The organism is Pseudomonas sp. LB3P93 (assembly GCF_054898025.1).
In genome coordinates, this window is the sequence record NZ_CM142713.1 from 4,815,716 (window position 1) to 4,871,549 (window position 55,834).

At 60.8% G+C, this 55,834-nt stretch carries 53 protein-coding genes and 1 pseudogene (2 of these 54 cut by a window edge); 21 read left to right on the forward strand and 33 right to left on the reverse strand.

All coding sequences use genetic code 11. The annotated features are described in order from the left end of the window. The 3 genes and pseudogenes from ACYZT8_RS21875 to ACYZT8_RS21885 form a co-directional block, all read right to left on the reverse strand. Positions 1–931 (reverse strand): annotated as a pseudogene (locus ACYZT8_RS21875) (HAMP domain-containing protein) (its annotated part extends 125 nt beyond the left edge of the window); the annotation flags it as partial. A gap of 108 nt (positions 932–1,039) precedes the next feature. Next, positions 1,040–2,431: an aminotransferase-like domain-containing protein gene (locus tag ACYZT8_RS21880; RefSeq protein WP_461975857.1), complete on the reverse strand. Its 1,392-nt coding sequence runs from the start codon at positions 2,429–2,431 to the stop codon at positions 1,040–1,042. 186 nt (positions 2,432–2,617) lie between these two features. Continuing rightward, on the reverse strand, positions 2,618–3,379 hold the full coding sequence (locus ACYZT8_RS21885) for an SDR family oxidoreductase (protein WP_461975859.1): 762 nt from the start codon (positions 3,377–3,379) through the stop codon (positions 2,618–2,620). A 235-nt stretch (positions 3,380–3,614) separates the two neighbouring features. Here ACYZT8_RS21885 and ACYZT8_RS21890 point away from each other — a divergent pair, with 235 nt between their 5' ends. Beyond that, on the forward strand, positions 3,615–4,619 hold the full coding sequence (locus tag ACYZT8_RS21890) for an NADP-dependent oxidoreductase (RefSeq protein WP_461975861.1): 1,005 nt from the start codon (positions 3,615–3,617) through the stop codon (positions 4,617–4,619). A gap of 87 nt (positions 4,620–4,706) precedes the next feature. Here the strand turns inward: ACYZT8_RS21890 and pyrF are convergent, their stop codons facing one another. Further along, positions 4,707–5,405: an orotidine-5'-phosphate decarboxylase gene (gene pyrF / locus ACYZT8_RS21895; protein WP_027924005.1), complete on the reverse strand. Its 699-nt coding sequence runs from the start codon at positions 5,403–5,405 to the stop codon at positions 4,707–4,709. A gap of 293 nt (positions 5,406–5,698) precedes the next feature. Between pyrF and ACYZT8_RS21900 the strand changes: the two genes are divergently transcribed. From ACYZT8_RS21900 to xopAW, 3 genes are all read left to right on the forward strand, one after another. After that, positions 5,699–6,457 carry a response regulator gene (locus ACYZT8_RS21900; protein ID WP_090186861.1) on the forward strand — a complete coding sequence of 253 codons (759 nt, stop codon included), beginning with the start codon at positions 5,699–5,701 and terminating at the stop codon, positions 6,455–6,457. Continuing rightward, positions 6,457–7,506, forward strand: coding sequence for a sensor histidine kinase (locus ACYZT8_RS21905; protein ID WP_461975864.1), 1,050 nt, complete (start codon positions 6,457–6,459; stop codon positions 7,504–7,506). Before ACYZT8_RS21900 ends, ACYZT8_RS21905 begins: the two co-directional genes overlap by 1 nt. A gap of 142 nt (positions 7,507–7,648) precedes the next feature. After that, positions 7,649–8,491: a XopAW family type III secretion system calcium-binding effector gene (xopAW, locus tag ACYZT8_RS21910; RefSeq protein WP_461975866.1), complete on the forward strand. Its 843-nt coding sequence runs from the start codon at positions 7,649–7,651 to the stop codon at positions 8,489–8,491. A gap of 123 nt (positions 8,492–8,614) precedes the next feature. Here xopAW and ACYZT8_RS21915 read toward each other — a convergent pair whose 3' ends face one another. From ACYZT8_RS21915 to ACYZT8_RS21960, 10 genes are all read right to left on the reverse strand, one after another. Beyond that, positions 8,615–9,670: an AI-2E family transporter gene (locus ACYZT8_RS21915; RefSeq protein ID WP_461975868.1), complete on the reverse strand. Its 1,056-nt coding sequence runs from the start codon at positions 9,668–9,670 to the stop codon at positions 8,615–8,617. Between the two features lie 68 nt (positions 9,671–9,738). Then, a complete protein-coding gene (locus ACYZT8_RS21920) occupies positions 9,739–10,545 on the reverse strand; it encodes a DUF4892 domain-containing protein (protein ID WP_461975870.1) in 807 nt (268 codons plus the stop codon). Between the two features lie 8 nt (positions 10,546–10,553). Then, positions 10,554–11,213: a glutathione S-transferase family protein gene (locus ACYZT8_RS21925; protein WP_461975872.1), complete on the reverse strand. Its 660-nt coding sequence runs from the start codon at positions 11,211–11,213 to the stop codon at positions 10,554–10,556. 50 nt (positions 11,214–11,263) lie between these two features. After that, positions 11,264–12,118, reverse strand: a complete 855-nt coding sequence (locus tag ACYZT8_RS21930; protein WP_461975874.1) for an alpha/beta hydrolase — start codon at positions 12,116–12,118, stop codon at positions 11,264–11,266. Continuing rightward, the gene (locus ACYZT8_RS21935) at positions 12,115–12,921 is read right to left on the reverse strand and encodes an alpha/beta fold hydrolase (protein WP_461975876.1); all 807 of its coding nucleotides are present in this window, start codon (positions 12,919–12,921) and stop codon (positions 12,115–12,117) included. Before ACYZT8_RS21935 ends, ACYZT8_RS21930 begins: the two co-directional genes overlap by 4 nt. Positions 12,922–13,216: 295 nt before the next feature. Continuing rightward, a complete protein-coding gene (locus tag ACYZT8_RS21940) occupies positions 13,217–13,660 on the reverse strand; it encodes a hotdog fold thioesterase (RefSeq protein WP_461975878.1) in 444 nt (147 codons plus the stop codon). A gap of 32 nt (positions 13,661–13,692) precedes the next feature. Further along, positions 13,693–15,360, reverse strand: a complete 1,668-nt coding sequence (locus ACYZT8_RS21945) for an AMP-binding protein (protein WP_461975880.1) — start codon at positions 15,358–15,360, stop codon at positions 13,693–13,695. 208 nt (positions 15,361–15,568) lie between these two features. Beyond that, positions 15,569–16,021, reverse strand: a complete 453-nt coding sequence (gene sixA, locus ACYZT8_RS21950) for a phosphohistidine phosphatase SixA (RefSeq protein WP_461975882.1) — start codon at positions 16,019–16,021, stop codon at positions 15,569–15,571. Further along, positions 16,018–16,362, reverse strand: a complete 345-nt coding sequence (locus ACYZT8_RS21955) for a DUF4389 domain-containing protein (protein WP_109633920.1) — start codon at positions 16,360–16,362, stop codon at positions 16,018–16,020. The genes sixA and ACYZT8_RS21955 overlap by 4 nt, the downstream gene beginning before the upstream one ends. A 23-nt stretch (positions 16,363–16,385) precedes the next feature. Beyond that, positions 16,386–17,411, reverse strand: coding sequence for an NAD(P)H-dependent glycerol-3-phosphate dehydrogenase (locus ACYZT8_RS21960; protein WP_403106015.1), 1,026 nt, complete (start codon positions 17,409–17,411; stop codon positions 16,386–16,388). A gap of 196 nt (positions 17,412–17,607) precedes the next feature. Between ACYZT8_RS21960 and ACYZT8_RS21965 the strand changes: the two genes are divergently transcribed. From ACYZT8_RS21965 to ACYZT8_RS21990, 6 genes are all read left to right on the forward strand, one after another. Then, positions 17,608–19,731, forward strand: coding sequence for a TonB-dependent receptor plug domain-containing protein (locus tag ACYZT8_RS21965; protein WP_461975885.1), 2,124 nt, complete (start codon positions 17,608–17,610; stop codon positions 19,729–19,731). Next, on the forward strand, positions 19,732–20,664 hold the full coding sequence (locus tag ACYZT8_RS21970; RefSeq protein WP_461975886.1) for an ABC transporter substrate-binding protein: 933 nt from the start codon (positions 19,732–19,734) through the stop codon (positions 20,662–20,664). It begins immediately after the preceding gene. Beyond that, positions 20,661–22,562 carry an ATP-binding protein gene (locus ACYZT8_RS21975; protein WP_461975888.1) on the forward strand — a complete coding sequence of 634 codons (1,902 nt, stop codon included), beginning with the start codon at positions 20,661–20,663 and terminating at the stop codon, positions 22,560–22,562. The genes ACYZT8_RS21970 and ACYZT8_RS21975 overlap by 4 nt, the downstream gene beginning before the upstream one ends. 248 nt (positions 22,563–22,810) lie before the next feature. Beyond that, complete coding sequence (fabA, locus tag ACYZT8_RS21980) at positions 22,811–23,326, forward strand: 3-hydroxyacyl-[acyl-carrier-protein] dehydratase FabA (RefSeq protein WP_008148022.1); 516 nt, start codon at positions 22,811–22,813, stop codon at positions 23,324–23,326. An 11-nt stretch (positions 23,327–23,337) separates the two neighbouring features. Then, positions 23,338–24,558: a beta-ketoacyl-ACP synthase I gene (gene fabB, locus ACYZT8_RS21985; protein ID WP_461975890.1), complete on the forward strand. Its 1,221-nt coding sequence runs from the start codon at positions 23,338–23,340 to the stop codon at positions 24,556–24,558. A 444-nt stretch (positions 24,559–25,002) separates the two neighbouring features. Beyond that, positions 25,003–25,191 (forward strand): hypothetical protein, encoded by a 189-nt coding sequence (locus ACYZT8_RS21990; RefSeq protein ID WP_461975892.1) that lies wholly within the window; start codon positions 25,003–25,005, stop codon positions 25,189–25,191. Positions 25,192–25,261: 70 nt separating this feature from the next. Here the strand turns inward: ACYZT8_RS21990 and ACYZT8_RS21995 are convergent, their stop codons facing one another. The 7 genes from ACYZT8_RS21995 to ACYZT8_RS22025 all read right to left on the reverse strand — a co-directional run bounded on the left by ACYZT8_RS21995 (position 25,262) and on the right by ACYZT8_RS22025 (position 33,791). Then, positions 25,262–25,804 (reverse strand): DUF2058 domain-containing protein, encoded by a 543-nt coding sequence (locus ACYZT8_RS21995; protein ID WP_461975894.1) that lies wholly within the window; start codon positions 25,802–25,804, stop codon positions 25,262–25,264. A gap of 28 nt (positions 25,805–25,832) precedes the next feature. Next, complete coding sequence (mazG, locus tag ACYZT8_RS22000; protein ID WP_461975896.1) at positions 25,833–26,666, reverse strand: nucleoside triphosphate pyrophosphohydrolase; 834 nt, start codon at positions 26,664–26,666, stop codon at positions 25,833–25,835. 138 nt (positions 26,667–26,804) lie between these two features. Next, positions 26,805–29,048, reverse strand: a complete 2,244-nt coding sequence (relA, locus tag ACYZT8_RS22005; RefSeq protein WP_461975898.1) for a GTP diphosphokinase — start codon at positions 29,046–29,048, stop codon at positions 26,805–26,807. Between the two features lie 121 nt (positions 29,049–29,169). Continuing rightward, positions 29,170–30,522, reverse strand: a complete 1,353-nt coding sequence (rlmD, locus tag ACYZT8_RS22010; RefSeq protein WP_461975900.1) for a 23S rRNA (uracil(1939)-C(5))-methyltransferase RlmD — start codon at positions 30,520–30,522, stop codon at positions 29,170–29,172. Beyond that, entirely contained in the window at positions 30,522–31,424 is a 903-nt protein-coding gene (cysM, locus tag ACYZT8_RS22015) for a cysteine synthase CysM (protein ID WP_461955230.1), read from the reverse strand. The genes rlmD and cysM overlap by 1 nt, the downstream gene beginning before the upstream one ends. 233 nt (positions 31,425–31,657) lie before the next feature. Continuing rightward, positions 31,658–33,082 (reverse strand): histidine kinase sensor domain-containing protein, encoded by a 1,425-nt coding sequence (locus ACYZT8_RS22020; protein ID WP_461975902.1) that lies wholly within the window; start codon positions 33,080–33,082, stop codon positions 31,658–31,660. Then, positions 33,069–33,791 carry a response regulator transcription factor gene (locus tag ACYZT8_RS22025; RefSeq protein WP_461975904.1) on the reverse strand — a complete coding sequence of 241 codons (723 nt, stop codon included), beginning with the start codon at positions 33,789–33,791 and terminating at the stop codon, positions 33,069–33,071. Before ACYZT8_RS22025 ends, ACYZT8_RS22020 begins: the two co-directional genes overlap by 14 nt. 214 nt (positions 33,792–34,005) lie before the next feature. Between ACYZT8_RS22025 and ACYZT8_RS22030 the strand changes: the two genes are divergently transcribed. Then, positions 34,006–36,759, forward strand: a complete 2,754-nt coding sequence (locus ACYZT8_RS22030) for a response regulator (protein WP_461975906.1) — start codon at positions 34,006–34,008, stop codon at positions 36,757–36,759. 206 nt (positions 36,760–36,965) lie between these two features. Then, positions 36,966–37,955 (forward strand): 2-hydroxyacid dehydrogenase, encoded by a 990-nt coding sequence (locus tag ACYZT8_RS22035; RefSeq protein ID WP_461975908.1) that lies wholly within the window; start codon positions 36,966–36,968, stop codon positions 37,953–37,955. Positions 37,956–37,960: 5 nt separating this feature from the next. Here ACYZT8_RS22035 and ACYZT8_RS22040 read toward each other — a convergent pair whose 3' ends face one another. After that, positions 37,961–38,362 carry a hypothetical protein gene (locus ACYZT8_RS22040; RefSeq protein ID WP_461975910.1) on the reverse strand — a complete coding sequence of 134 codons (402 nt, stop codon included), beginning with the start codon at positions 38,360–38,362 and terminating at the stop codon, positions 37,961–37,963. A gap of 134 nt (positions 38,363–38,496) precedes the next feature. Between ACYZT8_RS22040 and ACYZT8_RS22045 the strand changes: the two genes are divergently transcribed. Continuing rightward, the gene (locus tag ACYZT8_RS22045) at positions 38,497–38,931 is read left to right on the forward strand and encodes a hypothetical protein (RefSeq protein WP_461975912.1); all 435 of its coding nucleotides are present in this window, start codon (positions 38,497–38,499) and stop codon (positions 38,929–38,931) included. Then, the gene (locus ACYZT8_RS22050; RefSeq protein ID WP_461975914.1) at positions 38,931–39,335 is read left to right on the forward strand and encodes an META domain-containing protein; all 405 of its coding nucleotides are present in this window, start codon (positions 38,931–38,933) and stop codon (positions 39,333–39,335) included. The genes ACYZT8_RS22045 and ACYZT8_RS22050 overlap by 1 nt, the downstream gene beginning before the upstream one ends. 176 nt (positions 39,336–39,511) lie before the next feature. Here the strand turns inward: ACYZT8_RS22050 and ACYZT8_RS22055 are convergent, their stop codons facing one another. Further along, a complete protein-coding gene (locus ACYZT8_RS22055) occupies positions 39,512–39,979 on the reverse strand; it encodes a TlpA disulfide reductase family protein (RefSeq protein WP_461975916.1) in 468 nt (155 codons plus the stop codon). A 115-nt stretch (positions 39,980–40,094) separates the two neighbouring features. On the opposite strand from ACYZT8_RS22055, the gene arsC reads away from it, so the two are divergent. The 3 genes from arsC to ACYZT8_RS22070 are packed head-to-tail and all read left to right on the forward strand — an operon-like array spanning position 40,095 to position 41,468. Further along, positions 40,095–40,448 (forward strand): arsenate reductase (glutaredoxin), encoded by a 354-nt coding sequence (gene arsC / locus ACYZT8_RS22060; protein WP_461975918.1) that lies wholly within the window; start codon positions 40,095–40,097, stop codon positions 40,446–40,448. Further along, positions 40,445–41,041 carry an NAD(P)H:quinone oxidoreductase gene (wrbA, locus tag ACYZT8_RS22065; RefSeq protein WP_109633953.1) on the forward strand — a complete coding sequence of 199 codons (597 nt, stop codon included), beginning with the start codon at positions 40,445–40,447 and terminating at the stop codon, positions 41,039–41,041. Before arsC ends, wrbA begins: the two co-directional genes overlap by 4 nt. A gap of 1 nt (position 41,042) precedes the next feature. Beyond that, complete coding sequence (locus tag ACYZT8_RS22070; RefSeq protein ID WP_461975920.1) at positions 41,043–41,468, forward strand: DUF2069 domain-containing protein; 426 nt, start codon at positions 41,043–41,045, stop codon at positions 41,466–41,468. A 115-nt stretch (positions 41,469–41,583) separates the two neighbouring features. Here ACYZT8_RS22070 and ACYZT8_RS22075 read toward each other — a convergent pair whose 3' ends face one another. Together ACYZT8_RS22075 and ttcA are read right to left on the reverse strand one after the other, a co-directional pair. Further along, complete coding sequence (locus ACYZT8_RS22075; protein ID WP_461975922.1) at positions 41,584–42,258, reverse strand: DNA-3-methyladenine glycosylase I; 675 nt, start codon at positions 42,256–42,258, stop codon at positions 41,584–41,586. A gap of 131 nt (positions 42,259–42,389) precedes the next feature. Then, entirely contained in the window at positions 42,390–43,214 is an 825-nt protein-coding gene (gene ttcA / locus ACYZT8_RS22080) for a tRNA 2-thiocytidine(32) synthetase TtcA (RefSeq protein WP_403105963.1), read from the reverse strand. 439 nt (positions 43,215–43,653) lie between these two features. Here ttcA and ACYZT8_RS22085 point away from each other — a divergent pair, with 439 nt between their 5' ends. Both ACYZT8_RS22085 and ACYZT8_RS22090 read left to right on the forward strand, forming a co-directional pair. Continuing rightward, entirely contained in the window at positions 43,654–44,256 is a 603-nt protein-coding gene (locus ACYZT8_RS22085) for a Yip1 family protein (protein WP_010457124.1), read from the forward strand. A 150-nt stretch (positions 44,257–44,406) separates the two neighbouring features. Continuing rightward, the gene (locus ACYZT8_RS22090; RefSeq protein WP_010457127.1) at positions 44,407–44,901 is read left to right on the forward strand and encodes a SprT family zinc-dependent metalloprotease; all 495 of its coding nucleotides are present in this window, start codon (positions 44,407–44,409) and stop codon (positions 44,899–44,901) included. Positions 44,902–45,010: 109 nt separating this feature from the next. Here ACYZT8_RS22090 and ACYZT8_RS22095 read toward each other — a convergent pair whose 3' ends face one another. Together ACYZT8_RS22095 and ACYZT8_RS22100 are read right to left on the reverse strand one after the other, a co-directional pair. Continuing rightward, the gene (locus ACYZT8_RS22095; protein WP_461975925.1) at positions 45,011–46,192 is read right to left on the reverse strand and encodes a CaiB/BaiF CoA transferase family protein; all 1,182 of its coding nucleotides are present in this window, start codon (positions 46,190–46,192) and stop codon (positions 45,011–45,013) included. A 144-nt stretch (positions 46,193–46,336) separates the two neighbouring features. After that, a complete protein-coding gene (locus tag ACYZT8_RS22100; protein WP_074879147.1) occupies positions 46,337–47,671 on the reverse strand; it encodes a dicarboxylate/amino acid:cation symporter in 1,335 nt (444 codons plus the stop codon). Between the two features lie 339 nt (positions 47,672–48,010). On the opposite strand from ACYZT8_RS22100, the gene ACYZT8_RS22105 reads away from it, so the two are divergent. Next, positions 48,011–49,009 (forward strand): AraC family transcriptional regulator, encoded by a 999-nt coding sequence (locus ACYZT8_RS22105; protein WP_461975927.1) that lies wholly within the window; start codon positions 48,011–48,013, stop codon positions 49,007–49,009. A 145-nt stretch (positions 49,010–49,154) separates the two neighbouring features. On the opposite strand, the gene ACYZT8_RS22110 is transcribed toward ACYZT8_RS22105, so the two are convergent. From ACYZT8_RS22110 to ACYZT8_RS22125, 4 genes are all read right to left on the reverse strand, one after another. After that, positions 49,155–49,514, reverse strand: a complete 360-nt coding sequence (locus ACYZT8_RS22110; protein ID WP_461975929.1) for a DUF6124 family protein — start codon at positions 49,512–49,514, stop codon at positions 49,155–49,157. 502 nt (positions 49,515–50,016) lie between these two features. After that, positions 50,017–51,363, reverse strand: a complete 1,347-nt coding sequence (locus ACYZT8_RS22115) for an ATP-binding protein (RefSeq protein WP_461975931.1) — start codon at positions 51,361–51,363, stop codon at positions 50,017–50,019. Continuing rightward, entirely contained in the window at positions 51,360–52,037 is a 678-nt protein-coding gene (locus ACYZT8_RS22120) for a response regulator (RefSeq protein WP_461975933.1), read from the reverse strand. Before ACYZT8_RS22120 ends, ACYZT8_RS22115 begins: the two co-directional genes overlap by 4 nt. A 164-nt stretch (positions 52,038–52,201) precedes the next feature. Further along, positions 52,202–52,804, reverse strand: a complete 603-nt coding sequence (locus tag ACYZT8_RS22125) for a hypothetical protein (RefSeq protein WP_461975935.1) — start codon at positions 52,802–52,804, stop codon at positions 52,202–52,204. 280 nt (positions 52,805–53,084) lie between these two features. Here ACYZT8_RS22125 and ACYZT8_RS22130 point away from each other — a divergent pair, with 280 nt between their 5' ends. Next, positions 53,085–53,810, forward strand: a complete 726-nt coding sequence (locus tag ACYZT8_RS22130) for a 4'-phosphopantetheinyl transferase family protein (protein ID WP_461975937.1) — start codon at positions 53,085–53,087, stop codon at positions 53,808–53,810. A 125-nt stretch (positions 53,811–53,935) separates the two neighbouring features. On the opposite strand, the gene ACYZT8_RS22135 is transcribed toward ACYZT8_RS22130, so the two are convergent. Together ACYZT8_RS22135 and ACYZT8_RS22140 are read right to left on the reverse strand one after the other, a co-directional pair. Beyond that, positions 53,936–55,546 carry an ATP-binding protein gene (locus ACYZT8_RS22135; RefSeq protein ID WP_461975939.1) on the reverse strand — a complete coding sequence of 537 codons (1,611 nt, stop codon included), beginning with the start codon at positions 55,544–55,546 and terminating at the stop codon, positions 53,936–53,938. Then, positions 55,543–55,834 carry the 3' end of a response regulator gene (locus tag ACYZT8_RS22140; RefSeq protein WP_461975941.1) on the reverse strand. Its footprint extends 422 nt past the window's final position, so 292 of the gene's 714 nt are visible here — the last part of the coding sequence; its start codon lies beyond the right edge, outside the window; it ends in the stop codon at positions 55,543–55,545. Before ACYZT8_RS22140 ends, ACYZT8_RS22135 begins: the two co-directional genes overlap by 4 nt.

A 55,834-nucleotide genomic window follows, 5' to 3' on the forward strand; every position in this document is an offset into this window, starting at 1 on the left:
GCGCCGAGGAGCCGATGATCAGCATCGAGTTCTTTTTCAGTTCGGCCTGCATCGACTGGTCTTCGGCGACATAGGCCTGATCGACCCGCTCCACCACCTGCGCGGCGCGCTGGTGCAATTGCTCATAGACGGTTTTTTCCTGGGCCAACAGGCCGGTGTACTCGGTCAGTTTCTCGCTGAAACTGTTGATGTGACCCGCCACTTCATTGAGGACCGTCTGATAGCCCTCATCCTTGACCGTGGTTTTTAACTGCTCCGCCTGAATCTGCGCCTGTTCGGCCTGCTCGATTTTGCCCTGGCCTGCGCTGTCGTCGCCTTTGCGGCTCTGGTCCAGACGCACACGCGCCTCGTTCATGGCCTGCAGCATCAGCCGCGACACCTGGCTGACCTGATTGGCCTGCTCGATGAACTGCCCACCGTCCTTGCCCTCGGACTCTTTCAAGGTATAGGCGCCGTCATCGGCAAGCCCTGCTTGCAGGACATCAAGGTTATTGGCCACGCTGGACACCGACCAACTGGCCATTTCCAGGGCCAGGTCCTTGGCCTGACTCAGCGAAACGAATTCGTCGAAGGCCTTGCGATAGGCCCCCAGGGACTGCTCAACGTCATTCATCACCGGTACGTTGGCCGCTGACGCAGCCTTGAGCTGCGTCGCCAAAACGATCAGGTCATCAACGCCCTGGCGCAGGGCATCGGCGGTTTTCGGATTGCCGTGCAAGGCGTATTCCTGTTCAAGCAGTCGCACCTTGAGCAAACCGCTGTTGAGCGACGACATCTGCTTGAGCCCGTCGAAGCGATGGCTGATGGTTTGCAGGGACCAAACGCCGATGGCTGCCACCAGGGCCGTCAGCAGCAGCACCAATACAAACCCGACACCCATTTTTTTTGCCATACCGAGGTTGGCAAAACGTCCTTGCACGGCCGAAATCATTGCACTTAGTCCCCTGACATAGTCTGTTGACGCAGATTCGCAACGGGCATACGCCAGCACAAGTCTCTGGCGTCTGAATAATGGCAAAAAGCTACGCCCGCGTCGTTTTCAGAACGCTTTAGGTCGATTCGCAGCCGTCGCCTGAAAAAATGCGCGGGCACGAGGATCGCAGGCATAAGCCACGTTGATGCGCTGCCAGTCACTCACCTGGCCATCAGGACTGAATGCCGTAGCCGAAGACAGCAGCACACCGAAGCGCCGGGCCTGTTTGCGCACCTGAGCGTAGTCGGACATCCTCGACCGCGCCCAGATAAACAGGCCGCCGGCCGGCTTGCCGAAAACCTCCCACTCGGCGTCTTCGAGCACTTGCAGGGCGGCCTCTCTGTCCGTGTTCAAACGCTGGCGCTGACGCTGGACCAGTTTGCGGTATGCGCCGCTGGCCAACAGACACGTCAGCACCGATTCGCAGAACCGTGAGGCGCCCATGCTGCTGACCATCTTGACCTCGGCCAGTTGAGCAACAATCTCGTCACTGGCCACAACAAACCCGACCCGCAATGAACTGCTGAGGGTTTTCGAGTAGCTGCCGACGTAAATCACATTGTCATTGATACCCAACGCGGCGAGGCGGGTGCCGGGGCCGCTGTGCAAATCCGCATAGACGTCATCTTCAATCACCAGCACGCCATGGGTTTTGGTCAGTTGCATAACCTGCTGCGCCACCACAGACGTCAGGCAACTGCCCGTCGGGTTGTGATAGAAGCTGTTGATAAATAGCGCTCGGGGCCTGTGCTTGAGCAACAGCGCTTCAAGCTGCGCCGTGTCCGGCCCACGCGGGGTACGCGGCACCTCGATCATCGTCACGCCGTGCAGCCTGAGCAGGTCGAACAACAATGGATACCCCGGGCTTTCCACCACCACGCAATCACCCGGCTTGAGCAAGGTACGCACGATCAGGTCGAGCCCATGGCTGGCACCGGCGGTAGTCAGAATCCGGTTTTCGTCCACCTCGATACTGAGCTGGTTGAGGCGTTTGAGGATCTGCAGACGCAAGGCTGGCAGCCCCCATGACGTGCTGTAGTTGAACAACCCGGCCATGTCGGTACGGCTGACTTGTCGGATCGCGTAGCTCAGGTCGTCCGTTTCGCGCCAGCTTTCGGGCAGTCCGCCACAGCCTAATAAAAGCTCGCCCGAGAGGCCGCCCTGCTTCACTTCCGCACCTTCGAACCAGAGGCATTCCTGTTGCCCCTGAGCGGTCAGCGCCGGCGTGGCGACAGTGAAACCGGCGCCATGACGCGAAGCCAGCACGCCTTGAGTCACCAGGCGCTCACAGGCTTCAACGACGCTGGACTGACTGAGCAGATTGACCCGCGCGATTTGCCGCGCAGAAGGTAAACGCGTCCCTGGCAGCACCTCGCTCTGACGAAGCCAGACGGCCAACGCGTCGACGATTTGCTGTACGACCGGCACCAATGCCTGTCGATCGATTCTCAATTCCATGAGCAAGCAAACTCCTGTCCATTTGCGGGGAGCAGTTAATCACAGGTGCGCTTGAACGGATGTGCGACAACGCCGCCAAAACCCTCGGTTCTAACCATTTGAAACACACTTGTCCGTCCCTTCCACGGCGCCATGAAAAAGCCCGCACGAATGCGGGCTCTTTCCTACACGACGAACCTTGATTGTTCAGAACGCGGTGACACCACCGTCCACCGCCAGCGAGTGGCCGGTAGTAAACGCTGCGCCATCGCTGCACAGGTACAGCACCGCGCTGGCGATTTCCTCGACCTTGCCGATCCGCCCGACCGGGTGCATGGCGTTGGCGAACTCGCCCTTCTTCGGGTCCGCTTCATAGGCACGACGGAACATGTCGGTGTCGATCACCGCCGGGCACACCGCGTTGACGCGAATCTTTTTCTTGGCGTATTCGATGGCAGCCGACTTGGTCAGGCCGATCACCGCATGTTTCGACGCCGCGTAAATGCTCATCTTCGGCGCAGCACCGAGGCCCGCTACCGAAGCGGTGTTGACGATCGCACCGCCGCCCTGGGCCAGCAGCAATGGCAGCTGGTACTTCATGCACAACCAGACGCCTTTGACGTTGACGCCCATGATCGCGTCGAACTCATCGATCGTGCCGTCAGCCAGTTTGCCTTTCTCGATCTCGATGCCAGCATTGTTGAAGGCATAGTCCAGACGGCCGTAGGTATTCACCACCTCGTCCATCAGATTTTTCACATCGCTTTCCAGCGTGACGTTGCAGCGCACGAAGGTCGCTTCGCCGCCCGCCGTACGAATCAGTGCCACGGTGCCTTCGCCCCCGGCCGTGTCCATGTCGGCCACCACCACTTTCAACCCTTCAGCGGCGAATGCCTGGGCGGTCGCGCGGCCAATACCGTTGGCAGCGCCAGTCACAACAGCGACCTGGCCGGAAAACGTCATGCTCATTGTTATGTCCTCAAAGAGAAGATGCGAGGGATCGCGTGTTCGCAGTCTAGCCACAGGGGCGCGTGGCACGGCAGCACTATCAGAAGCCCGGTTGGGCGACCATGAGTGGCAGTGATAGAACTGCGGGACCGACTATCACTGCACTGGATCGATGTGCATTCGCCGCATCAGCCAAACTTGCAGCATCGATCATGAAGGTCTATCAACAAGGCTTCATTCATCTTGAGTGCCAGTCATGACTACCCAGACCAATCGCCAGTTCCTGCTCGCCAAACGTCCGGTGGGCGAGGCAACCCGCGAGACCTTTACCTATCAGGAAGTGCCTGTCGGCGAACCGGCTGCGGGTCAGATCCTGGTCAAAAACGAATACCTGTCCCTGGACCCGGCCATGCGTGGCTGGATGAACGAGGGCAAGTCCTACATTCCGCCGGTCGGTATCGGCGAAGTCATGCGTGCATTGGGTGTAGGCAAAGTCGTTGCCTCGAATAATCCTGGGTTTGCGGTCGGGGACTACGTCAACGGTGCCTTGGGCGTGCAGGATTATTTCCTCGGCGAGCCACGAGGTTTCTACAAGGTCGATCCGAAACTGGCACCGCTGCCACGTTACCTGTCGGCGCTAGGCATGACCGGGATGACAGCCTACTTCGCGCTGCTCGATGTTGGCGCACCGAAGGAAGGTGACACCGTGGTGCTGTCCGGCGCGGCCGGCGCAGTGGGCAGCATTGCCGGGCAGATCGCCAAGATCAAAGGCTGCCGCGTGATCGGCATCGCGGGCGGCGCGGACAAGTGCAAGTTCCTGATCGACGAATTGGGTTTCGACGGCGTCATCGACTACAAGAACGAAGACGTGCATGCGGGCCTGAAGCGTGAATGCCCGAAAGGTGTCGACGTGTATTTCGATAACGTGGGCGGCGATATTCTCGACGCGGTGCTGGGTCGCCTGGCCATGAAAGCGCGGGTGGTGATTTGTGGCGCGATCAGCCAGTACAACAACAAGGAGGCGGTTAAAGGCCCGGCCAATTATCTGTCGCTGCTGGTCAACCGTGCACGAATGGAAGGCTTTGTGGTGATGGACTACGCCGCGCAGTTCGCCGCCGCCGGACAGGAAATGGCCGGATGGATGGCCAAGGGGCAACTCAAGAGCAAGGAAGACATTGTTGAAGGGCTGGAAACGTTCCCGGAGACGCTGATGAAACTGTTCAGCGGCGAGAATTTCGGGAAGTTGGTGTTGAAGGTATAAAAGCTTCGCGGGCAAGCCTCGCTCCTACGTACGGTGGTGCACTTGTAGGAGCGAGGCTTGCCCGCGAATGGTTTGAGCAGTCGCTGCTTAAGCCAGTTCGGCCACGACTGCTGCCAACGCCTTGGCCGGATCCGCCGCCTGGCTGATCGGACGACCAATCACCAGATAATCAGAACCGGCATCCAGCGCCTGACGCGGGGTCAGAATGCGGCGCTGATCGTCCTGGGCGCTGCCCGCCGGACGAATCCCCGGGGTCACCAGTTGCAGCGACGGGTGCGCCGATTTCAGGGCCTGGGCTTCCAGGGCCGAGCACACCAGACCGTCCATCCCGGCTTTTTCCGCCAATGCCGCCAGACGCAGCACTTGCTCCTGTGGCTCGATGTCCAGGCCGATTCCCGCCAGATCTTCACGCTCCATGCTGGTCAGCACGGTCACGCCGATCAACAGCGGTTTAGGGCCGGTACGCTGATCGAGTACTTCACGGCAGGCAGCCATCATGCGCAGACCACCGGAGCAATGGACGTTGACCATCCATACGCCCATTTCCGCCGCAGCCTTCACTGCCATGGCCGTGGTGTTCGGAATGTCGTGGAACTTGAGGTCCAGAAACACTTCGAAACCCTTGTCACGCAAGGTGCCGACGATTTCAGAGGCGCAACTGGTGAACAGCTCCTTACCGACTTTGACCCGGCACAGCTTCGGGTCCAACTGGTCGGCCAGCTTCAGTGCGGCGTCACGGGTGGGGAAATCCAGGGCGACGATGATAGGAGTCTGGCAGACGGACATGAGCGGGCTCTCAGGCAGGACGAAATCGGCGCGCATTGTAGCGGAACCAGCGCCACTGCGGGACCCGATGATCGGTAAATCGTCCCGAAGACTCAAGCAAGACTAGCCCCTGCGCCGATTGTGTCGAGTTCGATACACACACGACACGCCCACAACACCCTTCGTCGCTACCCTCGGCAGCCGCAACACGTCCTTACAGCACTTCCCGCCTCCGGGCCGGACGCCTATGCTGGAACCACAACCTCGCAGCCCATCTTTGTGGTTGGCAGCCTACCTGGCAGATGAACGCACGCATGCACAGCACCCCAGCACCTCTGAACGACGATCAAAAAGCGCCCGGTGACGACAAACGCTGGAGCATTCGCGCCCTGATCGTCGACGATGACGTCCCGATCCGCGAACTGATGATCGACTACCTAGCCCGGTTCAACATTCACGCCAGCGGCGTCACCGACGGCGCTGCCATGCGCCTGGCGCTGCAAGCGGAGCATTTCGACGTGGTGGTGCTCGACCTGATGCTGCCCGGCGAAGACGGTTTGTCGCTGTGCCGCTGGCTGCGCGCCGAATCGGACATTCCAATCCTGATGCTCACCGCGCGCTGCGAACCCACCGACCGGATCATCGGCCTGGAACTGGGTGCCGATGACTACATGGCCAAGCCTTTCGAGCCACGGGAACTGGTCGCACGGATTCAGACGATTCTGCGCCGGGTGCGCGACGACCGCACTGAACAGCGTGCGAATATTCGCTTCGACAACTGGCGCCTGAACAGCGTGCTGCGCCAATTGATCGCCGCCGACGGCCTGGTGGTGCCACTGTCCAACGCCGAATTCCGCCTGCTTTGGGTGTTCATCGAACGTCCGCGTCGGGTGCTCAGCCGTGAACAATTGCTGGACGCTGCTCGCGGCCGTTCGATTGAGGCGTTTGATCGCAGCATCGACTTGCTGGTCTCGCGCCTGCGCCAGAAGCTCGGCGATGACCCGAAGGCCCCCCAGTTGATCAAGACCGTTCGCGGTGAGGGTTATCTGTTCGACGCCAGAGACATCGGCTGATGCGGGCGCGCTTCGATACGCTGTTCGGCCGCCTGTTTGGCGTGCTGCTGCTGGCGATCATCCTCGCGCACCTGTTGGCGTTTGCCTGGTTTCACCATTACGGCCCACCGCCGCCTCCACCGCCGCCGGCGTTTTCCGAAGGCATGGACAGGCAGCGCCCGCCGATGGACCCGCGATTTGAAAACCGGCCACCGCGGCCGTGGTTCGGCGGTCCCTTGGTGCCGCTGACGTTCCAGTTTGTGTCGCTGATCATCGCCGCCTGGTACGGCGCCAAACTGCTCAGCCGGCCAATCCAGCGGTTAAGCGACGCCGCCGAACGCTTGAGCGAAAACCTCGACAGCGCGCCACTGGATGAGTCCGGCCCACGGGAAGCACGGCAAGCGGCCTACACCTTCAATTTGATGCAGAAACGAATTATCGAGCAGGTGCAGCAGCGCTCGCGGATGCTCGGCGCGGTGTCCCACGACCTGCGCACGCCGCTCTCTCGCCTCAAGTTGCGGCTGGAACAGATTGAAGACGACAAGCTGCAGGGCCAGATGCGTCAGGATCTGGACGATATGATCAGCATGCTCGACGCCACCCTCACCTACTTGCACGAACAGCGCACCAGCGAGGCCGGGCAATGGATGGATGTGCAAGCGTTGGTGGAATCCTTGAGCGAAAACGCCCAGGACCAGGGCGCCGACGTCCAGGCCAGCGGCCACTGCACGCCGCTGCAAGTACAGCCGATGGCCTTGCGCTCATGCATCAATAACCTGCTGGACAATGCCCTGCGCTATGCGGGGCAGGCGCTGATCACCCTCGAAGACAACCGCGAGCAACTGGTGATCCGCGTCATCGACCACGGCCCGGGGATTGCGGCGGACAAACGTGAAGCGGTGTTCGAGCCGTTCTTTCGACTGGAAGGTTCGCGTAATCGCAACTCTGGGGGGGTCGGCCTCGGCATGACCATCGCTCGCGAGGCGGCGGAACGGCTGGGTGGGCAATTGAGCCTGGAAGAAACACCCGGCGGCGGTCTGACTGCCGTCATCTGCCTGCCCCGCACCTGAGCCACACTCCTACAGGGTCGGGGTCTGGCCTGAGACTTGTGTATACCACTCGGTACAAACCTCACACACCCACGACACCTTGCCACTTGACGCTGCATAAGCCGGTGCACCCGCCGGTTTTCCATTCCAGGGAGTGAGCCCAATGATTGGTAGCGTCAGCAATTACACGAGCTATACCAGCACCAGCAGCACCACAACCAACAGCGCCCGCAGCCAGCAATTCCAGAAAGAACTGCTCGCCAAACTCGACAGCAACAGCGACGGCGCGGTGGATCAGGACGAGCTTAAAAGCGCCTTGTCGCAGAAAACCGACGACGGTCTTCTGGTCAGCCTGAGCAAGAACTTTGGCGACCTGGACAGCGACGATAGCGGCAGCCTGAACAGCGAGGAAATGGCGGCGATGGCACCACCGCCACCGCCACCGCCGCATGACCAAGCACCGAACACCGAACTGGCCGATGCGCTGCTTGGCGCCCTGGATACCGATGGTGACGGTGCCATTAGCAGTGACGAACTGAGCACGGGCTTGACCAGCGCTGGCAGCAGTGCCGACAGCACAGAAATTTTCTCAGCCCTGGACAAGAACGAAGACGGCACCGTCAGCAAGGACGAACTCGCCGCCAGCCTCACCCCGCCGCCACCGCCGCCACAGCAGGTGTCCAGCGAAGAACTGTTCAGCCAGCTTGATACGCACAGCGATGGCAGCGTGACCGCCACCGAATTAAGCAGCGCGTTGCAGGCCAGTAACAGCACCTCATCGACCAGCACCGACACCAGCGCCGCGTTGCTCAAGGTGTTGGACAGTGACAGCAGCGGTGGAGTCAGCAGCGATGAACTGAAAGTAGCGTTGCAAGCGGGTCGCGAGAAAACCAGCGACGAGCTCAACGTCAATGAAGCGCTGAACAAGATGATCGCCAATCTGAGCAGGCAGTATTCGCTCGATAACGTGGCGACGGTAGGTAAATACCTGAACGTATCGACCTGAGTCAAAAGCTTCGCGGGCAAGCCCGCTCCCACAGGTCATATGCCGGACGCATCGTCCGTGCACGACGTCTAACCTGTGGGAGCGGGCTTGCCCGCGAAGGGGCCATCAGCCCCAACATAAAGCTTAAGGCCGGCGGTCGTCTACCCGCGCATGACTCTTGCTCCAGTCAGTCAACAGACTGTACGCAACCGCCAGCAACGTAGGCCCGATGAACAGCCCGATAAACCCAAACGCAATCAACCCGCCAAACACGCCCAGCAACACGATCACCAACGGCAAATTCCCGCCCCGGCTGATCAGGTACGGCTTAAGCACGTTGTCGACGCCGCTGATAATGAACGTGCCCCAGCACCCGAGGAACACCGCCATCCCGTACTCGCCTTTCCAGGCCAGCCACGCGGTGGCCGGAATCCACACCAGCGGTGGTCCCATCGGAATCAGACTGAGCATGAAGGTCACGATGCCAAGCACCAGCGCCCCAGGCACCCCGGCAATCAAAAACCCGATCAACGCCAGAACAGCCTGCGCCGCCGCTGTGCCGATCACTCCGTTCACCACCCGTTGCACGGTCCCGGCCACGAGTTCGATGTAGTACCCGGCACGATCACCGATCAGGCGCTCGAGCAAGCCATGGACAAATGCCGCCAGCCGCGGCCCGTCGCGATAAAAGAAGAAGACAAAGACAATGCTCAATGTCAGCTCGAGAATGCCGCCGCCAATCTGCGCACTGCGTGCCAGCAGCCAGTTGCCGACCTGCCCCAGATAAGGTTTGATCGCCACCATCATCGCCGCGCCTTGCTGATCGATGCTGTTCCAGATCACGACCAACCGCTCGCCCACCAAGGGAACGCCACCCAGCCAGGTCGGCGCTTCCGGCAAACCGTCCATCTGCACATCCTTGATGAACGCCGTGGCATCACGCACATGGTCCGCCAGGTTGAACCCGAGCCACACCAGTGGCACTGCCACCAGCAACATCCAGCCCAGGGTCAGCACCAGCGCAGCCAGGGATTCCCGGCCATTGAGCCAGCGGGTCAACAACCGCATCAGCGGCCAACTGGCGAACGCCAGCACTGCGCCCCAGAACAGCGCCGACCAGAACGGCGCCATCACCCAGAAGCTCGCGCCAAACAGCACCAGGAGCAGGATCTGCACCAACAGCCGATCGTTATTGGGCATGTAAAGTCTCGAAAGAATCAGTCAGAAAAGAATAGGCGAACGCACCGGGCGCGTCCGCCTGATAAAGCTTATCGCAACAGTTCGATGTGCAGGCCGGAGCCTTCGACGTTGCCGGCTTCCATTCGCGCTGCCCGCACGCCCTGCCCTATCAGCGCCTGGCGCCAGGCTTCGGCCTTGGCTCCGGAAACACTGACCCGCAACGTGGTGTCGAGGTTCAAGCCGCGAGAAATCAAGCGCAGCCAGGCGTCGTCGGGATCAGCGCTCAGCGTCGGGAAATCTAGTTCTCCGGTGCTTTTTAGCTCTCGCAGCAAGGTCGCCGAGGTCGGTAGCAAATCACCCAGCGGCGCAGCAGCGTCAAACTGCTCGACGTGCAGATAGGCTTTGCGATTGCCGCGAGTGATGCTGTAAAGCGCCACCAGCGTATTGTCCCGGGGCGCCGCGAGACGCAGCAGCAAGTACGCCTGTTGATCGTCGGCACCGTACAACTTGGCGTTGCCGAAGACATCATTGGCCCAGAGACTGCTTTCACCGCAATCACGCGCCTGACACCAGAACAGCAATCCGGCGCCCTGCTTCTGCAAGGCTTCACGGGCGGCGGTGAAGGCGGCGGTTGAGGAATGCTCCGGCGGCAACTCGTAGGTCACCGACGTCGCCGTACCCCGGGCGCTGACCTGACCATCGAAGCGCAACTGGCCGCTGATCTTGCGGATCGAACCCAGCGGATAAATCCGCTCGAGCTCAACGCCGGGGCGATAGTCGACGATCTGCGCGTCGGCCATACGCGGCACGATCGGCAAGTCCTGACTGCCCGGGACATCGGCGGCAAATAACAAGGGACTGAAACAACACAGCGCCAACACACTGAATGAACGCATGGATAGACTCATCGGATCAGCATGGCCTGGGCACCCTTGACGACACTGGCATCATCGATGCGCTCGGGCACCAGCAAGCCACGCTGTACCGCCGGGCGCGCTTCCATGGTTGCCATCCAGCGCTGCAAGGCCGGCAAACCTTCAACCTCGACACCGGACCACTCATGGCCGCGAACCCACGGATAGGTGGCGATGTCGGCAATGCTGTACTCGTCCGCCAGAAACTCCACGGCTTGCAGGCGCGTATCTAGCACTTCATAGAGGCGGCGGGTTTCATGTTGATAGCGGTCGATGGCGCCCTGGAGCTTTTCCGGGAAGTAGCGGAAAAACACGTTGGCCTGGCCCTGCATCGGCCCGATCCCACCCATCTGGAACATCAGCCATTGCAGGACGACAGAACGGCCCTTCGGGTCCTTGGGCATGAGTTGCCCGCTCAGTTCAGCGAGGTAAATCAGGATGGCGCCGGATTCGAACACGGCGAAATCGCCGTTGGCGCGGTCGACAATCGCCGGAATCCGGCCATTGGGATTGATCTTGAGGAAGTCCGGTGACTTCTGTTCCTTTTTGTCGAAACTCAAGGCGTGCACCGTGTAGGGCAGGCCGAGTTCCTCGAGCACGATAGAGACCTTGTGGCCATTCGGGGTCGCAGCGGTGTAGAGATCTATCATGGTTGTCTCCCATTTCAACCCGCCCAGCCTCGACAGTTGCCCGGCGCAAGTCAAGGAACGGCGAAAAACCGATTGAAACAGTCTGCGACAAGGTCGGCGCCGGGTTCATCATTCAGGTGCAAATGATGGCCGCCTGGCAGCTGTTCACGGCTAAAGGGTAGACGCTCCAGCAGTTCAGGATGTTTGGCGAGCATGCCCTCGGCGGCAACGACCAACAACGCAGGACAATTGACCCGCTGGACGAAGGCCATCGCCTGCTCGGTTGTAAGACGCAGCGGCGACGGCAGCGTGAGACGGTTGTCGGTGCGCCAGGTGTAACCGCCCGGCACCGGCATGAGTCCACGCTGTGCCAACAGTTCGGCGGCTTCACGACTGACCGCCACCAGACCTTTCATTCGTGCCTCGATGGCGCGGTCCAGTGTGCTGTAGACCGGTTTGCGTTTTTCCCGCAAATCCAGCTGCGCTTGCAGGGCCATGCCCATGCGTTCGGCGGCATTTTCGCCTTTGTCTGTAGGAGGAATGATGCCGTCGATCAACGCCAGATGCGTGACGCGCTCCGGCATCGATCCAGCGATGATCAACGAAGCGATCGCGCCCATGGAGTGTCCCATCAGTGCAAAACGCTTCAGGCCCAGCTGTTCGGCGACTTGCAGGACGTCGTGGGCGTAGTCCCACATCGCGTAACCGGCACCGGTCGGGCGATGCCCGGAGTGACCGTGACCGGCCATGTCGAGGGCGATGATGCGCAGGCCTTTGAGCTTCGGCGCCAGTCGGGCGAAGCTGTTGGCGTTGTCCAGCCAGCCGTGCAAGGCAATCACCGGCAGCCCGTCTTCAGGGCCGAACAGGTGCGCGGCCAGCTCGATGTGCGGCAGGCTCAGGCGAACTTCTTCGACGACGTGGCTCATGCGCAATCCTGCTGACGACGACCTTCCCAGCGGCTGAACAGGTTTTTCAGCAGCGTGGCGGTGTCTTGCGGACGTTCGAGGGGAAACATGTGGCCACCGGGCATGGTCAGTGATTCGCCCAGCGGCATGCGCCCCACGGAGCTTGCGTGATGACGCATCACCACCCGGCTCTTGTGCCCGCGAACCACCGCCAGCGGCACTTTCAACTGTCGTGCGCGACCTGGACTGGTGTGCGGGACACCACGGTAGATGCTGATTTCCGTGGCGGGGTCGAAACGCAGGCGCAGCTTGTCGCCGACTTTTTGCAAACCGTGTTGCAGGTAAGCGTCGAAGCACTCCGGATCAAAGCTGCGGAACAGGGTTTTACCAGCGAAATAAAGTCGCGCCGCGTCAAGGTCGGCGAACTCTTCCCGACGCCCCAGCGTGCGGCCGGCCGGGGTCAGACGGTCGATGAAACCGAAGCGCTTGGCGGCGCGGATCACCCATTGATCGGTGCGGGTCAGCACCGGCGAATCGAGCATTACCACGCCGCGATACAGCTCAGGACAACGCAACGCAGCGTGCAAATGCAGCACGCCGCCGAAGGAATGGCCGACGCCCCAGACGGGTTCCGGTTGTTGTTTGAGGTGATGGATCAGCTCATCCACCAGGTTGTGCCAATTGTCGTCCGCCGGGAAACGCGGATCGTGGGCGTGCTGTTCCAGATGCGTCACCTGATACTCGGGCGCCAGCGCCGCGAACAACTTGCCGTAGGTGCCCGAAGGAAAGCCATTGGCGTGGGCGAAAAATATCTGTTGCGACATACCGGTCGATCCATGAGCTAGAACAAGGGTTGATTGTCCGTAAGACGCGAGGCCGGGGCAATGACTGTAAGTGCCAGGAATGATGACAGTCCGGTCAGGGGAATGAGCCATTCAGTGTGCGCTGACAATACTGTGGCGAGCGAGCTTGCTCGCGTTCGGCTGCGCAGCAGCCGCAAAACCGGTCGCCGTGGGACTGGAGATCGGGGTGCACCGGTAGGGGCTGCTTCGCAGCCCAGCGGGAGCAAGCTCCCTCGCCACAGGAAATCATTGGGCCGGAAATTTTTTCCATCGACAATCAGCGGGTCGGTGGATTCTCTCCCAACGGCACCACCGCCATGGTCAACCGCGACACACAGCTGGCCTTGCCTTCATCGCTGGTCAAACGGATATCCCAGACATGGGTCGTGCGGCCAATGTGAATCGCCTTGGCCACCGCCGTCACCCGTCCGCTACGCAACCCTCGCAAATGGTTGGCGTTGATTTCCAGACCCACGCAATAGAATTTGCTGGCATCGATGCACAGGTAACTGGCCATGGAGCCGACCGTCTCGGCCAGCACCACCGAGGCGCCGCCGTGCAGCAAACCGTAAGGCTGGTGAGTGCGGTGGTCGATGACCATGCTCGCGGTCAGGGACTCTTCATCAAAGGCTTCGAAGCGAATATCCAGCACTTCGCCGATGGTGTTTTTCTGGATTGCGTTCAACTGCTCGACGTTGGGAGTGGTACGCCACAGACTCATCGTTGCTTTCCTTTGTTGGTTTTATTCGTGGCTCAATCCTGCCACAGCACCGCCTCGCTGCGCTCACTCCATTCTTCAAACCGGTCACCGTACGCCGCTTCGATCACGTTGCGCTTAATCTTCAGGGTCGGCGTCAGGAAGCCGTTTTCCACCGCCCAACTGTCCTTGACCACCACCAATCGGCGCAGGCGTTCGTGTTTGTCGAGCACACCATTGACCTCCTCCAGCAGTTTTTCCAGGCTGGAATGCAGCCCCGCCCGCGCCGTTCCGCCGGCGTCTAGTTGACCGACCGCCGACAGCACGCACAACCCCAGCGGCGCACTCAAGCCATCACCGACCACGCACACCTGTTCGATCCGCGAATGCACCGCCAGCCGATTTTCGATCGGTGCGGGGGCGACGTATTTGCCTTTGCTGGTCTTGAAAATCTCCTTCAGCCGCCCGGTCAGGCGCAGGTTGCCTACGGCATCTTCCTCGCCCTTGTCACCGGTGCGCAGGAAGCCGTCTTCGGTGATGGTTTCAGCGGTTTTCCCGGGGTCCTTGAAATAACCGAGCATGGTCGCACCGCTGCGCACCATGACTTCGCCGGAGTCGGCAATCCGCACTTCAACCTCCGGGCAGGGCTTGCCGATCCAGCCGGGTTTGTTGTCGCCGGGGCGGCCGATGTGGGAATAACCGCAGCTCTCGGTCATGCCGTAGACCTCCAGCACATCCAGCCCCAGCTTGCGGTACCACAGCAGCAAGGTCTGCGGCACGGGTGCGGCGCCGGATAACGCCACGCGCAACGCATCCAGCCCCAACCCGGCGAGTACTTTGTGCCCTACCCGTTTGCCGATAAAGGGCAGGCCGAGCAGGAAGTCGAGGCGTTTCGCCGGGATCTTGCTGTACACGCCCATCTGGAATTTGGTCCAGATCCGCGGCACGCCAAACAACGCGGTTGGCCGCGCGCGCTTCAAATCGGTGAGGAAGGTGTCGAGGCTTTCGGCAAAGAACACGGTTTGCCCGGTATAGATCGACGCCAGCTCGACGAACATCCGCTCGGCGACGTGGCACAGCGGCAGGTAAGACAACAATCGGTCCGACTCATTGAGGCCAAACAACTGGGTGCCGCGCGTGGTGGCGAACCCCAGATTGCCGAAGCTGTGCATCACGCCTTTGGGCAGCCCGGTGGTGCCGGAGGTGTAGATGATGGTCGCCAACTGATCGGCGGCGGGTTTGGGGTCATCCTGAATCGGCGAGCTGCGCTGCAAGTCGGCCCAGCTGAAATCGAAGGTGCCGGACGGATGCAAGGGCAGGCTGATGGTCGGCAGATCAGCGCTGACGCCGCGAGACATGTTCGGCCAGTCATCGAGTTTGCCGATGAACGCCAGCGCCGCTTCGGAGTGTTCGAGCACTTGCGCAACGGACTCGGCGGTGAGGTTCGGGTACAACGGTACCGAAACGTGCCCGGCCATCCAGATCGCCAGGTCGGCGATGATCCAGTGCGCACAGTTTTTCGAGATCAGAGCGATGTGGCTGCCTTGGGGCAATTCGCGGGCCCGCAGCCAGTGCGCGGCGCAGCGAGCCTGATGGCCGACGTCGGCCCAGGAAAGGGTCTCGACCTGTCCGCCGCCCGTGGGCTGGACCAGAAAGCGCTGGCGGGGATGACGGGCTTCACGCTCGTAAAAGACGTCCAGCGGCAAACGAAAAGCAGCAGACATGCGACTCGCTCCTTTATTTTTGGTCTGGAGCAAGCGTAGTCAACCAAGCGGTTGCTTGGTTGACTATTTCACTACAAAAAACAGGAACGCCCCGCACCTGTGGGAGCGTGGCTTGCCCGCGATGGCATCACCGCGGTCTAACTGATGCACCGCGGTGATGCCATCGCGGGCAAGCCACGCTCCCACAAGGGCCCGGTTCCAACAAATACTATGGGTGTTTGATGCCGTTGAGCTTCATTGCACCCGCCAGCGGCATATCGCCCTCCAGCTCAGCAAGGCCGGCGGTTTTTACTGCTTCCGGGGTCTGCACATGACCGTGCTGCAGGTAGCCCAGCAAATTGCCCACCAACGGGTTATGACTCACCAGCAGCGCGTAATCCACCGACACCAATTGCTCCGCTACCACTTGCGGGCTGTAACCGGGAGTCAGCCATTCGACGGTGCGAATGTCCGGTTGAAAGCCCAGCGCTTCACGCACCAACTGCGCGGTCTGCTGCGCCCGCAGAAACGGGCTGGCGTAGATGGCTGTGATCGGCTGGCCGATCAGTTCGGCGGCGCTACGCAGCACCTCCTCACAACCGTGTGGCGTCAGTGCCCGTTCGGAGTCTGGACGCGAGCCATAAGGCTCGGCTTCACCATGACGCAATACCCAGAGTTTCATAGTTTCGGCTCCTCATCTCGGGCCGGATGTGGCGCTGGCGGCACGGCGTGCGGCGCTTCGCCTTCCGGTGTACGCGGCGTCGGCCAGTCGGCGAACGGCCAGGGTTTCTGGTCGCTGTGGAAGGTGCCGAAACGACCGATCTGCGCCAGGAACTGGCTCAGGCTGTCGCCGAAGTTCATCAGGCTGGCGCTCGGGGCGCCATAAATCAAACGATAGATCAGTTGCACCAGCACCACCGCGCCGAGGATGAACTGCGCCACTTGCCAGACCAGCAAGAAGACGATCATCCATAACACCCGCAGCAGAATGGACTCGTAGGTGGGCTCTTTCGGATCGTTCATGTGCATCTCCCTGGAAAGCGTGATCAGTTGAAACCGCTGGTGGAAATGAAGTCGACATCGGTTTTGGGTTCGCCGCGCATCAACAGTTCAATCACTTGATTCAAAGTGCGCCCTTCGAACAGGATCGCGTGCAACCCGGCGACCAGCGGCATATAGACGCCCACTTCCTGCGCCTTGGCCTTGAGCACCTTCAGCGTGTTCACGCCTTCGGCGACTTCGCCCAGACGCGTGACCGCATCTTCCAGGCTCAACCCCTGGCCGAGGGCAAACCCGACCTGGTAGTTGCGGCTTTTCGGCGACGAGCACGTGACGATCAAGTCGCCCACGCCCGCCAGCCCCAGGAATGTCATCGGGTTGGCGCCCTGATTCACCGCAAAACGGGTCATTTCCGCCAACGCGCGAGTGATCAGCATGCTCTTGGTGTTTTCGCCCATGCCCAGCGCCACCGCCATGCCGGCGATGATCGCGTACACATTTTTCAGCGCCCCGCCCAACTCCACGCCGAAACGGTCGGCGCTGGCGTACACGCGGAAGGTGCGGCCATGCAGCGCTTCCTGGACCCGTTGGCAGAGTTCTTCGTCTTCGCTGGCGACCACGGTGGCAGTCAGCGCGTGTTCGGCGATTTCACGGGCCAGGTTCGGCCCGGACAGCACGCCGATACGCGCTTGCGGGGCGATTTCTTCGAGGATCTCGCTCATCAGCTTGAACGTGTGGGCTTCGATGCCTTTGGTCAGGCTCACCAGCAGTTTGCCGCTCAACCGCTCGGCGTGCGGGACCAGTACCGAGCGCAACGCGCTGGACGGCAGCGCGACGAAGCACAGGTCGCAGGCGTCCAGGGTCGCTTGCAGGTCGGTCACCGGTTCTACCGCCGGAAGAATCTTGATGCCTTTGAGGTAACGCGGGTTCTCGCGATTGACCCGAATGGACTCGGCCTGTTCGGGGTCACGCATCCACTGTCGGACCTGATGCCCGTTCTCGGCCAACAGATTAGCCACGGCGGTACCAAAACTTCCGCCTCCCAGGACCGCAATTGGGCGCTGTTCAGTCATATGCAATCCGTTAATCCATACCAATGGCGATGTCGGCATTATACGGAGCGTCCCCGTGGCGGCCAGCCCCCGTGTCAATTACCCGCACTTGTAGGAAGAAGACCAATAAATCCTAGGAAAATGCCGGCATCGTGAATGGAAAAGTCGATCAGCTCGGTTAACATGCGCGCCAACTAATCGTTATCAAGGACGTTTCGTGTCGTTTGGCTCTCCTTCACCTCGCTCGCCGCTGGTTCTGGCACTGATTTTCAGCTCGCCATTGCTCGCCGACGACCTGTTTCTCGACAACGAACCGCTGCCGCAAGTGCTCACGGCCACCCGCCTGAAGCAGTCGCCGGCCGCCGTCCCGGGAAGCATGACGGTGATCGACAGCGAACTGATCAACGCCAGCGGCGCGCGGGACATCAGCGAATTGCTGCGGCTGGTGCCGGGCATGATGGTCGGCAACATCAGCGGCAACCAGGCCGCGGTGAACTACCACGGCACCAACGCCACCGAAGCGCGGCGCATGCAGGTGCTGATCGACGGCCGTTCGGTGTACCGCGCCGGCCTGGCCACGGTGGACTGGAGTGATATTCCGGTGGCCATGGAAGACGTCGAACGCATCGAGGTTTTCCGTGGCCCCAACACCGTCAGCTACGGGGCCAATGCGCTGATGGCGGTGGTCAACATCATCACCCGCAACCCGGCCGACAGCCACGGCACGCGGATGAAAGTCACCCGTGGCCAGCGCGGCATCAACGACTTTTATGCCAGCCAGGGCCTGGGTTGGGACGGCGGCGACCTGCGCCTCTCGCTGTCCGGCCAGCAGGACGACGGCTTCGACACCAACCGCAACGGTGCCGATTATCGCGACAGCCGCCGCTTGAACCGTTTCAACCTTGCCGTCAGCCAGACGCTGAGTGAAAACCAGAGCATCGATTGGCAGTTGAACGCCAAGGACGGAACCAACCAGCGGCCTTATACTTACCGCCCGGTGTTCTCCGGGATTACCGCTGCCGGTAACAATTCCGACGTCATGGCCAAGGACTACGCCGGCTCGTTGCGCTGGAACCTGGACATCAATCCTGATCACAGCCTCTATATCCAGGGCTCGGCCCAGCACTGGGACCGTCAGCAGACCTGGCGCGCCTGTGATGCCGAGGTTTCGTTCAGCCCGGAACTGACCGAACTCTGGCAGCTCAACCCGAACTACACCGAACGCCTGGCGCGCAACATCGAGCGCTTTACCGGTCCTGGCGCACCGGCCGGCACAGCAGCGGAACGTGCGCTGGGGAATCAAGTGCTGGCGCAATGGCGCAACGGCGCCCGGCAAACACTGTGTGGCGACATCGACCAAAGTGCTCGGGAGTCGCGTTACGACCTCGAACTGCAAGACACCCTCAGCCTGTCCGACAGTCTGCGACTGGTCAGCGGCATGAACTATCGTTACGACCGGGCAGATTCCGAGACCTACTTCAATGGCACGCTCGACGACACCACCTGGCGGGCATTCGGCCAACTCGAGTGGCGCGCCACCGAGCACTGGTTGCTGCAGGGCGGAGCCATGTTCGAAGACACGCAATTGACCGGCAGCTCGCTGACCCCGCGAGTAGCGGTCAATTACCTGATCAACCCGCGTCACGGCCTGCGTGCGGTGTATTCGGAAGCGATTCGCTCACCGGACATGTTCGAAAACAACGTCAACTGGAGTTATCAAGTAACGAACTTGCGACCCAGTGCCTACGGCCAAACCAGCGCCCGGTATTTCGTCAAGACCCGCGGCCCCGGCGACCTCGAACAGGAACGCATGCGCTCGCGCGAGCTGGGCTATAACGGTTACTTCGCAGAGCTCGGTCTGACGGTCGATGTGAAGCTGTTCTACGACGAAATCAGCGGCATGATCAGCGAACCGCTGCGCAACAATCAGTACATCGCCAGCAATTCCAACAGCTCACGGTTCAAGGGCACGGAAACCCAACTGGACTGGCGCCTGAGCAGCGCCGATCGCCTGCGCCTGACGTACGCCTACGTCGACGCCGAGGCGAGCAATCCGCAGGATGAGCTGTTCACTGCGCGCAACAGCGGTTCCGCCGGTTGGCTGCGCAATTGGGGCCACGGCTGGAACAGCGCCCTCTTCTATTATGGTGACGACGCCCTCAACGGCTACCGCTTCGAACGCGTCGACACGCGTATCGCCAAACGCATCGGCCTGGGCAAGGCCAGCCTGGAACTCGCCGGCGTGCTCCAGCAACGTCTGGACAATCAACCGACCACTTTCGTCGATAACAACTACGACGAGCGTCGGGTGCTCTACTTCAGCGCGGAGCTGACGTTTTAAATGCTGCATCGCCTGTCGCGGAAGTCGCCAACCCTTGGCCGCCTGCTGGCAGGGTTGTGTCTAGTGTTTGGTGGTCTGCTCGGCAGCCTGCCGATTCAGGCCGCCGACATTCTGCTGACCGGTGCCGAAGACAGCCCCGGCGTGCAATCCTTTGTGCAGGCGCTGAGCGGCATGCGCCCTGCCGACAGCGTGCGCTTCCAGGCACTGGACAGCTTGCCGAGACCGGGCAAACTACCCGCCGATACCCGTTTGATCCTGCTCGATCTGCCGAGCCTCGACTGGCGCCTGCAAGAGACACAAGGTCCGCCGACGCTGGTGCTGCGCATCAGTCGCCTGCAAGCCCATCAACGTTTCGGCGCTGACTTTGCGTCGCACCTCAGCCTGCTCTGGAGCGATCCGCCGCTGGATCGGCAATTGCGCCTGACCCGTCTCATCCTGCCCGAGGCCCGACGCATTGGCGTGCTGTACGACAGTCACAGCGAATTCCTGCTCAAGGAATTGCGTCTGTCGGCGCAAGCGTTGGGCCTTGAAGTGATCGCCGAGCGATGGGACAACACCAACGACAGCCGCCCCTTACAGGATTTGCTGAGGAACTGCGACGTGCTGCTGGGCCTCGATGATGCCGATTTGTACAACCCGAAAACCGCAAAAAACCTGCTCTTGAGCAGCTACTCGCGGCAACTTGCGCTGGTCGGCCCGAACGCCGCGTTCGTCAAGGCCGGTAGCCTGGCCAGCACCTACAGCGATCAGAACGATTGGCTGGAAGTGCTCGACGAATTGCTCGATCGCCCGCCCACAGACTGGCCGCGTGCGTTGTATCCGCAACACTTCAAAGTGTTAAGTAACCCGCAGGTGGCTCGTTCATTGGGTATTGAACAGGTGACTGAAGCATTTGTCGCAGCACAGTTGGCCGAAGGAGAAAGCCGCCCATGACCTTCCGTCGCGGTTGGGACATCAATACCCGCACGCAGATCATCAGCCTCGGCCCCGCCCTGTTGCTGACGTTGCTGCTGATCAGCTTCTTCACCTTCGTGCGCATTCAGGACTTGCGTCAGGAGCTCAACCACACCGGTCAGCTGATCGCCAACCAACTGGCGCCCGCCACGGAATACGGGGTGATTTCGGGCAACAACGAGGTGCTCGACAGTTTGCTCAAGGCCACGCTGGCCACCCCGAACGTGCGCTTTCTGGAAGTCCAGGACAGCGCCAACCGGATTCTGGTGTACGTCGAGCAACCGTCGGAAACCCACACCCGCTCGCACCAGGTCGAAGTGTTCCAGGCGCCGGTGCGGCTGCAACGGATCGCGCTGAACAACGATTTTTTCCAGGGCAGCAAAGCCGCCAGCACGGCCCCGACCGAGGATTATCTGGGCCGGGTGATCGTCGGCTTGTCCAATGACGCCTTCAGCCAGCGCCAGCAGGAAATCCTGTTCAAGGCCGGGATTCTCGCCTTGTTCGCCCTGCTGTTTACGTTTCTGGTGGCCCGGCGCCTGGCCGGCAGCCTGTCGCAGCCGATCCGCGACATCGGGAACGCCGTGAAGGCGATCCAGGAAGGCGACTACAAGACGCCGCTGCCGATCGTCGATGACACCGAGTTGGGTGCGTTGTCGCAACACATCAACAACCTCGCGCAGGGCCTCGAGCAGGCCAGCCGTGAGCAACATCAAGCCATGGCGCAATTGATCCAGACCCGCGAAGAAGCGGAAAAGGCCAACAACGCCAAGTCCGACTTCCTGGCGATGATGAGCCACGAATTGCGTACGCCGATGAATGGCGTGCTGGGCATGCTGCAACTGCTGGAAACCACCGACATGACCGAGGAGCAGATCGAGTACGCGGCGCTCGCTTCGGAGTCCACCGAACACTTGCTCAAAGTCATCAACGACATTCTCGACTTCTCGCGCATCGAGCGTTCGGAACTGGAGCTTGAACACATTCCGTTCAGCCTCGCGGACCTGATCAGCAGCTGCGCCCAATCGTTCCAGCACAGCGCGGTGCAACGCGGGCTCGATCTGGCCCTGGCGATTCCCGAAGACATGCGCGCGTTGCAGGTTCAGGGCGACCCGACGCGAATCCGGCAGATTCTGGTCAACCTGGTGGGCAATGCGCTGAAGTTCACCGAACAAGGCCGTGTCAGCATCGAACCGCAATGGCAGTCACTGGATCACGAATTGCTGTGGTTCACCTGCACCGTGCGCGACAGTGGGATTGGCATCTCGGCCGAAAGCCTGGAATTGATGTTCAACGCGTTCCAGCAGGCCGACAGTTCTATTTCAAGGCGTTACGGCGGCACCGGACTGGGGCTGCCGATTGCGCGCACGCTGGCCGAACGGATGGGCGGCACTTTGCGGGCGCAAAGCGAAGAAGGTCGGGGCTCGGTGTTCACCCTCGAAATTCCGCTGGCGCTCTATAAGCAGTCGTTGCCGGAATTGAAACCACGAACACAGGCCGGCGAAGGCCATGGCGAAGGACGCAATGTGCTGCTGGTGGAGGACAATCCGGTCAACCAGACGGTCATCGAGGCAATGTTGCGCAGCCTGGGCTTTACTGTCAGCGTTGCGACCGATGGCGCGCAAGCGGTGCGAAGTGCCGAGAGCCTGATTTTCGAAGCGATTCTGATGGATTGCCGACTGCCGATCATCGATGGCTACGAAGCGACCCGCCAGATCCGCCAGTTGCCCGGCTGCGCAGACTTGCCGATCATCGCCCTGACCGCCAATGCCTTGCAGGGCGACCGTGAAGCGTGTTTATCGGCTGGAATGAACGATTACCTGGCCAAGCCCTTCAAACGCACTGATCTGCAGCAGATTCTGCAGCGCTGGGTGCAGTAGTGCAGGCCTTTCGACCATCTGCGACTGGCGTGAAAGGCGAAAGTGCGGCAGTCTTAGGCACCCGAACAGGCCCGAAAAGGGGCTTGAATAATAATTTCAGTGCACAAGTGTACATTCATGTCCTTGGTGCTGTGACTTTCACCACAACGCAATAGTCTATGAGTAGGCTGCTGACTTGAAGCATGAACGCTTCGGTCGGCCGGGAAGATTTGCCCCACCCTGCCGCATGGGACTATTGAGGAGCTCGCATGACCCAACAAAACGCCTTTACTCGGGAAGACCTGCTGCGCTGCAGTCGCGGTGAGCTGTTCGGCCCAGGTAACGCACAACTGCCCGCCCCGAACATGCTGATGGTGGATCGCATCACCCATATCAGTGCCGAGGGTGGCAAGTACGGCAAAGGTGAATTGGTCGCCGAGCTGGATATCACTCCGGACCTGTGGTTCTTCGCCTGCCACTTCGAAGGTGATCCGGTGATGCCGGGCTGCCTGGGCCTCGACGCCATGTGGCAACTGGTCGGATTCTTCCTCGGCTGGCAAGGTCTGCCGGGCCGCGGCCGTGCGCTGGGTTCGGGCGAAGTGAAATTCTTCGGCCAAGTCCTGCCGACCGCCAAGAAAGTGACCTATAACATTCAGATCAAGCGCGTGCTGAAGGGCAAGCTGAACCTGGCCATCGCTGATGGTTCGGTCAGCGTCGACGGCCGCGAGATCTACACCGCCGAAGGCCTTCGGGTCGGCGTTTTCACCTCCACTGACAACTTCTAAGGGTTATCCGCATGCGCCGCGTCGTTATCACTGGTCTGGGCATCGTATCGTGCCTGGGCAATGACAAAGAGACCGTCTCCGCTAACCTGCGTGCAAGCCGCCCTGGCATCCGGTTCAACCCGGAATATGCCGAAATGGGTCTGCGTAGCCAGGTTTCCGGCTCCATCGACCTTCCCCTCGAAGAGCTGATCGATCGCAAGATCTATCGCTTCGTCGGCCACGCGGCGGCGTACGCCTACCTGGCCATGAAAGACGCCATCACTGACTCCGGCCTGACCGATGAGCAAGTCTCCAACCCGCGTACCGGCCTGATCGCCGGTTCCGGTGGCGCTTCCACGCTGAACCAGATGGAAGCGCTGGACATCCTGCGCGAGAAAGGCGTGAAGCGTGTTGGCCCATACCGTGTAACGCGGACCATGAGCAGCACCGTTTCCGCTTGTCTGGCGACGCCGTTCAAGATCAAGGGCCTGAACTACTCCATCGCTTCTGCCTGCGCCACCAGTGCTCACTGCATCGGTACCGCCATGGAACAGATCCAGATGGGCAAGCAGGACATCGTGTTCGCCGGCGGCGGTGAAGAAGAGCATTGGAGCCAGTCGTTCCTGTTCGACGCCATGGGCGCACTGTCCAGCCAGTACAACGAAACCCCGGAAAAAGCTTCCCGTGCCTACGACGCCAAGCGTGACGGTTTCGTCATTGCCGGCGGTGGCGGCATGGTCGTGGTCGAAGAGCTGGAACACGCTCTGGCTCGCGGCGCGAAGATCTACGCGGAAATCGTTGGCTACGGCGCGACCTCCGACGGCTACGACATGGTCGCTCCAAGCGGCGAAGGCGCCATCCGCTGCATGCAGATGGCCATGTCCACCGTTGACGCACCGATCGACTACCTGAACACCCACGGCACTTCGACTCCGGTCGGCGACGTCGCGGAAATGAAAGGTGTACGTGAAGTGTTCGGCGACAAGGCTCCAGCCATCAGCTCCACCAAGAGCTTGTCGGGTCACTCCCTGGGCGCCGCCGGCGTTCACGAAGCGATCTACTGCATGCTGATGATGGAAGGCAACTTCATGGCGGGTTCCGCCAACATCGACGAACTGGACCCGGAAGTGGCAGACATGCCGATCCTGACCAAGACTCGCGAAGACGCCACCATCAACACCGTGATGAGCAACAGCTTTGGCTTCGGTGGCACCAACGCTACCCTGGTACTGAAGCGCTGGCAGGGTAAGTAATACCCCGCTGCTACGCCGCACATAAAAACGCCCCGACTGGTTCGGGGCGTTTTTTTGTGCCTTGGGAAAATGAATTCACCACTGCTCCCTGTAGCAGCTGGCGAAGCCTGCGTTCGGCGACGCAGTCGTCGTAATTTCAGTGTATGCGGTCTGCCTGAATCATCGAGGTAGCTGATTTCACGACGACTGCGTCGCCGAACGCAGGCTTCGCCAGCTGCTACAAGTCGTGCGCAACCTGCAGTTTTGTTCTTCGCGAACATGAAGCTTTTGTCATGAAACTCAACGCCCTGCGACCGAATGCCGCGTGTTTGGCGGGCTGCAGGACTTTTGCGGATTTCGCAAAAAACCGTTACCGAACTCAGCCGTTTACTTAGCAAGCTACCAAAATATATAACTGAGTCCTGCACACGCCTTGCTGCAGATAACAGAGATTGGAGCTAGCAGATGACTGTAAAAGTAACTGAACGCGACGATTCACATAAATCCCACGAAGGTATAGCCGCCGGTATCCGTATCTGGGATGTACATCAACAAGACATGCTGGTTGGGATGTTTCATTCCGAAACCGACGCCCACAGCTACAAGGCCGAACTCGAGAAACTGGAGCAGCAACGCGAACTCCGCTCCGCATAAGCAATGACCGCATTGAAAACGACAAACCCCGCCATGAGCGGGGTTTGTCGTCGTTGCAGCCTTTAAAGGCTTACCACATCAGATCATCAGGGATCTGATAGGCCGCGTACGGATCGTCCTCGGCAGCGACCTCTTCGGTCTTCACATTCAGCTGCACGATCCGCTGCGGATCGCGCTCCTGGATCTTCAGGGCTGCTTCACGCGGGATCACTTCGTAACCGCCGGCATGGTGCACGATCGCCAGGAAGCCATTACTGAGCTGGTTGCGCATCAGCGTGTTGACGCAGAGGCGCTTGACCTTCTTGTCGTCAACGAAGTTGTAGTAGTCCTCGGTGGTCAGCTTCGGCAGGCGCGAGACTTCGATCAACTGCTTGATCTGGGCCGCGCGGGCCTTGGCTTCGACTTTCTCCTGCTGCTGACGGTTCAGCTCCTGGTCGCGCTTGACCTTCTCGGCCTTCGCTTCCTGAGCTGCACGCTGCTGGGAGTCATCGAGCTCAATCTGGCCTTTGTGGACCAGGCGTTGCTGCTTCTGTTTCTCTTTGCCGACCTGTTTGGCCTGCTTTTGGTTGACCAGCCCTGCTTTGAGCAACTGGTCGCGAAGGGAAATGCTCATGGTGCTTATTTCTCACTTAGGCAACTGCTCAACCGCAGCTGGGCAAATTCTTTTCCTGACGTTTGGCTTCGCCCCACAGGGCGTCCAACTCTTCGAGGGTGCAATCTTCTATGGGACGGAGGGTGTCGCGCAATGCCTGTTCGATAAAACGGAAGCGTCTTTCGAATTTGCTGTTGGCACCACGCAGTGCAGTTTCCGGATCAACCTTCAAATGACGCGCCAGATTGACCACGGAAAACAGCAGATCACCGACTTCATCGGCAATCGCTGCCGAGTCGTTGTCGGCCATGGCTTCTAGCACTTCATCGAGTTCTTCGCGGACCTTGTCCAGCACCGGCAAGGCGTCCGGCCAGTCGAAACCGACCTGCCCTGCGCGCTTTTGCAACTTGGCCGAACGGGACAACGCTGGCAGCGCGGCGGGCACGTCGTCGAGCAGGGACAGCTGTTGGGGTGCGGCAGATTTCTCGGCGCGTTCTTCAGCCTTGATCTCTTCCCAGCGTTGCTTGACCTGTTCTTCACTCAGGCGCGGAACATCCAGCGGCGCGTACAGATCACCAGTAGGAAACACGTGAGGATGACGACGGATCAGTTTGCGGGTGATGCTGTCGATGACGCCGGCAAATTCGAAGCGCCCTTCTTCCCGGGCCAGCTGGCTGTAATAAACCACCTGAAACAGCAAATCGCCCAACTCACCCTGCAAGTGATCAAAGTCCCCGCGCTCGATGGCGTCGGCGACTTCGTAGGCTTCCTCAAGGGTATGCGGGACGATGGTGGCGTAGGTTTGCTTGATATCCCACGGGCAACCGAACTGCGGGTCGCGCAGACGGCTCATCAGGTGCAGCAAATCTTCAAGTGAATACATCAATCAGTCTCTACACAAAACCCTGTGGGAGCGAGCTTGCTCGCGATGACGTCGGCACATTCAATAACAATGTACCCTTGAAATCGCCATCGCGAGCAAGCTCGCTCCCACATAAAACAGCTCCCACATTGGTCACCATCACGGGGTACGGTTACGCCGGGTTTCGATGATGTTCGGCAACTGGGAAATTCGCCCCAGCAACCGACCCAATGCATCCAGCCCCGGAATCTCGATGGTCAGGGACATCAGCGCGGTGTTGTCCTCTTTGTTCGAGCGGGTGTTGACCGCCAGCACGTTGATCCGCTCGTTGAGCAGCACTTGCGAAACGTCACGCAGCAAACCGGAACGGTCGTAGGCGCGGATGATGATATCCACCGGGTAGGTGAGCACCGGCACCGGGCCCCAGCTGACCTGGATGATCCGCTCCGGCTCACGCCCGCCCAGTTGCAGCACCGAGGCGCAGTCCTGACGGTGAATGCTCACGCCACGGCCCTGGGTGATGTAACCGACGATGGCATCCCCCGGCAACGGCTGGCAGCAACCGGCCATTTGCGTCATCAGGTTGCCGACGCCCTGGATCTGAATGTCACCTCGCTTGCCCGGTTTGTAGCCAGTGGCTTTGCGCGGGATCAGTTCCAGCTGCTCGTTGCCGCGTTCCGGCTCAACCAGTTGCTGCGCCAGGTTCACCAGTTGCGCCAGGCGCAGATCGCCGGCACCCAACGCGGCGTACATGTCCTCGGCGGTCTTCATGTTGGCCTTGTCGGCCAGCTTGTCGAAGTCCACCGCCGGCAGGCCGAGGCGATTCAGCTCACGTTCGAGCAAGGTTTTACCGGCCGCGACGTTCTGATCACGGGCCTGCAATTTGAACCAGTGGACGATCTTCGCCCGCGCTCGCGAGGTGGTGATGTAACCCAGGTTCGGGTTCAGCCAGTCGCGGCTCGGGGTGCCGTGCTTGCTGGTGATGATCTCGACCTGCTCACCGGTTTGCAGGCTGTAGTTGAGCGGTACGATGCGCCCGTTGATCTTCGCGCCACGGCAGTTATGACCGATCTCGGTGTGTACGCGGTAGGCGAAGTCCAGCGGCGTCGCGCCCTTCGGCAAGTCGATGGCGTGACCGTCGGGAGTGAAGATATAAACCCGGTCCGGCTCGATATCGACCCGCAGCTGTTCGGCCAGACCGCCGATGTCGCCCAGCTCTTCATGCCACTCGAGGACCTGACGCAGCCAGGAGATTTTCTCTTCGTAGTGGTTGGAGCCGGATTTGACATCGGTGCCCTTGTACTTCCAGTGCGCGCAAACGCCCAGTTCTGCTTCTTCGTGCATGGCGTGGGTGCGGATCTGCACTTCCAGCACCTTGCCCTCGGGACCGATCACCGCGGTGTGCAGCGAGCGGTAGCCGTTCTCTTTCGGGTTGGCGATGTAATCGTCGAACTCTTTCGGGATGTGCCGCCACAAAGTGTGGACGATGCCGAGCGCGGTGTAGCAGTCGCGCATTTCCGGCACCAGCACGCGCACGGCGCGCACGTCGTAGATCTGGCTGAACTCCAGACCCTTGCGCTGCATTTTGCGCCAGATCGAATAGATGTGTTTGGCCCGGCCACTGATGTCGGCATCGACGCCGGTGGCGGTCAGCTCATTCTTCAACTGGCCCATCACATCGGCGATGAATCGCTCGCGATCCAGACGTCTCTCGTGGAGCAACTTGGCGATCTGCTTGTACTGATCGGGCTCGAGGTAACGGAAGGACAAATCCTCCAGTTCCCACTTGATATGGCCGATGCCGAGACGGTGAGCCAGCGGCGCATAGATGTCGAAGACTTCACGGGCAACGCGGTTGCGCTTCTCGTCGTCGGCGGTTTTCACCGCACGGATCGCGCAGGTGCGCTCAGCCAGTTTGATCAGCGCGACGCGAACGTCGTCGACCATGGCCACGAGCATTTTGCGCAGGTTTTCGACCTGGCCCTGGGTGCCCAGCACCAAGGATTGACGGGGGCTCAGGCTGGCGCTGATCGCCGCCATGCGCAACACGCCGTCGATGAGTTTGGCGACCACCGGACCGAAGCGCTGGCTGACTGCCGGCAGTTCGATCTGGCCTTCGCGCACGCCGCGGTACAAGACCGCCGCGACCAACGAATCCTGATCCAGTTTGAGGTCGGCGAGAATCTCGGCGATCTCAAGGCCCGTGCGGAAACTCGAGGTCCCTTCGGACCATAGATTCTTCGCCGCATTGGCTTGTTGTTCTGACACGCGAGCGAACTCGCACGCTTCTTTCAAGGCTTCGCGATCCAGTGCCAGATCGACACTGACCGCATGATCGAGCCAAGCCTCGAGATTGATACTGCCGTCGGTGTTGATCGGCTGGTGTGCTCTCACCTGTACCATCTTGCTTACCTTCCCTACGACGCAGATTCAATGCGTCAAATCGCTGACCTTCATTGCCCGATTGCCCTCACGGGGCTAAGCGAGAGCTGCACGGGCGGCCAGTCGGACCAGACGAGCCGTCCTAGCTCGCTTCAAATAACGCCATGGCCTCGACATGCGCCGTCTGAGGAAACATATCGAGAATCCCGGCACGTTTTAACCGGTAGCCCTGCTTGATCAATTCAGCCGTATCGCGCGCCAGCGTTGCCGGGTTGCACGACACGTACACCAACCGCTTGGCGCCCAGGGACGCCAGCTTGCGCACGACCTCGAAAGCACCGTCACGCGGTGGGTCCAAGAGTACCGCACAAAAGCCTTCGCGCGCCCATTCGGCATCGGTCAAAGGCTGGGATAAATCGGCCTGAAAAAACTTCGCATTATGAAGATTGTTGCTAGCGGCGTTCGCGGCTGCCCGCTCGACCATCGCCTGCACACCTTCAACCGCCACCACTTCGCGAACCGTTTTGGCCAGCGGCAAAGCGAAGTTACCCAACCCACAGAATAGATCGAGAACGCGCTCCTCCGCAGTCGGCTGCAACCAGTCCAGCGCCTGGGCAATCATCGCTTCGTTGACCCCGGCATTGACCTGAATGAAATCCCCCGGCCGGTACGCCAGGTTCAAATTCCACTGCTCAAGTCGATAGCCCAACGACTGATCGGCTTCGACCGGTTGTGGTTCGCCCTCTCCATGTAGCCACAACTGGGCTTCATGGAACGCGCAGAAATCCTTGAGGATCGTCAGGTCGGCGTCGGACAACGGCGCCATGTGCCGCAGCAAAACCGCCAGTGACGATCCAGCGAACAATTCCACATGCCCGAGTGCCTGAGGTTTGCTCAAGCGCCGCAGCATTTCCGGCAAGCGGGTCATGATCGGCTGCAAGGGCTGTACCAGCACCGTGCACTCGTTGATGGCCACGATGTCCTGACTGCCCGCCGCGCGGAAACCGACTTCGAGTTTTTTCGCCTTCATGTCCCAGCGCACCGCCACTCGGGCGCGACGACGGTAACCGAATTCCGGACCGCTCAACGGTGCTGCCCACTCTTGGGGTTCGACACCGGCGACCTTGGACAGTTGCTCGGCGAGCATGCGCTGTTTCAGGGCAAGTTGTTCGGAATGCGGCAGATGCTGCACGCTGCAACCGCCGCAGCGACCGGCATGCGGGCACGGTGCCGGACGACGCAATTCGCTGGCCTGGAACACACGCTCGGTGCGCGCCTCGACCACTTTGCCGTGGGCACCCAACACGCGCGCCTCGATTTCTTCACCGGCCAATGCGCCGATGACGAACCAGGTGCGACCTTCGAAAAACGCGATACCGCGACCGTCATTGGCCAGGCGCTCGATGCTCAAGCGTTGCTTTTTGCCGGTCGGAATTTGCGGGGCCTTGCTGCCACCGGTGGGTTGGAAGCGCAGGCCTCTCTCTTGCTTGGCCATCAGTTGGGCGCGTCGAAAATGCCGGTCGACAAGTAACGGTCGCCACGGTCGCAGATGATCGCGACGATCACCGCGTTTTCAACTTCCTGGGACAGGCGCAGCATCGCTGCCACGGCGCCGCCCGAAGACACGCCGCAGAAGATGCCTTCTTCACGGGCCAGTCGACGGGTTACGTCTTCGGCTTCGCTTTGCGCCATGTCGACGATCCGGTCCACGCGCTCGGCCTGGTAGATCTTCGGCAGGTATTCCTGCGGCCAGCGACGGATGCCCGGGATCGCCGAACCTTCCATCGGTTGCAGGCCGATGATCTGCACGTTGTCGCTCTGCTCTTTCAAGTAGCGCGAGACGCCCATGATGGTGCCGGTGGTGCCCATAGAACTGACGAAATGGGTGATGGTGCCCTCGGTCTGGCGCCAGATTTCCGGGCCGGTGGTGGTGTAGTGCGCTTCCGGGTTATCGCCGTTGGCGAACTGATCCAGCACCTTGCCACGGCCTTCGGCTTCCATTCGCTGAGCGAGGTCGCGCGCGCCTTCCATGCCTTCTTCCTGGGTGACCAGAATCAGCTCGGCGCCATAGGCCGTCATCGCGGCTTTACGTTCGGCGCTGGAGTTGTCCGGCATGATCAGGATCATCTTGTAACCCTTGATCGCGGCAGCCATGGCCAGCGCGATGCCGGTGTTACCCGAGGTCGCTTCGATCAGCGTATCGCCGGCGTGGATCTGCCCGCGCAATTCCGCGCGGGTAATCATCGACAGCGCCGGCCGGTCCTTGACCGAACCCGCCGGGTTATTCCCTTCGAGCTTGAGCAAAAGGGTATTGCTGGTGGCGCCAGGCAGGCGCTGCAAACGGACCAGCGGAGTGTTGCCGACGCAATCGGCGATGGTTGGGTACTGCAAGGTCATGGCGTAATTCGCAATCCAGACTGCGGGGGCGCCTATCATACCGGCAAACCTGCGCAGGCCATATCACGCAAAGTGCGGTGCTTATGGCTTATGGGAATAAGCGGCTGTTTCAACGTTGATCCGACGGTTTTCGGTGCCAGGAAAATCGTCTCACCTGCGGTGAGACTCTTTCGTGATGCTGACCCGACGGGCCTCATCGCGGGCAAGCCCGCTCCCACAGGGTTCTGTGTAGGTTAAACAGTTTGTGGCTTACACACGGTCACTGTGGGAGCGGGCTTGCCCGCGAAGGCGTCATCACTGACGCCATCAATCTCAGCCACTAACCGCATATTCAGCCGCAACCCTGCCCCGGTATTCTCAGCCCAAAGACTCCCGCCCTGACGCTTCACCGCATTCCGCGCAATGCTCAACCCCAACCCGAACCCGCCATCCCCCGGCCGCGAACCGTCGAGCCGAGTGAATGGGCAGAAGATCCGCTCAAGATCCGTTTCAGCCACCCCGCCGCCCTCATCCTCCAGCCACAAATGCCAGAAGTCGCCATCGCGCTGACCGCCCAGCCGCACGATGCCGCCACTCGGTGAATGGCGAATGGCGTTGCGCAGAATGTTTTCCAGCGCCTGCGCCAAGGTGTTGAGATTGCCCCGCACCCAGCACGACGAATCCACCACGCACTGCAATTGACTCGCCGGCCAGCCGCTTTCATAGCAGGCGTTTTCCGTGAGCATTTCCCACAGTGCCTGGACCTGAATCGCTTCGTCGGGCAACGGCGAGCGCTCGGTGTCGAGCCAGGCCAGTTGCAACGTGTCTTCCACCAGCCGCTGCATGCCATCGACTTCCCTGCCAATGCGCTCGCGCAACTGCGCCAGCCCCTGCTCGCTTTCGCTGGCGACCCGCAGACGGCTCAGGGGCGTACGCAGTTCATGGGACAAGTCGCGCAGCAATTGCTGTTGCAGGGCCACGGTGCTTTGCAGCCGCTCGGCCATGTGGTCGAACGCCCGGCCCAGCTCACCGAGTTCATCCGACCGATTGGTGGTGCTGCTCGACACACGTACGCTCAACTGGTCGGCGCGCCAGGCGTTGGCTTGTTCACGCAGGCTGTTCAACGGCACGACCAACAGCCGGTACAGACCGACGCACAGTAACAGCGTGAACAATCCGGGGATGATGCCGTTGGTGATCACGCGCCAAAACACCCGGTATTGCCCGGGCATGAAGCGCTGGGGTAGTTCGATGACCAGACTGCCGGCGTAAGAATCACCAGGGAACGGCACGCGCAGCCACGGCAGACGTTTCTTGTGAATAGGCCAATCCAGGCCGCGCAGAAAAGTCAGGTGTTCGATTTCCTTGTCCGTCAGCGGCAGGCTGCTCAACGACTGTAAATCACCGCCGATGACGCCAACCCAGCCTGCCTCGCGCTGTTTCATACCTTGCAGCCAGGCATCGATACCCTCGCTATGCCCCTGACGCCACGCCTGTTCGGCCTCGGCGGCATACCCCACCAGCGTGCGTCGGGCCTGATCCGACAGGTACTGGTTTCGTTGCTCCATGTAGCGGCCCCAGGACCAGCTCAGCCAGATCATCAGCAGACAGAACGCCACCAGCAAACACGCGAGTTTCCAGAACAGCGAGTGCCGGCCCGGCAGGTCAGACCATTTCATCGCCGGCACTCAATACGTAACCCTTGCCCCAGACCGTACGCACTTCCCGTTCGGTGTAGCCGATGCCTTTGAGTTTGCGGCGGATCTGACTGATGTGCATATCGAGGCTGCGGTCATGGGGGGCGAAACCGCGTTGCAGCACGTGCTGATAAAGGAAAGCTTTGCTCAGCACTTCATCGCCATTGCGATTCAGTGTGTCCAGCAGTCGATACTCGCTGCGGGTCAGACCGGCGGCGTGTTCGCCGTAGAAAACCTCACAGACCTCCTCATCGAAACGCAGGCTATCGACCGAGGACGCCACCGCTGCTGGCTCCGGCCGACGGTCGAGCGCCACCCGGCGCAGGATCGCCTCGATGCGCACACGCAACTCGGCCATGCTGAAGGGTTTTGGCAGGTAATCATCGGCCCCCAGGCGAAAACCGCTGATGCGATCCGCCTCTGCGCCCAGCGCTGACATCAATACCACCGGGGTGGAATGGCTCTGGCGCAGCTGCGTCAGCACGTTCAGTCCGTTCAGCCCGGGCAGCAAAATATCCATCAGCACGACATCGAAGGGCTGTTCGCGGGCAATGTCCAGGCCTTCCTGGCCGTTCTGGCACCAGGTCACCTGAAAACCACAACGGCCCAAATGTTCGTGCACATAAGCGCCGAGGACGAGGTCGTCTTCAATGGACAGGATGCGGGGATGGCCAACAGAGATGGGAGTCATGAGTATCTGCAAATAATTCTCAGTTGGCGATTATTCAAGATTGCCTGACGATGGGCAACCCAAGGTTTGCCCGTGGCGCAAAAGCGGCGATCCATCCGACGAATGACGACATCAATTTTACGAAGATTGCCTGCCTGCAAATCGCTACACTGGCCCGGTGGCGCGTGCCGGATGTACGCGCAGGTCAATCAATAGCTGGATGCAGGAGAGATGCGTGCTCAAGAAACTGGGAATTAAAGGCCGCGTGCTGTTGCTGACCCTGTTGCCGACCACTCTGATGGCGCTGGTTCTGGGCGGCTATTTCACCTGGACGCAGCAATCCGACCTGCAAGCCCAATTGATGCAGCGCGGCGAGATGATCGCCGAACAGCTCGCGCCGCTGGTGGCCCCGGCCATGGGTCACAAAGACAATGAGCTGCTGGAGCGCATCGCCACCCAGTCGCTGGAAACGCCGGACGTGCGCGCCGTGACCTTCCTCGCCCCCGACCGCACGCCTGTGGCCCACGCCGGCCCGACCATGCTCAACCCGGCGCCGATGGGCAATGGCTCGCAGATGCTGCGCCGCAGTGGCAACGATGCGACACGTTACCTGCTGCCGGTGTTCGGCAAACACCGCAACCTGGCCGGCGACCTGATACCTGATGAAGCCGAGCGCCTGCTGGGCTGGGTCGAGCTCGAACTGTCCCACAGCGGCATGCTGCTGCGCGGTTACCGCAGCCTGTTCGCCAGCCTGCTGCTGATTGGCGCGGGCCTGGCCGGTGCGGCGTTGCTCGCCTTGCGCATGGGGCGGACGATCAATCGGCCGATCAGCCAGATCAAACTGGCGGTGGCGCAACTCAAGGACGGTCATCTGGAAACCCGCCTGCCGCCCCTTGGCAGTCAGGAACTGGATGAACTGGCGTCGGGCATCAACCGCATGGCCGGCACGCTGCAAAATGCTCAGGAAGAATTGCAGCACAGCGTCGACCAGGCCACCGAGGACGTGCGCCAGAATCTGGAAACCATCGAGATCCAGAACATCGAGCTGGACCTGGCGCGCAAGGAAGCCCTGGAAGCGAGCCGGATCAAATCCGAGTTCCTCGCCAACATGAGCCATGAAATCCGCACGCCGCTCAACGGTATTCTCGGCTTCACGCACCTGCTGCAAAAAAGCGAGCTGACCCCACGACAGCTCGACTACCTGGGCACCATCGAAAAGTCTGCCGACAGCCTGCTGGGGATCATCAACGAGATCCTCGACTTCTCGAAAATCGAGGCCGGCAAACTGGTGCTCGACAATATTCCGTTCAACCTGCGCGACCTGCTGCAGGACACGCTGACCATCCTCGCCCCGGCCGCCCACGCCAAACAGCTTGAGCTGGTGAGCCTGGTTTATCGCGATACGCCGTTGTCGCTGGTGGGCGATCCGCTGCGACTCAAGCAGATCCTCACGAACCTGGTGAGCAACGCGATCAAGTTCACCCGCGAAGGCACCATCGTCGCCCGGGCCATGCTTGAAGAAGAACACGAAGACAGCGTGCAACTGCGCATCAGCATTCAGGACACCGGCATCGGCCTGTCGAACCAGGACGTGCGCGCCCTGTTCCAGGCGTTCAGCCAGGCCGATAACTCGCTGTCCCGCCAGCCCGGCGGTACCGGTTTGGGACTGGTGATTTCCAAGCGTTTGATCGAGCAGATGGGTGGCGAGATCGGCGTCGACAGTACGCCGGGCGAAGGCTCGGAATTCTGGATCAGCCTCAGCCTGCCCAAGACCCGCGACGATGCCGAAGACCTTCCCGCCCCACCGCTGCTCGGGCGCCGGGTGGCAGTGCTGGAAAACCATGAACTGGCCCGTCAGGCCCTGCAGCATCAGCTGGAAGATTGCGGCCTGGTCGTGACGCCGTTCAATACCCTGGAAAGCCTGGCCAATGGCGTGACCGGCGCACATCAGACCGATCAGGCGATCGATCTGGCGGTGCTCGGCATCACCAGCAACGACATGCCGCCGGAGCGCCTCAACCAACACATCTGGGACCTCGAACACCTGGGCTGCAAAGTGTTGGTGCTGTGCCCGACCACCGAACAGACGCTGTTCCACCTCTCGGTGCCCAACCCGCACAGCCAGCTGCAGGCCAAACCGGCCTGCACCCGCAAGTTGCGTCGGGCATTGTCCGATCTGGTCAACCCGCGCCAGCAGCGTAGCGAACCCGGCGAACCGGTCTCCAGTCGTGCGCCGAAGGTGCTGTGCGTCGACGACAACCCGGCCAACCTGTTGCTGGTGCAAACCCTGCTCGAAGACATGGGCGCCAAGGTGCTCGCGGTCGAAAGCGGTTACGCGGCAGTGAAAGCGGTGCAGAGCGAGACCTTTGACCTGGTGTTGATGGACGTGCAAATGCCCGGCATGGACGGGCGTCAGAGCACCGAGGCGATTCGTCAGTGGGAAAGCGAGCGGCATTGCACGCCACTGCCGATCGTCGCCCTCACCGCCCACGCCATGGCCAACGAAAAACGCGCGCTGCTGCAAAGCGGCATGGACGACTACCTGACCAAACCGATCAGCGAACGGCAACTGGCACAAGTGGTGTTGAAGTGGACCGGCCTGGCGTTGCGCAATCACGGGCCGGAGCGTTCCAGTGACAGTCATGGCGGCGCCCATGAGTTGCAGGTGCTCGACCACGACGAAGGCTTGCGCCTGGCCGCCGGCAAAGCCGATCTGGCAGCCGACATGCTGGCGATGTTGCTGGCCTCCCTGGAAGCCGACCGCGAGGCGATTCGCCTGGCTCGGGAAATCAACGACCAGAACGCCCTGATCGAACGCGTCCACCGCCTGCACGGCGCGACCCGCTATTGCGGCGTCCCGCAACTGCGCGCCGCCTGCCAGCGCAGCGAAACCCTGCTCAAGCAACAGGACCCGAAAGCCCCCGGCGCCCTGGAAGAACTCGACCGGGCGATCAATCGCCTGGCCGCCCACGCCCGAATAAACGCTTGATGCAGCGCAATGGCGCTGAACACCATCAGCGCTAAGCTCACCGGACTCTGTAGCAGCTGGCGAAGCCTGCGTCCGGCGACGCAGTCGTCGTAAATCCGGTAAACGCGGTTTACCTGATAGACCGCAGCGCCTGATTTTACGACGACTGCGTCGCCGGACGCAGGCTTCGCCAGCTGCGACATAAAGCGAGTCAGACGGAGGACCGTATGCGCACGATTCTTTTCAGCAGCCAGACCTACGACCGCGACAGTTTTCTCGGCGCCGAGCTGCCCGCCGATATCGAGCTGCACTTTCAATCGGCACGGCTGAGCCTCGATACCGTGGCACTGGCGGACCATCACGAGGTGGTCTGCGCGTTCATCAATGATGACTTGAGCGCCCCGGTGCTGGAACGCCTGGCAGCGGGCGGCACACGCTTGATCGCCCTGCGCTCGGCCGGTTACAACCATGTCGACCTCGAGGCCGCAAAGCTTTTGGGGCTCTCGATTGTGCGGGTCCCTGCCTACTCGCCGCACGCGGTGGCCGAACACGCGGTGGCGCTGATCCTGGCGCTCAACCGGCGCCTGCACCGCGCCTATAACCGCACCCGCGAAGGGGATTTCAGCCTGCACGGCCTTACCGGATTCGACCTGGTGGGCAAGACCGTCGGCGTGGTCGGCACCGGGCAGATCGGCGCGACCTTCGCGAAAATCATGAACGGTTTCGGCTGCCAATTGCTGGCCTACGACCCCTATCCCAACCCGCACGTCGAAGCACTCGGTGCTCGTTACCTGAGCTTGCCGGAGTTGCTCGCCGAATCGCAGATCATCAGCCTGCACTGCCCGCTCAACGAGCAGAGCAAACACCTGATCAACCGCGAATCACTGGCGCACATGCAGCCCGGCGCGATGTTGATCAACACCGGGCGCGGCGGTCTGGTGGACACGCCGGCGCTGATCGATGCGCTGAAAGACGGCCAATTGGGTTATCTGGGGCTGGATGTTTATGAAGAGGAGGCACAGCTGTTTTTCGAGGACCGCTCCGACCTGCCGCTGCAGGACGATGTGCTGGCGCGGCTGCTGACCTTTCCGAACGTGATCATCACCGCGCACCAGGCCTTCCTGACCCGCGAAGCCCTGGACGCGATTGCCACGACGACCCTGCAGAACATCGCGGCCTGGGTCGCCGGCACGCCGCAGAATCGGGTCGAAGGCTGAGCTGATCAGGCTTTTGACAAGACGATCATCAGACCCAGCCAGCCGAACCCCAGCAAGCGTTGCCCCAGCGAATGCCCGCGACGCAGCAGGAACCAGACAAAAAACGGCGGCAGAAAGAAAATCATCAGCTTCAGCCAGAGTTCCACCGGACGCACGCCGTTGGGGGCGGTCATCGGAGTCGCAACCTCGGCTTCGACTGCGGTTTTGCGTTTACGTCCAAACGCGGCGGGGGTCACCCTTGCCACTCTCTCATCAGCCGGCAAACGCCCGAAAGAAAGCGGCGCCTGCACGGGCGCTGCCCTCGAAATGTCCGCTTGCGCCGTTCCCGCCGGTGCACCGCAATGAATACAAGCAGGCGCCGTGGAGCTGATGCGTTGCTTGCACTCAAAACATTCGATTAACGCCATGTCCGTTCCTTAGAGATGCAAAAGCGGCAGTGTGCCATGAGTCGTACGGTAATTTGAACCTGATCGAAGGTCATCTGCCCGCGCCATGCTGCGTGCAGGCCCGTGATAGCATACTGCGCATATTTGGAGGACCCATGGTCGAACACGATTTCCGCTACACCCTGATGAACCCGCAACACACCCTCACCGAATGCCGCGCCCTTGTGCCGGGGCGTTATCAAGTCACCGGCAACGGCGGCTCGATTCGTAACAATGACGTGCTGGTCGTGACCCTCAAAGGTGCCAAGGACTTGTCCATGCGCCTGACCGTGGAAACGGTTCGCCACTTGATCAACCCGCCCGGCCAATGGGTCGCGGTGGCCAGTGGTCCGGTGTTCGGCGAATTGGCGATCCACACCTGGAAAGTCAATTGCGACAGCTGCGCCAAAGAGCTGAGTTTCGAGTTCGCCGTCGACGCCAAGCTGGGCAACAAGGCTGAAAAGCCTGCCGCCACCGCGCGGATTGCCGAACTGGGCTGGACCACGGTTGGCGAGAAGCACCTGTGCCCGAAATGCCAGGAGCCCGCGTGATGAAACGCCTCGCCCTGACCGCCCTGGTCGGTGCCAGCCTGCTGGGCTGCGCCGCCGAGCCGGTGAAATTGCAACAAAACCGCAGCTACATTCTGGAATGGATCGGCGAACGTCCGTTGATGGACTACAGCCACCTGACCATCACCCTGGGTGAAGACGGCCGGGCTTACGGCAATGGCGGCTGCAACCACTGGTTTGCACCGTACACGCTGGAAGGCGACAAGCTGAGCTTCGGCAAGATCGGCAGCACCCGCAAACTGTGCGCGCCGGCCGTGTTGGAGCAGGAAAAGCGCTTCATGCAGGCCCTGGAAAATGTGCAGCGCTGGGATGTTTCGCCGATCGAACAGATGCGCTTCTGGCCGGCGCAAGGCAAGCCGTTGCGTTGGTGGCTTGAAGAGGGTTGATAACCCTCACCTGCGCTCCAGTGAATGACTGTGGCGAGGGAGCTTGCTCCCGCTCGGCTGCGCAGCAGTCGCAAAACCGGTACATGCGGTTTAACTGATAAACCGCGGTGACGGGTTTTAGGGCTGCTTCGCAGCCCAGCGGGAGCAAGCTCCCTCGCCACAAGAGCTGTGCGCAGTCAGTAGACGGCCTGTAACGCCTTAAGCTTCTCCATCACCCCCGCCGCTGTCTGCTCGCCCATCAACTGCTCGCGCACCTTGCCCTTGTTATCGATGATGTACGTCACCGGCAACGCCTCGCTGCGCGGCAACTCGAAAAGATCCGCTGGGTCTGACGCCAGCACAGTGAACTTGATCCCCAGTTTCTCACTGGCGCTTTTCAGCTCTTCCCCCTGCACATTGTCGAAATTGACCCCGAACACACCAATCTTCTTGTCCTTCAGCTGATCGGCCAGCGCATTCAACTCCGGGATCTCGGTACGGCACGGGCCACACCATTCGGCCCAGTAGTTGAGCACCACCCATTGTTTGTCCAGACGTTCGGCGGCGACTTTCTGGCCGTTCTGGTCGATGCCATAGTCGTTGCCACAGCCCCCCAGCATCAACGCCCCCATGATCGCCAATGCTGCTGCCAGTCGTCTTGTCATGTCTTGATCCTTGTTCAAAATTGAATGCGCCTGCGACCCATCGCCTCCCCGAGGTTCTGGATTGCGCGCTGCACAGTTAGAATAGCCGCCACCTTACGCAAGATGCGACCCGCACATGACCGATCCGACGCTTTATCACAATCCGCGCTGCTCGAAATCCCGCGGTGCGCTCGAACTGCTGGAAGCCCGTGGCCTGACGCCGACCGTGGTCCGCTACCTGGAAACCCCGCTGGACGCCGCGCAAATCCAGAGCCTGCTGACCAAACTCGGCATCAGCGCCCGGCAACTGCTGCGCACCGGCGAGGACGAGTACAAAACCCTCAACCTGGCGGACAGCAGCTTGAGCGAGGCGCAATTGATCGCCGCCATCGCCGCCAATCCGAAACTCATGGAGCGACCGATTCTCGAAGTCGGTGACAAAGCCGTCATCGGCCGTCCGCCGGAGAATGTGCTGGAGTTGCTGCCGTGAGTGCGCCGTACATTCTGGTTTTGTATTACAGCCGCAGCGGCTCGACCAATGAGATGGCCCGGCAGATTGCCCGGGGCGTCGAGCAGGCCGGGATGGAAGCGCGTCTGCGCACGGTCCCGCCAATCTCTACCGAATGCGAAGCCGTGTCGCCGGACATTCCCGACGAAGGAGCGTTGTACGCCAGCCTCGACGACCTGAAGAACTGCGCGGGCCTGGCCATGGGCAGCCCGACCCGGTTCGGCAACATGGCGGCGCCGCTCAAGTACTTCCTCGACGGCACCAGCAATCTTTGGCTGACGGGTGCTCTGGTGGGCAAACCGGCCGGGGTGTTCACCTCCACAGCGAGCCTGCACGGCGGTCAGGAAACCACGCTGCTGTCGATGATGTTGCCGCTGCTGCACCACGGCATGCTGATCACCGGCCTGCCTTACAGCGAGTCGGCGCTGCTGGAAACCCGTGGTGGCGGCACGCCGTATGGCGCAAGTCATCACGCCGGGGCGGATGGCAAAAGCGGTTTGAATGAACATGAAGTCGCGCTGTGCCGGGCCTTGGGCCTGCGTCTGGCGAAGACTGCGCAAAAACTGGGGAACTGACGTGGCGAAAAAGCCGAAGATTCTGCCCTCCATCGAGTGGCTCGAACCGCGGGTCCGGGCGATGCGCATTATCAGCCTGCTGTGTTTTTTCGGGCTGGTGGGGCTGCTGTGCGCCTATTACCTGGTATTCGCCGACCTGCACGGCGCCCGGCCGTGGGTGATTTTGCTGATCGAACTGGTGCCGCTGCTGTTGCTGGCGCCGGGGATGATCATCGGCAGCGCACGCGGGCATTCGTGGATGTGTTTTGTGGTGAACCTGTATTTCATCAAGGGAGCATTGGCTGCGTATGACCCGAACCGGCAGCTGTTTGGCTTGCTGGAAATGGGCGCGAGCCTGGCGGTGTTCTGTTCGGCGCTGCTGTATGTGCGGTGGCGGTTTCAGTTGAATCGCAAGTTGGCTGGCGAGGGCGAGATCAGCGTCGCCTGACAGGACGCCATCGCGGGCAAGCCCGCTCCCACAGGTATTGGTTTTGAACACAAGACTTGTGAACAACTCCGATCACTGTGGGAGCGGGCTTGCCCGCGATGCGGTCAACTCGGTGTCAATGATTGGCGGTGTACGCGAGCATCATCGAAATCTGGCTCATCGGCCGCCCACCACTCTGTTCATGCCACTGGTTGAACACGCCCTGCACCGTGGCCAGATCCCGCTGGCTGGTCGGCACCTTGTCGACGATCTTCTGCGCGTTCAACGCCGCGACCACGTCGTAACTCGGCACGAACGTGTCCTTGCCGACCATGCGCAAGAAGCGCGGTGCCGACAACCCGCCCAATTGATGGCCGCGCTTTTTCAGGTACGTCCACAGCCCGACGATGTCCGTCACCGGCCAATCGGCGATCAACGCGCCGAAACTGCCCCTCTCATGTGCCTCGTCCAGGATGAACTGCGCATTGCGCGGCACGCTCTTGAGCTTGCCCAGATGGCGGATGATCCGCGCGTCCTGCATCAAGCGTTCAAGGTGTTCGGCGCTCATCAGCACGACCTTTTCCGGGTCGAACTTGAAGAACACTTCTTCGAACGACGGCCACTTGGCGTCCACCAGGCTGTGCTTGAGCCCGGCGCGGAATACGCGCAGCGCCATGGTCGAGAGGTAGCGGTCGTCGCTGATCTTGCGCAATTGCGCCGGGGTCTTGGGAACGGGCAGATGGGCTTCCAGTTCAGCTGCCGAGCCGAAGCGGTTCAGACAGTATTCGTGCAGCCACTTGTAATCGCGCATGCCCTCTCCTGATGAATAAGTGAATAGACCCCTGTGGGAGCCAGCCTGCTGGCGATGGCGGTGAGTCAGTCAACAATGATGTGTCTGACCCACCGCCATCGCCAGCAGGCTGGCTCCCACAGTGATTGTGTTTAGAGGTTGACCACGTTGACGAACCGCGACATGGCGGTTTCGTCGATCTTGAGGCTGGTGAAGTCAAACAGATTGCGATCCGCCAGTTGCGACGGTTGCACGTTCTGCAAGCTGCGGAAAATGCTTTCGGTACGCCCCGGGGTCTTGCGTTCCCACTCTTGCAGCATGTCCTTGACCACCTGACGTTGCAGGTTTTCCTGGGAGCCGCAGAGATTGCACGGAATGATCGGGAATTGCTTGAAGTCCGAGTAGGCCTGGATGTCTTTTTCGTTGCAGTACGCCAGCGGGCGGATCACCACGTTGCGGCCGTCGTCGGCACGCAGCTTGGGTGGCATGGCCTTGAGCGAACCGTTGAAGAACATGTTGAGGAAGAACGTCTCGACGATGTCGTCGCGGTGGTGACCGAGGGCCATTTTGGTCGCGCCAATTTCGTCGGCAAAGGTGTAGAGCGTGCCGCGACGCAGGCGCGAGCACAGCGAACAGGTGGTCTTGCCTTCCGGGATCAGCTCCTTGACCACCGAATAGGTGTCTTTCTCGACGATGTGGTACTCGATGCCCAGCTCTTTGAGGTAGGCCGGCAGCACGTGTTCCGGGAAGCCTGGTTGTTTCTGATCCATGTTCACGGCCACGATCTCGAACTTGATCGGAGCGACCTTCTGCAAATGCAAGAGCACGTCGAGCAGGGTGTAACTGTCCTTGCCACCGGACAGGCAGACCATGACCTTGTCGCCGTCTTCAATCATGTTGAAATCGGCAACAGCCTCACCCGCCTGGCGGCGAAGGCGCTTTTGCAGTTTGTTCTGGTTGACCGTGAGAGTGCCCATGACGCGAAATCCGTGAGGTGTGACGAAAGGCCGGCATTTTACGCAAAAACCCTGCATCGGCGAAGTACCTGGCGACGGCACTTTATCTGAACTGAGCATACCCCTGTGGCGAGGGAGCTTGCTCCCGCTGGGTCGCGAAGCGGCCCCGGAACCATCCTGTCCCATTGTGTCAGGCAAGCCCCGTCGGCCGTTTTTGCGACTGCTGCGCAGCCGAGCGGGAGCAAGCTCCCTCGCCACAATGGTTGCGCAAGACCCTACGGCGATTAACAGCAGTGTTTACAGCGCAATTTGCTCTAACGCCCTGCAACCCGCGTCGTTAAGACCTTTCTATACTGCGACATAAGGTCGCACACATATTCAGACCTATTACTTACTTGGCCACTTTGGCCTGTAGGCGCTCCACTGGGGGGCGACGGTAAAAACAAGAGGAGTGACTGGCATGATCCATCACGTAGTGGGGCTCTTCACCCACCCCGACCAGGAATGGAAAGAAATCCGTGGCGACCAAGAGGAAAGCATCAGCCACATGTACCTGACTCACACGCTGATTCTGGCGGCGATCCCCGCTGTGTCGGCGTTTATCGGCACCACTCAGGTCGGCTGGGTCATCGGCAACCGGGCGCCGGTGATGTTGACCCAGGAAAGCGCGCTATGGATGACGATCATGTCGTACCTGGCGATGCTCGGCGGTGTTGCGGTCATGGGCGCATTCATCCACTGGATGGCCCGTACCTATGACGCCAATCCAAGTCTGGCCCGCTGCGTTGCATTTGCGACCTATACCGCGACCCCGCTGTTCATCGGCGGCCTGGCGGCGCTGTACCCACACATGTGGCTGGGGATGATCGTCGGGACGGCGGCCATCTGCTACACGGTGTATTTGCTGTATGTGGGGCTACCCACTTTCATGAACATTCCATCAGACGAGGGCTTCCTGTTTTCCAGTTCGGTGCTTGCCGTAGGCCTGGTGGTGCTGGTCGCCATCATGGCGTTTACAGTGATTGTGTGGGGACTCGGCGTGGGGCCGGTCTATACCAATTAGCAACACATCACCCAAAAACAAGATCTGCCAACACAGGCCGCCGCAAGGCGGCCTTCTAATGTGTGAGGGGGTAATGACCATTCGGCGCCTCGGCGATTCGCAAGGCCCCGGCGTTGCGGCATACTCGACGTCTCTGGAGATCCATCAAGCATGCCCGAGCAACTCAATACCCGCGTCGAAGACTGTTACCAATTAGCCGAATCCTTTTTCAAACGAACTTTCAAACGCCCCGTGGTGAGCCTCAAGCTGCGCGGTCAAAAAGCCGGTGTCGCGCATTTGCACGAGAACCTGCTGCGCTTCAATCCGCAGCTGTACCGGGAAAACACTGAGGACTTCCTCAAGCAGACCGTGGCCCACGAAGTGGCCCACCTGATCGCCCATCAACTGTTTGGCGACCGCATTCAACCCCACGGCGAAGAGTGGCAATTGATCATGCGTGGCGTGTACGAGCTGCCGCCCAATCGCTGCCACACCTACGACGTCAAACGCCGCAGCGTGACCCGCTACATCTACAAATGCCCGTGCGTTGACAGCGATTTCCCGTTTTCCGCGCAGCGCCATGGTCTGGTGCGGCAGGGGCGGCGGTATTTGTGTCGGCGGTGCCGGAGTACGTTGGTGTTTAGCGGAGAGATGCGGGTCGAGTGACAGCATGATCGTTCCCACGCTCTGCGTGGGAATGCCGCCATGGACGCTCCGCGTCCACTGTGACGCAGAGCGTCACGGGATGCATTCCCACGCGGAGCGTGGGAACGATCTAAGTAACGACCCTGGTTCGGCGTAACTCCTCGATCCGTTCTGCGCTATACCCCAACTCCCCCAATACCTGATCCGTATGCTGCCCCAGTGCTGCGCCGATATGCCGCGGCTCAGGCAACCCCTCGGAAAACTTCAGCGGGCAGGCCATTTGCGCCTGCATAGAACCATCCCCCCGTGGCACCTCTGTCACCAACTCGCGCGCCTGCAACTGCGGATGCTGCACCGCCTCACCCAAACTCAGCACCGGCTCTACACACGCATCTACCCCGGCAAACAACTCGCACAGCTGCGCAAAGTCATGCTTCTCGAATTCGGCTTTCAACTCATTCTTCAGCGCCTGTTGCTCGGCGGGCTTGGGTGACAGGCCCTTGGCCGCCAGTTCCGGCCGCCCCAGCGCCGTACACAGCTGCTGCATGAAGACCGGCTCCAGGCTGCCCACCGATAACCAACGCCCGTCCCGCGAACGGTAATAGTCGTAGAAACTGCCACCATTGAGCATCTGATCTTCCCTGTCCGGCTCGACGCCACAGGCCAGATACCCGGCGCCGGCCATGGCGTTCAGGCTGAAGGCGCAGTCGGTCATGCTCACATCCAGATGCTGCCCTACTCCGCTTTGCTGCCGGGCGATCACCGCCGCCAGCAACCCGATCACGCCGTGCAGCGAACCTCCGGCGACATCCGCCACCTGCATGCCCAACGGTAACGGCCCACTCTCGGTACGGCCGGTGTAGCTCGCCAGTCCAGCCAGCGCCAGGTAGTTGATGTCGTGGCCGGCGCGGTCCTTGTAGGGGCCAGTCTGGCCGTAACCGGTAATCGACACGTAGATCAACCGTGGATTGATCGCCTTCAAGGCTTCATAACCCAGACCCAGGCGTTCCATCACACCGGGGCGAAACTGCTCCAGCACGATGTCGTGGTCCGCCAGCAACTGCTTGATCACCTCCAGCGCTTCGGGCTGCTTGAGGTCCAGCGCCAGGCTGCGCTTGTTGCGATTGAGATAAGCGTGGCTGGCCGACACTCCGTGATCGTGCGGCGGCAGCACCCGGAGCAAATCCATGCGGGTCGGCGATTCGATGCGCAAGACTTCCGCGCCCATGTCCGCCAGCAACAAAGAGGCAAACGGCCCCGGCAGCAGTGTCGAGAAATCCAGAACCTTGAGTGATGCCAGTGGACCGGGCATGAGCGACCTCCGTGAACGATGCTTCCAGCCTAGGCAGGCAAACCCATTGCAGCAATCACCTGAAGTGTCAGCAACGGTGACCGTTACGCTCAAATCCCAGGCATGAAAAAACCCGCCGAAGCGGGTTTTTCAATGCAGATAGTCTTACTTGACGTTGCTTGGGGTTGGGCCTTCGGCCACACCCAGGTCGTCTACTTCACGCTCGTCGGAGATACCGCGACCGCCAGAAGCCAGCTCGACTTGCAGCTTGTCTTCATCCAGCTCTTTCACCCACTTGGCCACGACCAGGGTCGCAACAGCGTTACCAACGAGGTTGGTCAGCGCACGGGCTTCGGACATGAAGCGGTCGATACCGAGGATCAGCGCCAGGCCGGCCACCGGCAGAGTACCCACGGCCGACAGGGTGGCCGCCAACACGATGAAGCCACTGCCGGTCACGCCCGCAGCACCTTTGGAGGACAGCAACAGCACCAGCAGCAGAGTGATCTGGTGGGTGAGGTCCATTGGGGTATCAGTCGCCTGAGCGATAAACACAGCAGCCATGGTCAGGTAGATCGACGTACCGTCGAGGTTGAAGGAGTAACCCGTCGGGATCACCAGACCCACTACCGATTTATCCGCACCCAGGCGTTCCATTTTGATCAGCATGCGTGGCAGAGCCGATTCCGACGACGAAGTGCCCAGTACGATCAGCAGTTCTTCACGGATGTAGCGGATCAGCTTGAGTACGCTGAAACCGTGCGCGCGGCAGATGGCGCCCAGTACCAGAACCACAAACAGGATGCAGGTGATGTAGAAGCAGATCATCAGCTGACCGAGTTGCACCAGCGAACCGACACCGTAGGCACCGATGGTGAAGGCCATTGCACCGAATGCGCCGACTGGAGCGAGCTTCATGATCATGTTGATGATGTTGAACATCACGTGAGCAAAGCGATCGATGAAGTCCAGCACCGGCTTGCCGTATGCACCCAGGCGATGCAGGGCGAAACCGAAGATCACCGAGAACATCAGCACTTGCAGGATATCGCCGTTGGCGAAGGCGCCGACGATGGTGTTCGGGATCACGTTGAGGACAAAGGCGATGATGCTCTGGTCTTTACCGGCCGAGATGAAGCCAGCGATTTTGCTGGTGTCCAGGGTCGTCACGTCGATGTGCATGCCGGCGCCCGGTTGCACGACGTTGACCACGACCAGACCGATCAGCAAGGCAATGGTGGAAACGATTTCGAAGTACAGCAGCGCATAGCCGCCAGTTTTGCCGACCGACTTCATGTTCTGCATGCCGGCGATACCGCTGACGACCGTACAGAAGATGATTGGCGCGATGACCATTTTGATCAGTTTGATGAACCCGTCACCCAGCGGCTTGAGGGCCACACCGGTCTGCGGGTAGAAGTGACCGAGCAGGATGCCGATGGCAATAGCAACGATCACCTGGAAATACAGGGATTTGTACAGTGGCTGACGAGTCGTCATTGCAAAGTTCCTCAAGAGCGTCCCGCGACAACATCCATCTGTTGTCAACGACACCTCATTTGCGAACCCTCCTGCACTGGAGGGATTTGTTTTGTCGAGCTGCGCAACGGCAGGCATCTGCTGGTTGTATCGCAAGGCCCGTGCCACCTTCGTCAAAAAGCCTGCAAGCCTTTTGACATCAAGGGTTACAGGTTTTTCTGGGTCACTGTTCGGTTACATTGGGGTGGCGGATTTCCGCCCTTCGGCTAAATCACATCCTGCAATTTGGCGGATATCCGCCTTGTTCATCGTCGGCCACCACGGCTACCATCCGACGCTCAATGGACGGACCTGCCTGCTATGCGCGAACGCACTATCGCCAGTCATTTCGCCCGTGCCGCCCTCGGTGGCGCGCGCCGGTTGGGTTATGACTATTCTGATTTGCTGCAACAACTCGGCATCAGCCCCGAGTTGCTGGAGGAGCCGCGTGCGCGGATCGCGCCGGAGCAGTTCACGCGATTGATCCAGGGTTTGTGGCTTGCGCTCGACGACGAGTACCTCGGTTTCGGGCCGGCGCCCAGTAAAACCGGCACCTTCGCGATGATGTGCCACGCCGTGATCCACTGCCGCAGCCTCGATAAGGCGCTGCAACGCGGCTTATTGTTTTATAGCCTGTTCCCCGACGGTCCCCGCCTGACCCTGACCCGCGAAGACGATATGATCCGCCTGAGCCTCGATGATTCGAAGTTCCGGGACCCGGACCATTTCCTCACCGAAAGCCAGCTGATGGTGTGGCATCGCCTCGGCAGCTGGCTGATCGGCCAGCGCATTCGGCTGGAGCAGGCGACGTTCAGTTATCCACGGCCCGAGCACGGTGCCGAATACGACTTGCTGTTCCCCTGCCCCCTGGTGTTTTCCACGGAGCAAAGCAGCCTGCTGTTTCACAGCCGCTACCTGAACATGCCGTTGTTGCAGGACGAACGCACCCTCAAACACTTCCTCCAACACTCCCCCGCCGACCTGCTGTCGCGCCCGGATGACGGCGACAGCCTGAGCAGTCAATTGCGCCGTTTGCTTAGCCGCGACAGTTCACGCTGGCCGGACCTCGAAGCGGTGGCCGCGCACCTGCACATCAGCCCGCAGACCTTGCGCCGGCACTTGCGAGAGGAAGGGTCGAGTTTTCAGGAATTGAAGGATCAATTGCGCCGGGACATTGCGATCTATCACCTGGGGCGTGCGGATCTGTCGTTGCAGCAGATCGCCGAGCAACTGGGGTTTTCCGAGCCTTCGGCGTTTCATCGGGCGTTCAAGAAGTGGACCGGGTTGACGCCTGGGGCCTATCGCGCGCAAGAGAACTGAATCTTCGGTTGATGATCGTTCCCACGCTCCGCGTGGGAATGCAGCCCGGGACGCTCCGCGTCCCTGCCGAAGCGGACGCGGAGCGTCCATTGAGGCATTCCCACGCGGACGGTTCGACGCCTCGACGTGGGAACGATCAGCCCGATTAACCCTGCGGATCAAAATTATCCAGCATCCGGTTGACTGCCAACTCCCCCAACATGACGGAGTGCTGGATGCCGAGCAGGGTATGGCGCTGCGGGCCATCCAGCTGCCCCGCGAAATCACTCAACATCACACTCGCTGACGCCAAAGTCTCACAGGCGTTGACCAGCAAGGTTTCGTTATCGGTGTCGGGCCCGACGAAGTAGATCGTGCTGGGTTTGCGCGGAGTGTCTTTGGGAATGACCGGTTTGAGGTAGTAGTCGAGGGCGCGGTCGGCGGCTTCGTTGAGTTTTTTTGAGTCGGTGGTTTCGTACGGGGAAACGTCGTCGGTTTCTGGTGGGTTGGGCGTAATTTTGAACATGTGAAGCTCCGTGATTGGTTGAGCCACCACGACCTATCGCTAAACAAGTAAAGGTGGCGGCTGTACGCAGGTTAGCGATCCGGGACACAGAAACCCCGGGTAGACCTCGAAGGTCTCCCACGCACAGCCACCATTACGCGAATTGCAGGCATTAGAAACTGCAATCAAACTTGGGCGCTTTTGCGTCTGTGTAGGGGATCGGATCGCTAAACCCGATCGCTGATTCGTCAGCGACCCGGAAACGATAGAGCCCACGCCCCAGGCGCACAAGCCGGCGGATTCTGGCGTAGTCGTAGGCAGCGGCGCAAGGATGTGTAGCCTGAATGAAGTGTCTGGAGATGACTTTTAAACAACGCGTTTTATGATCGTTCCCACGTCGAGGCGTCGAACCGTCCGCGTGGGAATGCCTCAAGGGACGCTCCGCGTTCCAGCTCTGGAAAGGGACGCGGAGCGTCCCGGGCTGCATTCCCACGCAGAGCGTGGGAACGATCGTTACGCGTGGTCAAACCACCGGAAAATGAATCCGGAACGCCGCGCCGCCCATCGACGAATCCCCGAGCGTCAGCTTCGCGCTGTAGCTCTCGATAATGTCCTTCACCACCGCCAGCCCAATCCCCTGCCCCGGATGCTGTCGGTCCAGCCGCTCGCCCCTTTGCAGAATCCGCGCCCGCTGGTCCGGCGGCACACCCGGCCCGTCATCTTCAACGCACAACTCAATGCCGCTCAGGGTTTCGCGCACGCTGATGCGCACTTCGCTCAGGCACAGGCGATAGGCGTTTTCCAGCAGGTTGCCCATCATTTCCAGCAAGGCGCCCTGCTCGATTGGCACGTAGCACTGATCCGGCAGGTCGAAAGCGACGCGCACGCGTTTGTCGCGGTAGACCTTGTCCAGCGTGTCGCACAGGCTTTGCAGCACCGGTTGCAGGCGCACCTGGTGGCGCACCAGACCGCTTTTGCGCAGGCTGGCGCGTTGCAGTTGATAGCCGATCTGCTGGCTCATGCGTTCGATCTGGGTTTGCAGCACCCAGGCCTGATCGCGGTTTTCCGGGCGTTGGGCCATGTCTTCACTGACGCCTTGCAGCACGGTCAGCGGGGTTTTCAGGCTGTGGGCCAGGTCGTCGAGGGAATCGCGGTAGCGGCTGCGCTGTTCGCGTTCGCTGTGCAGCAAGCGGTTGAGGGAGCCGGTCAGGCGCAGCAGTTCGCGTGGGTGTTGTTCGCTGAGGCTTTCGCGGGCGCCGCTTTCGATTTCGTCGAGTTCCTGACTGAGTCGGCGCAAGGCCTGCAACCCCCAGGTCAGGCCGATCCACAGCAGCGCCAGCAGCACCAGCAATGCGGCGCCGAAACCGAGGTAGAGGTTTTCGCGCAGGCCTTCAAGGGTGACTTCGTATTCGCGCACCGGTTGCAGGGCGACGATGCTGAACGCCGCGCTTTTGCCGCCGAGCAGTTTGACTTCGACGTCATAGACGAAGAATTCCTGACCGTCGGCCTCGCGAATACGCGCGAATTCGTTGCCGCGTCCGTCGTAACGCGGTTTGTAGTTGATCTTCTCTTCGCGGGTGGCTTTCGAGCGCCACACCAGGTGACCTTCGCGGTCATAGATGTAGCCGACCAGGCGGCTGTCGGTCAGGTTGAAGCGCTCATCGGGCAACTGCGCCGGCATTTGCAGGGAGTTGTTTTCCACCCGCGCCGCGGAGATCAGCGTGGTGACGTCCGATGCCAGGCGCTGCTCGATGGAATCCTGCAACGCCAGGCTGAACGCGCCCTGCATCGCTGGCAGCAACGCCAGCATGAACAGCACCGCCAGGATCGTGGCGGCAAGCATCAACCGGACACGAAGAGAACGAATCAAGTGCAGCGCTCATTGAACAGGTAGCCGAGGCCACGCACGGTGTCGATCGGCTTGAAACCGCCCGGGCCCTCGAGTTTGCGGCGCAGGCGGCCGACCAGCACTTCGATGACGTTCGGATCGCGCTCGTCGTCGTCCGGGTACAGCTGCTCCATCAAGCGGTCCTTGGCCACCACTTGCTGGTGATGCCGCATCAGGTACTCGAGGATTCGGTACTCGTACGCGGTCAGTGCCAGCGGTTGCTCATCAAGGGAGGCCTGTTTGCGATTGAGGTCGAGCAGCAGCGGCCCGGCGACGATGGTCGACTGGGTGAAACCGCTGGAGCGGCGCAGCAAGGCATTCAGGCGCGCGTCGAGCTCCTCGAACTGGAATGGCTTGACCACGTAATCATCGGCACCGGCGGCGAGGCCTTCGACCTTGTCCTGCCAGTTGCCGCGCGCGGTCAGGATCAGGATCGGGAAGGTCTTGCCGCCCGAGCGCAGTTGGCGGATCAGGTCGAGCCCGCTCATGCCCGGCAGGCCGAGGTCGATCACCGCCAGGTCGTGGTTGAACTGCTCGGTCTGGTACAGCGCCTCCTCGGCGTTGGCCACGGACTCGACCACATGGCCGCTGTCCGTCAGGCGGGTTTGCAGGTGATGGCGCAACAGCGCTTCATCTTCGACGACCAGCAGTTTCATAACGCTCTCCTAGGCAAATCGTTATCTCCAGCAGCATAGTTCTCAGTCACACCGCAGTACCCTGTGGGAGCGGGCTTGCCCGCGATGGCGATCTGCCTGACATATCAATAGTGAATGTGCCGCCGCCATCGCGGGCAAGCCCGCTCCCACAGGAGGTGCGCTTATCAGAAAGCGTAGTTCGCCGACAGGTACGTCTGGGCGCTGCTGGTCAGGTCCAGCGAACCCTGTTTGCTGCCACCGCGCTCGCTCATCTCGGTGCTGGCGTTGCTGCGCAGGTAACGGTAACCCATCTCGACCGAGGTGTTTTGCGACACTTGCTGCAACACGCCAACCTGGCCGCCGATGGCGTAACCGATATTGCTGTCGCGGCTGAAGCCTGGGGACTCCTGAGTCATTTTGGTCAGACCGGCCGTGGCACCGCCGAACAATTTGGTGCTGCCGCCCACCGGGTAGAACAGATCGTAGCTGCCCAACAGGTTTTCCTGACGCAGTTTAATGCCATTGTGCGAGCCCGACACGTTGTCGTAAGTGGCGTAGTAACGGCCCTGGCTGTTTTGCTGGCCCAGACGCACACCCCATGTGGTGTCCTTGCCGATCACGCCGTCGGCGTTCGGGCTGTTGAGGTTGTCGTTCAGGGCGTGGGACTTTTTGATCTTGTCGCTGGTCTGTCCAAGCGTAAGGCTGGCGAAATTGTCGTCGGAGGCGAAAGCAGCGGTGCTCGCGCCCAGGACGGTGAAAGCCAGAAGCAGTTTTTTGAAGTTAGTCATTGGGGAGTTTCCTCATGCGCTATTTGCTTTTTGGGTACGGGGCAAGGTTACGCAACCACCCCTGAACTCCTCCTGAACGCACTCTGAACCTGAGCTGAATCAAATCGGCTTGGCTGTGATCGTTCCCACGCTCCGCGTGGGAATGCAGCCCCGGACGCTCTGCGTCCCTCGCGGATGTGACGCAGAGCGTCACTGGATGCATTCCCACGCAGAGCGTAGGAACGATCAATCCAAACCTTTGCACTACCCAGCCTGATGGCAACCCGGCAAAATGCCCGTCATGAATCCCGCCCCCGCCCTACCTGTCTGCTGCACCCCGCTCGATGCCCATTGGCCGCTGCCGTTTGTGCTGCCTGACACGGTGCTGTTGAGCACGCACTTCGACACCTCGCAACTGGCCAGCGATGACTTCCAGCGCAGCGCCATCGAGCCGCCGGCGAGCATTCAGCGTTCAGTCGCCAAGCGTCAGGCCGAGTTTCTGGCCGGTCGGGTTTGCGCCCGGGCAGCGTTGCAACAGTTGGACGGGCTGAGTTTTACCCCGGCCATCGGTGAAGACCGGGCGCCGGTGTGGCCTGCGCATATCAGCGGCTCCATCACCCACAGCACCGGTCGGGCCGCGGCGATTGTGGCGAAGAAAGCTGATTGGCGTGGCTTGGGAATGGACCTGGAAAACCTGCTCAACCCTGAACGGGCCGAGCGCCTGGCCGGGGAAATCCTCACCCCGCCGGAGTTGCAGCGCATGACCGCGGGCCCTCGCGATCAGCTGGCGATGCTGGTGACGCTGACGTTTTCGGTGAAGGAAAGTTTGTTCAAGGCGCTGTATCCGATTGTTCAGCAGCGGTTTTATTTTGAACATGCCGAGGTGCTGGAATGGAGCGAGGCGGGTGAAGTGCGGTTGCGATTGCTGACTGATCTGTCCAGCGAATGGCGCAATGGCACAGAGTTGGAGGCGCAGTTTGGGGTGGTGGATGGGCAGTTGTTGAGTCTGGTCGGTATCAAGGCCTGAGGATTTGCGGTGTATTGAAGGGCCTCATCGCGGGCAAGCCCGCTCCCACAGGGATCTATGCAACACCACAAATCCTGTGGGAGCCGGGCTTGCCCGCGATTAGGCCAGCACAGACACCTACAATCTCACCGCCTCTCCTGATTCCTCGGCCAACTCAGGCTAAAGCAAGCCCCGCCCAGACTCTTGCTCCTGCTGATCAACGCCCGCCCGTCATGCCAGTGGATGATGCGCCGCACGATCGACAACCCCAACCCATGCCCGCCCGACGCCCGGGTGCGGCTGTCATCAAGACGCAGGAACGGCGTGAAGATTTTCTCCCACGCCGACTCCGGCACACCCGGCCCGTCATCTTCGATGTCCACCCGGCAACGCTGCTGCCCTACCTGATAACTGACGGTCACCCGCGACGAGGCATGGCGCATGGCGTTGCTCACCAGGTTCTGGATCGCCCGGTGCAAATAGCGCGGCTCGGCCTCGACCCAGGCGTCGTCGCAATCGGCGGCGGACAGGCACAACCCGCGCTGCACCGAGACGTCGGCACGTAGCGGTGCCAGCTCTTCGATCACCTGATTGACCAATGCATCCAGATCGATCCGCTGGAAATTCAGCGCCGGCGAGCCCTGCTCAAGCCGCGCGTAAGTCAGCATCTCGTCCACCAGTTTGTCCAGGTCCTCGATGTCGTGATCCATGCCTTCGCGGTATTTCTCCAGGGCCTGCGGCGTGGTGGCCGAGCCAATCATCTCCAGGCCAAAACGCAGGCGCGCCACCGGGGTGCGCAACTCATGGGACACCGCACGCACCAGTTCACGCTGGATCGCCAGCAACTGCTGCAAGTGCTCGGCCATGCCGTTGAACGCCGCGGCCAGTCGCCCCACCGAGTCCGCGCCGCGTGCCGGCACGCGGGTTTCCAGGCTGCCCTTGGCGATGCGCGTGGCAGCGGCTTCGAGGCCACGCAAGCGGCGTTCAAGTTGTCGCACCAATAAATAGACGATCAAACCGATCAGGCTCAAGCCGAGGGCCGCGATCAGCACCAGCCATTCCGGTGGATACGGATTCATTTGATACAACGGGCCAATTTCCAGCACCCACGGCGTACCGACCATGCCGGCAAACACCCGGATCGAGTCGCCGCCCTTGCCCAGCGCCATCACCGTATCGCCTTCGGAGACACGGCGGCTCTGGTCTTCGTCCATGTCCGCCTGCTCGACGGTGACCAGCCGCAAGTCGAAACCGAAGCCCTTGTCTTGTTTCAATTGCGCCAGGCGCTTGGGCTGTTCGGCCACCGGTACGCGCACCAGTTCGTCGGCCAACAGGTAAATAGTCGCTCGCGCCAGTTGCTCGCTGATCTGCTGCACCTCGCCCGTGAGAACAAGTTGCTCCTTGTCACTGACCAAGCGATAAACCCTTGCCGCGTGCGGGCCGGTCTGTTCCACCAGCGCCTGGCCGCGCAGCACGCGGGTGCGCTGCGTCAGGTCGAGGTCGGTCTGGGCAAAGGTCTTCAGCGCCAACGGAATACCCAGCAATCGTTCCCACACCAGCAAGGCTCGGTGGCGCTCGGTTTCGTTCATCGGGTTCAGGTTGTCGGCCATCAGCGAAAAAGTGCCGTGGGCCAGGCGTTCACGGTATTGCTCGCTGCGCACCTGATTGAGCAGGTGCAACGCCAGTACGCCGAGCACCGCGACCAGAATCAGCGCCGCGCACATGCCGCCGTAGATGCGCAGGAAGATTGAGTTCACAGGGTGCAGGCTTCCGGAACGAACAGATAACCTTTGCTGCGGATGGTTTTGATCAGTCGTGGATGATCCGGATCGTCGCCAATTTTCGGACGAATGCGCGAGATGCGCACGTCGATGGAGCGGTCCTGGCCGTCATAGCCGATGCCGCGCAGCGCGGTGAAAATCTCTTCCCGGGACAGGATGCGCCCGGCGTTGGCCACCAGCAGCCACAGCAGATCAAATTCGGCGCTGGTCAGTTCGATGCCGTTGTCATTCAGCCAGGCCTCGCGCAATGCGTTGTCCACCACC

What these genes read in the sequence shown, in the direction of transcription:
- ACYZT8_RS21880 (WP_461975857.1), bottom strand. Translation starts at nt 2,431, where the DNA reads ATGGAATTGAGAATCGATCGACAGGCATTGGTGCCGGTCGTACAGCAA.
- ACYZT8_RS21885 (WP_461975859.1), bottom strand. Translation starts at nt 3,379, where the DNA reads ATGAGCATGACGTTTTCCGGCCAGGTCGCTGTTGTGACTGGCGCTGCC.
- ACYZT8_RS21890 (WP_461975861.1), top strand. Translation starts at nt 3,615, where the DNA reads ATGACTACCCAGACCAATCGCCAGTTCCTGCTCGCCAAACGTCCGGTG.
- pyrF (WP_027924005.1), bottom strand. Translation starts at nt 5,405, where the DNA reads ATGTCCGTCTGCCAGACTCCTATCATCGTCGCCCTGGATTTCCCCACC.
- ACYZT8_RS21900 (WP_090186861.1), top strand. Translation starts at nt 5,699, where the DNA reads ATGCACAGCACCCCAGCACCTCTGAACGACGATCAAAAAGCGCCCGGT.
- ACYZT8_RS21905 (WP_461975864.1), top strand. Translation starts at nt 6,457, where the DNA reads ATGCGGGCGCGCTTCGATACGCTGTTCGGCCGCCTGTTTGGCGTGCTG.
- xopAW (WP_461975866.1), top strand. Translation starts at nt 7,649, where the DNA reads ATGATTGGTAGCGTCAGCAATTACACGAGCTATACCAGCACCAGCAGC.
- ACYZT8_RS21915 (WP_461975868.1), bottom strand. Translation starts at nt 9,670, where the DNA reads ATGCCCAATAACGATCGGCTGTTGGTGCAGATCCTGCTCCTGGTGCTG.
- ACYZT8_RS21920 (WP_461975870.1), bottom strand. Translation starts at nt 10,545, where the DNA reads ATGCGTTCATTCAGTGTGTTGGCGCTGTGTTGTTTCAGTCCCTTGTTA.
- ACYZT8_RS21925 (WP_461975872.1), bottom strand. Translation starts at nt 11,213, where the DNA reads ATGATAGATCTCTACACCGCTGCGACCCCGAATGGCCACAAGGTCTCT.
- ACYZT8_RS21930 (WP_461975874.1), bottom strand. Translation starts at nt 12,118, where the DNA reads ATGAGCCACGTCGTCGAAGAAGTTCGCCTGAGCCTGCCGCACATCGAG.
- ACYZT8_RS21935 (WP_461975876.1), bottom strand. Translation starts at nt 12,921, where the DNA reads ATGTCGCAACAGATATTTTTCGCCCACGCCAATGGCTTTCCTTCGGGC.
- ACYZT8_RS21940 (WP_461975878.1), bottom strand. Translation starts at nt 13,660, where the DNA reads ATGAGTCTGTGGCGTACCACTCCCAACGTCGAGCAGTTGAACGCAATC.
- ACYZT8_RS21945 (WP_461975880.1), bottom strand. Translation starts at nt 15,360, where the DNA reads ATGTCTGCTGCTTTTCGTTTGCCGCTGGACGTCTTTTACGAGCGTGAA.
- sixA (WP_461975882.1), bottom strand. Translation starts at nt 16,021, where the DNA reads ATGAAACTCTGGGTATTGCGTCATGGTGAAGCCGAGCCTTATGGCTCG.
- ACYZT8_RS21955 (WP_109633920.1), bottom strand. Translation starts at nt 16,362, where the DNA reads ATGAACGATCCGAAAGAGCCCACCTACGAGTCCATTCTGCTGCGGGTG.
- ACYZT8_RS21960 (WP_403106015.1), bottom strand. Translation starts at nt 17,411, where the DNA reads ATGACTGAACAGCGCCCAATTGCGGTCCTGGGAGGCGGAAGTTTTGGT.
- ACYZT8_RS21970 (WP_461975886.1), top strand. Translation starts at nt 19,732, where the DNA reads ATGCTGCATCGCCTGTCGCGGAAGTCGCCAACCCTTGGCCGCCTGCTG.
- ACYZT8_RS21975 (WP_461975888.1), top strand. Translation starts at nt 20,661, where the DNA reads ATGACCTTCCGTCGCGGTTGGGACATCAATACCCGCACGCAGATCATC.
- fabA (WP_008148022.1), top strand. Translation starts at nt 22,811, where the DNA reads ATGACCCAACAAAACGCCTTTACTCGGGAAGACCTGCTGCGCTGCAGT.
- fabB (WP_461975890.1), top strand. Translation starts at nt 23,338, where the DNA reads ATGCGCCGCGTCGTTATCACTGGTCTGGGCATCGTATCGTGCCTGGGC.
- ACYZT8_RS21990 (WP_461975892.1), top strand. Translation starts at nt 25,003, where the DNA reads ATGACTGTAAAAGTAACTGAACGCGACGATTCACATAAATCCCACGAA.
- ACYZT8_RS21995 (WP_461975894.1), bottom strand. Translation starts at nt 25,804, where the DNA reads ATGAGCATTTCCCTTCGCGACCAGTTGCTCAAAGCAGGGCTGGTCAAC.
- mazG (WP_461975896.1), bottom strand. Translation starts at nt 26,666, where the DNA reads ATGTATTCACTTGAAGATTTGCTGCACCTGATGAGCCGTCTGCGCGAC.
- relA (WP_461975898.1), bottom strand. Translation starts at nt 29,048, where the DNA reads ATGGTACAGGTGAGAGCACACCAGCCGATCAACACCGACGGCAGTATC.
- rlmD (WP_461975900.1), bottom strand. Translation starts at nt 30,522, where the DNA reads ATGGCCAAGCAAGAGAGAGGCCTGCGCTTCCAACCCACCGGTGGCAGC.
- cysM (WP_461955230.1), bottom strand. Translation starts at nt 31,424, where the DNA reads ATGACCTTGCAGTACCCAACCATCGCCGATTGCGTCGGCAACACTCCG.
- ACYZT8_RS22020 (WP_461975902.1), bottom strand. Translation starts at nt 33,082, where the DNA reads ATGAAATGGTCTGACCTGCCGGGCCGGCACTCGCTGTTCTGGAAACTC.
- ACYZT8_RS22025 (WP_461975904.1), bottom strand. Translation starts at nt 33,791, where the DNA reads ATGACTCCCATCTCTGTTGGCCATCCCCGCATCCTGTCCATTGAAGAC.
- ACYZT8_RS22035 (WP_461975908.1), top strand. Translation starts at nt 36,966, where the DNA reads ATGCGCACGATTCTTTTCAGCAGCCAGACCTACGACCGCGACAGTTTT.
- ACYZT8_RS22040 (WP_461975910.1), bottom strand. Translation starts at nt 38,362, where the DNA reads ATGGCGTTAATCGAATGTTTTGAGTGCAAGCAACGCATCAGCTCCACG.
- ACYZT8_RS22045 (WP_461975912.1), top strand. Translation starts at nt 38,497, where the DNA reads ATGGTCGAACACGATTTCCGCTACACCCTGATGAACCCGCAACACACC.
- ACYZT8_RS22050 (WP_461975914.1), top strand. Translation starts at nt 38,931, where the DNA reads ATGAAACGCCTCGCCCTGACCGCCCTGGTCGGTGCCAGCCTGCTGGGC.
- ACYZT8_RS22055 (WP_461975916.1), bottom strand. Translation starts at nt 39,979, where the DNA reads ATGACAAGACGACTGGCAGCAGCATTGGCGATCATGGGGGCGTTGATG.
- arsC (WP_461975918.1), top strand. Translation starts at nt 40,095, where the DNA reads ATGACCGATCCGACGCTTTATCACAATCCGCGCTGCTCGAAATCCCGC.
- ACYZT8_RS22075 (WP_461975922.1), bottom strand. Translation starts at nt 42,258, where the DNA reads ATGCGCGATTACAAGTGGCTGCACGAATACTGTCTGAACCGCTTCGGC.
- ttcA (WP_403105963.1), bottom strand. Translation starts at nt 43,214, where the DNA reads ATGGGCACTCTCACGGTCAACCAGAACAAACTGCAAAAGCGCCTTCGC.
- ACYZT8_RS22085 (WP_010457124.1), top strand. Translation starts at nt 43,654, where the DNA reads ATGATCCATCACGTAGTGGGGCTCTTCACCCACCCCGACCAGGAATGG.
- ACYZT8_RS22090 (WP_010457127.1), top strand. Translation starts at nt 44,407, where the DNA reads ATGCCCGAGCAACTCAATACCCGCGTCGAAGACTGTTACCAATTAGCC.
- ACYZT8_RS22095 (WP_461975925.1), bottom strand. Translation starts at nt 46,192, where the DNA reads ATGCCCGGTCCACTGGCATCACTCAAGGTTCTGGATTTCTCGACACTG.
- ACYZT8_RS22100 (WP_074879147.1), bottom strand. Translation starts at nt 47,671, where the DNA reads ATGACGACTCGTCAGCCACTGTACAAATCCCTGTATTTCCAGGTGATC.
- ACYZT8_RS22105 (WP_461975927.1), top strand. Translation starts at nt 48,011, where the DNA reads ATGCGCGAACGCACTATCGCCAGTCATTTCGCCCGTGCCGCCCTCGGT.
- ACYZT8_RS22110 (WP_461975929.1), bottom strand. Translation starts at nt 49,514, where the DNA reads ATGTTCAAAATTACGCCCAACCCACCAGAAACCGACGACGTTTCCCCG.
- ACYZT8_RS22120 (WP_461975933.1), bottom strand. Translation starts at nt 52,037, where the DNA reads ATGAAACTGCTGGTCGTCGAAGATGAAGCGCTGTTGCGCCATCACCTG.
- ACYZT8_RS22125 (WP_461975935.1), bottom strand. Translation starts at nt 52,804, where the DNA reads ATGACTAACTTCAAAAAACTGCTTCTGGCTTTCACCGTCCTGGGCGCG.
- ACYZT8_RS22130 (WP_461975937.1), top strand. Translation starts at nt 53,085, where the DNA reads ATGAATCCCGCCCCCGCCCTACCTGTCTGCTGCACCCCGCTCGATGCC.